This window comes from Pseudomonas sp. NCCP-436 (genome assembly GCF_019656335.1).
Classification (GTDB): domain Bacteria; phylum Pseudomonadota; class Gammaproteobacteria; order Pseudomonadales; family Pseudomonadaceae; genus Aquipseudomonas.
Genome location: NZ_BPLZ01000002.1, coordinates 164,670 through 219,881 on the forward strand (window position 1 = coordinate 164,670; position 55,212 = coordinate 219,881).

Annotated in this window: 54 protein-coding genes (2 of these 54 running past the window's edge); 38 read left to right on the forward strand and 16 right to left on the reverse strand. The window is 62.1% G+C overall.

Going from position 1 to position 55,212, the window contains the following annotated elements; translation table 11 throughout:
• A protein-coding gene (gene rapA / locus NCCP436_RS02865; protein WP_220802282.1) for an RNA polymerase-associated protein RapA crosses the window boundary here: on the reverse strand, positions 1-14 show its 5' portion. Its footprint begins 2,830 nt before the window's first position; 14 of the gene's 2,844 nt are visible here — the first part of the coding sequence; the start codon lies at positions 12-14; the stop codon falls past the left edge of the window.
• A 160-nt stretch (positions 15-174) separates the two neighbouring features.
• Between rapA and NCCP436_RS02870 the strand changes: the two genes are divergently transcribed.
• The 8 genes from NCCP436_RS02870 (at position 175) to argC (ending at position 5,828) form a co-directional block, all read left to right on the forward strand.
• Positions 175-468, forward strand: a complete 294-nt coding sequence (locus NCCP436_RS02870) for an aspartate-semialdehyde dehydrogenase (RefSeq protein WP_220802283.1) — start codon at positions 175-177, stop codon at positions 466-468.
• A 21-nt stretch (positions 469-489) separates the two neighbouring features.
• Positions 490-1,089: an alpha-ketoglutarate-dependent dioxygenase AlkB gene (locus NCCP436_RS02875; protein ID WP_220802284.1), complete on the forward strand. Its 600-nt coding sequence runs from the start codon at positions 490-492 to the stop codon at positions 1,087-1,089.
• Positions 1,086-1,250: a hypothetical protein gene (locus tag NCCP436_RS02880; RefSeq protein WP_220802285.1), complete on the forward strand. Its 165-nt coding sequence runs from the start codon at positions 1,086-1,088 to the stop codon at positions 1,248-1,250. The genes NCCP436_RS02875 and NCCP436_RS02880 overlap by 4 nt, the downstream gene beginning before the upstream one ends.
• Positions 1,251-1,448: 198 nt before the next feature.
• Entirely contained in the window at positions 1,449-1,565 is a 117-nt protein-coding gene (ccoM, locus tag NCCP436_RS17720; RefSeq protein WP_309295049.1) for a cytochrome c oxidase subunit CcoM, read from the forward strand.
• A 148-nt stretch (positions 1,566-1,713) separates the two neighbouring features.
• Positions 1,714-3,702 (forward strand): FUSC family protein, encoded by a 1,989-nt coding sequence (locus NCCP436_RS02885; RefSeq protein ID WP_220802286.1) that lies wholly within the window; start codon positions 1,714-1,716, stop codon positions 3,700-3,702.
• Positions 3,689-3,892: a DUF1656 domain-containing protein gene (locus NCCP436_RS02890; protein WP_220802287.1), complete on the forward strand. Its 204-nt coding sequence runs from the start codon at positions 3,689-3,691 to the stop codon at positions 3,890-3,892. Before NCCP436_RS02885 ends, NCCP436_RS02890 begins: the two co-directional genes overlap by 14 nt.
• A 16-nt stretch (positions 3,893-3,908) precedes the next feature.
• The gene (locus tag NCCP436_RS02895) at positions 3,909-4,766 is read left to right on the forward strand and encodes an efflux RND transporter periplasmic adaptor subunit (protein WP_220802501.1); all 858 of its coding nucleotides are present in this window, start codon (positions 3,909-3,911) and stop codon (positions 4,764-4,766) included.
• A 108-nt stretch (positions 4,767-4,874) separates the two neighbouring features.
• Complete coding sequence (argC, locus tag NCCP436_RS02900) at positions 4,875-5,828, forward strand: N-acetyl-gamma-glutamyl-phosphate reductase (RefSeq protein WP_220802288.1); 954 nt, start codon at positions 4,875-4,877, stop codon at positions 5,826-5,828.
• 79 nt (positions 5,829-5,907) lie between these two features.
• Here the strand turns inward: argC and codA are convergent, their stop codons facing one another.
• The 5 genes from codA to NCCP436_RS02925 all read right to left on the reverse strand — a co-directional run bounded on the left by codA (position 5,908) and on the right by NCCP436_RS02925 (position 11,273).
• Positions 5,908-7,143 (reverse strand): cytosine deaminase, encoded by a 1,236-nt coding sequence (gene codA / locus NCCP436_RS02905; protein ID WP_220802289.1) that lies wholly within the window; start codon positions 7,141-7,143, stop codon positions 5,908-5,910.
• Positions 7,144-7,154: 11 nt separating this feature from the next.
• Complete coding sequence (locus NCCP436_RS02910) at positions 7,155-8,378, reverse strand: PucR family transcriptional regulator (protein ID WP_220802290.1); 1,224 nt, start codon at positions 8,376-8,378, stop codon at positions 7,155-7,157.
• The gene (gene codB / locus NCCP436_RS02915; RefSeq protein WP_220802291.1) at positions 8,375-9,646 is read right to left on the reverse strand and encodes a cytosine permease; all 1,272 of its coding nucleotides are present in this window, start codon (positions 9,644-9,646) and stop codon (positions 8,375-8,377) included. Before codB ends, NCCP436_RS02910 begins: the two co-directional genes overlap by 4 nt.
• Positions 9,647-9,855: 209 nt before the next feature.
• Positions 9,856-10,326 (reverse strand): MaoC family dehydratase, encoded by a 471-nt coding sequence (locus tag NCCP436_RS02920; RefSeq protein WP_220802292.1) that lies wholly within the window; start codon positions 10,324-10,326, stop codon positions 9,856-9,858.
• Entirely contained in the window at positions 10,323-11,273 is a 951-nt protein-coding gene (locus NCCP436_RS02925) for an alpha/beta hydrolase (RefSeq protein WP_220802293.1), read from the reverse strand. The genes NCCP436_RS02920 and NCCP436_RS02925 overlap by 4 nt, the downstream gene beginning before the upstream one ends.
• 231 nt (positions 11,274-11,504) lie before the next feature.
• On the opposite strand from NCCP436_RS02925, the gene fadD2 reads away from it, so the two are divergent.
• From fadD2 to tadA, 4 genes are all read left to right on the forward strand, one after another.
• Complete coding sequence (gene fadD2, locus NCCP436_RS02930; RefSeq protein WP_220802294.1) at positions 11,505-13,193, forward strand: long-chain-fatty-acid--CoA ligase FadD2; 1,689 nt, start codon at positions 11,505-11,507, stop codon at positions 13,191-13,193.
• A 415-nt stretch (positions 13,194-13,608) separates the two neighbouring features.
• Positions 13,609-15,297: a long-chain-fatty-acid--CoA ligase FadD1 gene (fadD1, locus tag NCCP436_RS02935; RefSeq protein WP_220802295.1), complete on the forward strand. Its 1,689-nt coding sequence runs from the start codon at positions 13,609-13,611 to the stop codon at positions 15,295-15,297.
• A gap of 228 nt (positions 15,298-15,525) precedes the next feature.
• Positions 15,526-16,896 carry a multicopper oxidase family protein gene (locus NCCP436_RS02940; protein WP_220802296.1) on the forward strand — a complete coding sequence of 457 codons (1,371 nt, stop codon included), beginning with the start codon at positions 15,526-15,528 and terminating at the stop codon, positions 16,894-16,896.
• 41 nt (positions 16,897-16,937) lie between these two features.
• A complete protein-coding gene (tadA, locus tag NCCP436_RS02945; RefSeq protein WP_220802297.1) occupies positions 16,938-17,414 on the forward strand; it encodes a tRNA adenosine(34) deaminase TadA in 477 nt (158 codons plus the stop codon).
• A 9-nt stretch (positions 17,415-17,423) separates the two neighbouring features.
• On the opposite strand, the gene mltF is transcribed toward tadA, so the two are convergent.
• Positions 17,424-18,890 carry a membrane-bound lytic murein transglycosylase MltF gene (mltF, locus tag NCCP436_RS02950; RefSeq protein ID WP_220802298.1) on the reverse strand — a complete coding sequence of 489 codons (1,467 nt, stop codon included), beginning with the start codon at positions 18,888-18,890 and terminating at the stop codon, positions 17,424-17,426.
• Between the two features lie 168 nt (positions 18,891-19,058).
• On the opposite strand from mltF, the gene purL reads away from it, so the two are divergent.
• From purL to NCCP436_RS02965, 3 genes are all read left to right on the forward strand, one after another.
• A complete protein-coding gene (gene purL / locus NCCP436_RS02955) occupies positions 19,059-22,955 on the forward strand; it encodes a phosphoribosylformylglycinamidine synthase (RefSeq protein ID WP_220802299.1) in 3,897 nt (1,298 codons plus the stop codon).
• Positions 22,956-23,095: 140 nt separating this feature from the next.
• Complete coding sequence (locus NCCP436_RS02960) at positions 23,096-23,365, forward strand: CDGSH iron-sulfur domain-containing protein (RefSeq protein ID WP_220802300.1); 270 nt, start codon at positions 23,096-23,098, stop codon at positions 23,363-23,365.
• A 148-nt stretch (positions 23,366-23,513) separates the two neighbouring features.
• Positions 23,514-23,831 (forward strand): YqfO family protein, encoded by a 318-nt coding sequence (locus NCCP436_RS02965; RefSeq protein WP_220802301.1) that lies wholly within the window; start codon positions 23,514-23,516, stop codon positions 23,829-23,831.
• A gap of 22 nt (positions 23,832-23,853) precedes the next feature.
• Here the strand turns inward: NCCP436_RS02965 and NCCP436_RS02970 are convergent, their stop codons facing one another.
• Positions 23,854-24,357: a murein L,D-transpeptidase family protein gene (locus tag NCCP436_RS02970; RefSeq protein ID WP_220802302.1), complete on the reverse strand. Its 504-nt coding sequence runs from the start codon at positions 24,355-24,357 to the stop codon at positions 23,854-23,856.
• A gap of 282 nt (positions 24,358-24,639) precedes the next feature.
• Here NCCP436_RS02970 and NCCP436_RS02975 point away from each other — a divergent pair, with 282 nt between their 5' ends.
• From NCCP436_RS02975 to NCCP436_RS02995, 5 genes are all read left to right on the forward strand, one after another.
• Positions 24,640-25,242, forward strand: coding sequence for a CoA pyrophosphatase (locus NCCP436_RS02975; RefSeq protein WP_220802303.1), 603 nt, complete (start codon positions 24,640-24,642; stop codon positions 25,240-25,242).
• A 12-nt stretch (positions 25,243-25,254) separates the two neighbouring features.
• Positions 25,255-25,779 carry a gamma carbonic anhydrase family protein gene (locus NCCP436_RS02980; RefSeq protein ID WP_220802304.1) on the forward strand — a complete coding sequence of 175 codons (525 nt, stop codon included), beginning with the start codon at positions 25,255-25,257 and terminating at the stop codon, positions 25,777-25,779.
• Positions 25,772-25,972, forward strand: coding sequence for a DUF1289 domain-containing protein (locus tag NCCP436_RS02985; protein ID WP_220802305.1), 201 nt, complete (start codon positions 25,772-25,774; stop codon positions 25,970-25,972). Before NCCP436_RS02980 ends, NCCP436_RS02985 begins: the two co-directional genes overlap by 8 nt.
• A 128-nt stretch (positions 25,973-26,100) precedes the next feature.
• Entirely contained in the window at positions 26,101-27,282 is a 1,182-nt protein-coding gene (gene purT, locus NCCP436_RS02990; RefSeq protein WP_220802306.1) for a formate-dependent phosphoribosylglycinamide formyltransferase, read from the forward strand.
• The gene (locus NCCP436_RS02995; RefSeq protein ID WP_259651431.1) at positions 27,279-28,010 is read left to right on the forward strand and encodes an SGNH/GDSL hydrolase family protein; all 732 of its coding nucleotides are present in this window, start codon (positions 27,279-27,281) and stop codon (positions 28,008-28,010) included. Before purT ends, NCCP436_RS02995 begins: the two co-directional genes overlap by 4 nt.
• On the opposite strand, the gene NCCP436_RS03000 is transcribed toward NCCP436_RS02995, so the two are convergent.
• The gene (locus NCCP436_RS03000) at positions 27,994-28,794 is read right to left on the reverse strand and encodes an inner membrane protein YpjD (RefSeq protein ID WP_220802307.1); all 801 of its coding nucleotides are present in this window, start codon (positions 28,792-28,794) and stop codon (positions 27,994-27,996) included. The two genes, NCCP436_RS02995 and NCCP436_RS03000, sit on opposite strands and share 17 nt — an antisense overlap.
• Positions 28,795-28,950: 156 nt before the next feature.
• Here NCCP436_RS03000 and ffh point away from each other — a divergent pair, with 156 nt between their 5' ends.
• From ffh to rplS, 5 genes are all read left to right on the forward strand, one after another.
• Positions 28,951-30,327: a signal recognition particle protein gene (gene ffh / locus NCCP436_RS03005; protein WP_220802308.1), complete on the forward strand. Its 1,377-nt coding sequence runs from the start codon at positions 28,951-28,953 to the stop codon at positions 30,325-30,327.
• A 141-nt stretch (positions 30,328-30,468) separates the two neighbouring features.
• Positions 30,469-30,720 (forward strand): 30S ribosomal protein S16, encoded by a 252-nt coding sequence (gene rpsP / locus NCCP436_RS03010; RefSeq protein ID WP_009867795.1) that lies wholly within the window; start codon positions 30,469-30,471, stop codon positions 30,718-30,720.
• Positions 30,721-30,728: 8 nt separating this feature from the next.
• Positions 30,729-31,265: a ribosome maturation factor RimM gene (gene rimM, locus NCCP436_RS03015; RefSeq protein WP_220802309.1), complete on the forward strand. Its 537-nt coding sequence runs from the start codon at positions 30,729-30,731 to the stop codon at positions 31,263-31,265.
• A gap of 5 nt (positions 31,266-31,270) precedes the next feature.
• Positions 31,271-32,014: a tRNA (guanosine(37)-N1)-methyltransferase TrmD gene (gene trmD / locus NCCP436_RS03020; protein WP_220802310.1), complete on the forward strand. Its 744-nt coding sequence runs from the start codon at positions 31,271-31,273 to the stop codon at positions 32,012-32,014.
• A gap of 42 nt (positions 32,015-32,056) precedes the next feature.
• A complete protein-coding gene (rplS, locus tag NCCP436_RS03025) occupies positions 32,057-32,407 on the forward strand; it encodes a 50S ribosomal protein L19 (RefSeq protein WP_220802311.1) in 351 nt (116 codons plus the stop codon).
• 169 nt (positions 32,408-32,576) lie between these two features.
• Here the strand turns inward: rplS and NCCP436_RS03030 are convergent, their stop codons facing one another.
• Complete coding sequence (locus tag NCCP436_RS03030) at positions 32,577-32,834, reverse strand: hypothetical protein (RefSeq protein WP_220802312.1); 258 nt, start codon at positions 32,832-32,834, stop codon at positions 32,577-32,579.
• Between the two features lie 129 nt (positions 32,835-32,963).
• On the opposite strand from NCCP436_RS03030, the gene xerD reads away from it, so the two are divergent.
• Positions 32,964-33,860 (forward strand): site-specific tyrosine recombinase XerD, encoded by an 897-nt coding sequence (xerD, locus tag NCCP436_RS03035; RefSeq protein ID WP_220802313.1) that lies wholly within the window; start codon positions 32,964-32,966, stop codon positions 33,858-33,860.
• Positions 33,861-34,245: 385 nt separating this feature from the next.
• Here the strand turns inward: xerD and NCCP436_RS03040 are convergent, their stop codons facing one another.
• The 3 genes from NCCP436_RS03040 to NCCP436_RS03050 all read right to left on the reverse strand — a co-directional run bounded on the left by NCCP436_RS03040 (position 34,246) and on the right by NCCP436_RS03050 (position 35,631).
• Positions 34,246-34,494, reverse strand: coding sequence for a DUF2790 domain-containing protein (locus NCCP436_RS03040; RefSeq protein WP_220802314.1), 249 nt, complete (start codon positions 34,492-34,494; stop codon positions 34,246-34,248).
• Positions 34,495-34,542: 48 nt separating this feature from the next.
• Positions 34,543-34,968, reverse strand: coding sequence for an organic hydroperoxide resistance protein (locus NCCP436_RS03045; RefSeq protein ID WP_220802315.1), 426 nt, complete (start codon positions 34,966-34,968; stop codon positions 34,543-34,545).
• A gap of 210 nt (positions 34,969-35,178) precedes the next feature.
• Complete coding sequence (locus NCCP436_RS03050; RefSeq protein WP_220802316.1) at positions 35,179-35,631, reverse strand: MarR family winged helix-turn-helix transcriptional regulator; 453 nt, start codon at positions 35,629-35,631, stop codon at positions 35,179-35,181.
• A gap of 182 nt (positions 35,632-35,813) precedes the next feature.
• Between NCCP436_RS03050 and dsbC the strand changes: the two genes are divergently transcribed.
• The 3 genes from dsbC (at position 35,814) to thrC (ending at position 39,417) form a co-directional block, all read left to right on the forward strand.
• Complete coding sequence (gene dsbC, locus NCCP436_RS03055) at positions 35,814-36,542, forward strand: bifunctional protein-disulfide isomerase/oxidoreductase DsbC (protein WP_220802317.1); 729 nt, start codon at positions 35,814-35,816, stop codon at positions 36,540-36,542.
• Positions 36,543-36,642: 100 nt separating this feature from the next.
• Complete coding sequence (locus NCCP436_RS03060; protein WP_220802318.1) at positions 36,643-37,947, forward strand: homoserine dehydrogenase; 1,305 nt, start codon at positions 36,643-36,645, stop codon at positions 37,945-37,947.
• A 60-nt stretch (positions 37,948-38,007) separates the two neighbouring features.
• A complete protein-coding gene (gene thrC / locus NCCP436_RS03065) occupies positions 38,008-39,417 on the forward strand; it encodes a threonine synthase (protein ID WP_220802319.1) in 1,410 nt (469 codons plus the stop codon).
• A gap of 25 nt (positions 39,418-39,442) precedes the next feature.
• On the opposite strand, the gene NCCP436_RS03070 is transcribed toward thrC, so the two are convergent.
• From NCCP436_RS03070 to NCCP436_RS03080, 3 genes are all read right to left on the reverse strand, one after another.
• A complete protein-coding gene (locus tag NCCP436_RS03070; RefSeq protein WP_220802320.1) occupies positions 39,443-41,035 on the reverse strand; it encodes a GMC oxidoreductase in 1,593 nt (530 codons plus the stop codon).
• The gene (locus NCCP436_RS03075) at positions 41,019-41,489 is read right to left on the reverse strand and encodes a hypothetical protein (RefSeq protein ID WP_220802321.1); all 471 of its coding nucleotides are present in this window, start codon (positions 41,487-41,489) and stop codon (positions 41,019-41,021) included. The genes NCCP436_RS03070 and NCCP436_RS03075 overlap by 17 nt, the downstream gene beginning before the upstream one ends.
• A gap of 89 nt (positions 41,490-41,578) precedes the next feature.
• Entirely contained in the window at positions 41,579-42,778 is a 1,200-nt protein-coding gene (locus NCCP436_RS03080) for a CaiB/BaiF CoA-transferase family protein (protein ID WP_220802322.1), read from the reverse strand.
• 312 nt (positions 42,779-43,090) lie between these two features.
• On the opposite strand from NCCP436_RS03080, the gene NCCP436_RS03085 reads away from it, so the two are divergent.
• From NCCP436_RS03085 to recJ, 9 genes are all read left to right on the forward strand, one after another.
• Positions 43,091-43,711 (forward strand): YjfI family protein, encoded by a 621-nt coding sequence (locus tag NCCP436_RS03085; RefSeq protein WP_220802323.1) that lies wholly within the window; start codon positions 43,091-43,093, stop codon positions 43,709-43,711.
• A gap of 14 nt (positions 43,712-43,725) precedes the next feature.
• Complete coding sequence (locus NCCP436_RS03090; protein ID WP_220802324.1) at positions 43,726-44,421, forward strand: PspA/IM30 family protein; 696 nt, start codon at positions 43,726-43,728, stop codon at positions 44,419-44,421.
• Between the two features lie 59 nt (positions 44,422-44,480).
• Complete coding sequence (locus tag NCCP436_RS03095; RefSeq protein ID WP_220802325.1) at positions 44,481-45,122, forward strand: OB-fold-containig protein; 642 nt, start codon at positions 44,481-44,483, stop codon at positions 45,120-45,122.
• Positions 45,123-45,213: 91 nt separating this feature from the next.
• The gene (locus NCCP436_RS03100; protein WP_220802326.1) at positions 45,214-47,256 is read left to right on the forward strand and encodes a flotillin family protein; all 2,043 of its coding nucleotides are present in this window, start codon (positions 45,214-45,216) and stop codon (positions 47,254-47,256) included.
• Between the two features lie 226 nt (positions 47,257-47,482).
• Positions 47,483-52,720 carry a DNA repair ATPase gene (locus tag NCCP436_RS03105; protein ID WP_220802327.1) on the forward strand — a complete coding sequence of 1,746 codons (5,238 nt, stop codon included), beginning with the start codon at positions 47,483-47,485 and terminating at the stop codon, positions 52,718-52,720.
• Complete coding sequence (locus NCCP436_RS03110; RefSeq protein WP_220802328.1) at positions 52,717-53,265, forward strand: rhomboid family intramembrane serine protease; 549 nt, start codon at positions 52,717-52,719, stop codon at positions 53,263-53,265. Before NCCP436_RS03105 ends, NCCP436_RS03110 begins: the two co-directional genes overlap by 4 nt.
• 15 nt (positions 53,266-53,280) lie before the next feature.
• Positions 53,281-53,970 carry a phospholipase D-like domain-containing protein gene (locus NCCP436_RS03115; RefSeq protein WP_220802329.1) on the forward strand — a complete coding sequence of 230 codons (690 nt, stop codon included), beginning with the start codon at positions 53,281-53,283 and terminating at the stop codon, positions 53,968-53,970.
• 199 nt (positions 53,971-54,169) lie between these two features.
• Positions 54,170-54,709 (forward strand): YaeQ family protein, encoded by a 540-nt coding sequence (locus NCCP436_RS03120; protein WP_220802330.1) that lies wholly within the window; start codon positions 54,170-54,172, stop codon positions 54,707-54,709.
• 71 nt (positions 54,710-54,780) lie between these two features.
• On the forward strand, positions 54,781-55,212 hold the beginning of the coding sequence (gene recJ / locus NCCP436_RS03125) for a single-stranded-DNA-specific exonuclease RecJ (protein ID WP_220802331.1). The gene runs 1,278 nt beyond the window's last position; only the first 432 of its 1,710 coding nucleotides appear in the window; its start codon is at positions 54,781-54,783; its stop codon lies beyond the right edge, outside the window.

Genomic DNA, 55,212 nt, shown 5'->3' on the forward strand with positions numbered 1-55,212 from the left:
TGATACTGCGCCATGCCTGTCTCCCGCGTGAAAAGCCGGCTATCTTAACGGATGCTGCGCTGCGACCAAAGCGGCAGAGGCACTCTCGTCGAGCCGTTTGGTCAAAGTTTAGCGAGCACCGGCTAAAGTCGTGGTTCGTCAGGCCGACAGCCAGACTAAAGGAGGTATCCAAACGTGCTGCCACCGATTCCCCAGGCACTGGTGCCGGTTACCGCGACGCAGGATGTGGTCAAGCCCAGGCCCGAGATTCCGCCCGTGACACCGTCCGAGGAGAGTGCCAAGGAAAGCGCGCTGACCCTTGATCGACGCCACCCGCAGGAGGCCGAGGAGTTGCTCCGCGAGGAGCAGCGTCGGCGTCAGCGGCGGGGTTATAGCGCCGAGCAACTGGCCGAGGCCGAGCCAGAGGAGGTCGAGCGGGTGCTCGGTGAGCTGCCCCGTCAGGGGCTGTGGGTCGATGTGGAAGTCTGACACCCGTAGCGAGTGGTTTTCATGCTGTTTCATGATCCGCTTCCCACGCTGGACAATGCCGAGCTGGACTATTTTCCGGACTGGCTCGACCGTGACACGGCCGACACCTGGTTCGAGGCGCTGCTGGCGCAGACGCCCTGGCAGCAGCCGGAGCTTTTCATCCATGGCCGCTATCACCGTACGCCGCGTCTGACCGCCTGGTACGGCGAGCCTGGCGCACGCTACCGTTATTCCGGCAGGCTCCACGAACCGCTGTCCTGGACGCCGCTGCTGGCTGAGATCCGCCAGCGGGTGGAGCACCAGGTGGGGCAGCCGCTTAATGCCGTGCTGCTCAACTATTATCGTGACGGTCAGGACTCGATGGGCTGGCACAACGATGCCGAGCCGGAGTTGGGACGCGATCCGCTGATTGCTTCGCTCAGTCTGGGAGGCTGTCGGCGTTTCGATCTGCGCCGCGTTGGCAGTACGCGTATCGAGTACTCGCTGACGCTGGCGCATGCTTCGCTACTGGTCATGCGCGGGCCGACCCAGCATCATTGGCAGCATCAAGTGGCGAAGACGCGGCAAGCCTGTGCTCCGCGACTTAACCTGACCTTCCGCCTGATCCGGTTTCCGCTATGAGCAATGATGACAAGCTGATCGATTTCGCTGCCGAGCGCGACAAGCGCATCCATGATCTTCACGACAGGCGCCTGGACGCGATGCGCCAGGTGTTCGAGCAGGTTCTGCCTCTGGGCAAAAGCAGGAAGAAAGCTAAGGGCAAGCCGAAGAAAAAGCGCTGAGACCCGCCTTCCCTCCCGTTGCCTCTGTGGCCATGGTGCCGCTTTCGCTGTTCTCCCGCCGATTTCTTGACTTGTGTCAGTGTTCGCGCTGGCCTGCCGGAAGCTTCTTTCGCCAATTGATCCAGATCAATTCCCTCCGAACCGACGCTGCTAACTTGAAGCCATCTCAGACAGACAGGCAAAGATCAGGAGGCAGCCATGTTCGTCGATACAGTGGTTCTCGCCGGAGTCGGCACGGTTCTTCTGATGTTCGCGTTCTTCGGAGGAGTTGGTTATTTCATCTGGAAGGATGCGCACAAGCGTAAGCAGGGCTGATCCTTCCAGCTCACTGGGCACGCAAGGCAATTCGGGCGACTTCGGTCGCCCTTTTTTTGTTCCTTATATGAACCTGGAATCTTTTGCTTACGCCGCGTTCCATTACAGATCTATGTATCTGTTCTGAGCCTTTTCTTGTGGCGTAGCGATGTTGCGTCTCCTAGGACACTTTCTGTTTCCCCAGCCAAACGCTTTGCAATTTGCCATCAAGACGCTGCTTGGTGGCGGCCTGGCGCTGTGGCTGGCGTTTCGCTTCGATCTGCAACAGCCGCAATGGGCGTTGATGACAGCCTTCATTGTCGCCCAGCCGATGTCCGGCATGGTGGTACTCAAGGGGCTGGCCCGGGTATTGGGCACGGTGATCGGTACGCTGATGGCGGTACTGATGATCGCTTTGTTCGCGCAGACACCGTGGCTGTTTCTGCTGGTTCTGGCTCTGTGGATGACGTTGTGCACCGCTGCGTCGACCCTGTTGCGCAGTGCCTGGGGGTATGCCTTCGTGCTGGCCGGTTATACGGTGGCGATCATCGGTCTGCCGGCTGTCAACGCGCCGCTGACGGTGTTCGATCAGGCAGTGGCGCGTTGCACTGAAATCATTCTGGGCATTGCCTGCGCTACTGTGGTCAGCGCCGTATTGTGGCCGCAGCGAGTCGAACGTCAGTTGAGTGCACAAGCGCGCCGGGTGTGGCAGGCGGGTATGGCGGCAGCGTTGCACTCTCTGCAAGGGCAGCCACTGGATCGCAAGGGGCTGCTTGATGTACTAGGTCAGGTGGTGGCGATTGACGCCCAGCGCGAGCATGCCTGGTTCGAGGGGCCGTTAGGGCGTAGCCGGGCATCGGCGCTGCGTGCGCTGAGTCGTGATTTGCTCAGCGCTTTGCGTCTGGCGCGTGGCGTGGGTCGCCAGTGGCGCAGTCTGGGTGATGCTCAGGCGCGGCGTTTGGCACAGCCGCTGCAGCAGGTGGTCGACGTCATGCAGGAGGCCTCCCATGGGGCGTTGCTGACATTGAGCGGTGCGTTGCGAGAGCAGAGTGCGCTTGCCGATTGGGATCAGGCCGAGCGTGGTGCTCTGGAGCGTCTTGCGGTGCTTTGTAGTCGCCTGGCCCAGGCACAGGATTCTCTGGAGGCCGTTGAGCAGGGACGCAGCAGCGGTTCGCTGCCACCGCCATTGTCCTCACATCGTGACTGGCAGACAGCTTTGTTTTACGGCATGCGCAGCGGCTTGGCCTTCCTGCTGCTGGCTGCCCTCTGGATGGGCACGGCCTGGAGTCACGCTGCCAGTGCCATGGTGTTGGCTGGGGTGGCCTGCAGTCTGTTTGCCAGTCGCGACAATGCTGCGCAGATCGGTCTTATGTTTCTGCGCGGGATTTTCTATTGCGTACCGGTAGCGCTTCTGGTTGGACATGTGCTGTTGCCGCAGGTCAGCGGTTTTGCATTGCTATGTCTGGTGCTGGCACCACCGCTGTTCTTTGGCGCATTGGGCATGGCTCATCCGATGCTGGCAGGCACGGCCACTTCGTTCACCCTCAACCTGATTGTGCTGACCGGCCCGCACAACGTCATGAAATACGACGTAGGGTTCTTCTTCAATGAAGTGCTGTCGATGATTGTTGGTGTGGGCTGTGCGGTACTGGCTTTCAATCTGCTGCAGTTGCGCAGTCCAGCCTGGCACATCCGTCGCCTCCGGCGGGCAACCCTGCAGGATTTGCAACGCCTGACCTGGCGCTCTTTGGATGGCGCTGAAAACTGGTTCGGCGGACGTATGGCTGATCGTCTGCTGCGTCTGGCGCGGCATTATCCACTGCTGCCTGCCAATAGTCGTGAGCGTTGGGATGATGGTATCAGTGGTCTGGATTTCGCCGATGAGCTGCTGCACTTGCGGGCCTGTCTGGCGAGTCTCGGATCATCGATGCGTGAGCCGGGCGAGGCCTTCTTGTGGCGAGTCGGCCAGGCCTTGCAGAAGGGGCCGCAGGAGGCGCAGGCGCAATCTCTGGATGGCGCTGCCCAAGCGCTTATGCAGGTACTGGTGAGCGGGCCGGAAAATATCGAGCGGCGTTTGGCGCTGACGGCTACTCAGCAACTGTGCAGGATCTGGCAGCGTTGGTGCCAGGGCGGGGGAATGGAACATGGGGCTGCGTGAATGGAGTGTCGGCGGGGTACTGCTAAGTCCTTTGCTGGCGTATGTGCTATTTGCACTGCTGTTGACCGGGGTATTACGCCTGGTGCTGCAGCGAATCGGGCTGAGCCAGTGGATCTGGCACGAAGCGCTGTTCGATTGTGCGCTGTTCGTTTGTGTATTGGCTGGATCTGTGTACTTCCTGGGGCAATGAGAGCATGAAGCAGGCATTGAAATCCGCGGTGCGGGTCACCCTGACTCTGAGCGTAGTGGCGTTGGCCATCGCAGCCGGCTACTGGCTGTGGCAGTACTACCTGTATTCGCCCTGGACCCGCGACGCCCGAGTGCGTGCCGATGTTGTCACCGTGGCGCCGGATGTGGCGGGCTGGGTCGAGAGTCTGAAGGTGCGGGACAATCAGCGGGTTGAGCAGGGCGATCTGCTGATGGTGCTGGACAAGGCACGCTATGAGGCTGCGCTGGAGCAGGCTCGCGCAGTGGAGCAGACGCGCCGTGAACAACTGACGTTGCGCGAGCGGGAGGCGAGTCGTCGTATGCGGTTGGGCTCGCAGGCCATTAGTGCCGAGTTGCGTGAAAATGCCCAGATCAGTGCGCGCATTGCCCGTGGCGAGTACCGTCAGGCACAGGCCGCCGTGCACTTTGCCGAGCTTGACCTGGCGCGCAGTGAGGTGCGTGCGCCACGGGCCGGGCAGGTGACCAATCTGCGTCTGGCCCAGGGGAATTACGTGCGTAGTGGCGAGGCGGTCATGGCGTTGGTCGACTTGTCTTCCTTCTATGTGCAGGCCTACTTCGAGGAAACCAAGCTGGCACGTATTCGCGTCGGGGCCCCGGTGAAAGTGGCCTTGATGGGCGGCGACCAGATACTGGAAGGAGAGGTCGAAAGCATCAGCAGTGGTATCACTGATCGCAATGCCAGGCCTGACGGCCAACTGCTGGCCGATGTCGAGCCGACCTTCAACTGGGTGCGTCTGGCCCAGCGTATTCCGGTGCGCATCAGGCTCAAGGAACTTCCGGATGATGTGCAACTGAGCGCCGGGATGACGGCCAGTGTACAGGTGGTCGAGCAGTGATCCGCTTAAAAGCTTTGCTCAGGACGTGACGGCAAGGTCAGAGTCGTCGAAACTAGCGCCTCGTTTTCAATGCGGGCCATGCCTGGCTCAAGTAAAGAGGTCTCGTCCATGTCCTATAAAGTTTTCGTCGATGGCCAGGAAGGCACTACGGGGTTGCGCCTGCTGGATTACCTGGCCGGTCGCCCGGATATTGAGTTGCTGCGCATCGATGAAGCCAAGCGCAAGGATAGTGCCGAGCGAGCGCGCTTTCTTAATGCCGCCGACGTGGCCTTCCTCTGTTTGCCGGACGCCGCTTCGCGTGAGGCCGTCAGTCTGGTAAGCAATCCCGACACCTGCATCATCGACGCCAGTACCGCTTTCCGTACCGACAGCGGCTGGACCTACGGTCTGCCGGAACTGGCTGCTGGCCAGCGCGAGGCGATCCGTGCCAGCAAGCGCATTGCCAACCCTGGCTGCCACGCCACAGCCTTCATCCTGCTGGTGCGCCCTCTGGTGGACGCCGGTCTGTTACCGAAGAACTACCCGCTCAGCGCGTTCTCCCTGACCGGCTACAGCGGCGGCGGCAAGTCGATGATCGCCCAATACGAGGCTGGTGGAGATGCCTGTCTGAAAAGTCCGCGCCCTTATGCCATGGGCCAGGCGCACAAGCATCTGCCGGAGATGCGTGTACAGACCGGCATTGCCCAGGCGCCGGTGTTCAATCCCATCGTTGGCGACTTCCTCAAGGGGCTTTCGGTAACCGTGCCGCTGCATCTCGACCGGCTGGCGTCCGGCACAACGCTACAGCAGTTGCATGAGGCGCTGCGGCAGCATTATGCCGGCGAGCGTTTTGTGCGGGTGATGCCGCTGGAGGATGAGTCCAACCTGGACAACGGCTTCTTCGATGTGCAGGCCTGCAATGACACCAATCGGGCCGATCTGTTCGTCTTCGGCAATGCCGAGCGGGCGACCCTGGTGGCACGTCTGGACAACCTTGGCAAGGGCGCTGCGGGCGCTGCGGTGCAGTGCATGAACGTGCACATCGGTGCCGCCGAGGACGCCGGGCTGGCCAGCGGTCTGTAAATGGCGGGCCGGGGCTTTGGGCTTCGGCTGCTTGTGCCGACGGGGCGACGGGTACCTGACCCGCCGCCCCGTATTTCTTTCAGGCCCGTTCGATGCGCGCCGGGGTGCGGCGCATCAGCACCTTGCCATGGCGTACCGACACCAGCGCGTGGCCCTGGCTGCGCACCATCTCATAGTCGTCCGGCGCCGAGAGGATCAGCAGGTTGGCCGGACGGCCCGCTTCCAGACCGTAACGCTCACCGAGGGCCAGGGCACGCGCCGAGTTGTCGGTGATCAGGTCCAGACTGCGCTTGAGATCCTCGTAACCGAGCATGTGGCAGATATGCAGGCCGGCTTCGAGGATGCGCAGGATGTTGCCGTTGCCCAGCGGATACCAGGGGTCGACGATGGAATCCTGGCCGAAGCACACGTTCATCCCGGCACGATCCAGTTCAGCCACGCGGGTCAGCCCGCGGCGTTTTGGGAAGGTGTCGAAGCGCCCCTGCAGGTGGATGCTCTCGGTGGGGCAGGAAATGAAGCTGATGCCGCTCATCTTCAGCAGGCGGAACAGCTTGGAGCAGTAGGCGTTGTCGTAGGAGCCCATGGCCACGGTGTGGCTGGCGGTGACACGTGCGCCCATTCCGCGCACGCGGGCTTCTTCGGCCAGCACTTCGAGAAAGCGCGACTGCGGGTCGTCGGTCTCGTCGCAGTGCACGTCCACCAGGCAGTCGGTGCGCTCGGCCAGATCCATGAGGAACTTGATCGACGACACGCCCTGGTCGCGGGTGTTCTCGAAATGCGGAATGCCGCCGACCACGTCGGCGCCCAGCTCGATGGCCTGTTCCATCAGCGCGCGACCATTGGCGAAGGACTCGATGCCCTCCTGCGGGAAGGCGACGATCTGCATGTCGATCAGGTGGCGGGTTTCCTCGCGCACTTCGAGCATGGCCTTGAGCGCGGCCAGAGTCGGGTCGGTGACGTCGACGTGGGTGCGCACATGTTGAATGCCGTGGTCGACCAGCATGTCGATGGTCTTCTTGGCGCGGGTCTTGGTGTCCTCGTGAGTGACCAGCGCCTTGCGCTCGGCCCAGCGCTCGATGCCCTCGAACAGCGTGCCGCTCATGTTCCACGCCGGCTCGCCGGCGGTGAGGGTGGCATCGAGGTGGATGTGCGGCTCGACGAAGGGCGGCACCACCAGGTTGCCGGCGGCGTCCAGGTCGGCGGCGGCGATGACGGGGGCGTTCTGCTGCGGCTCGATGCGGGCGATCAGCTCGCCGTCCAGGGTGATGCGGTGCAGGCCGTCGCGGCCGCGCAGGCGGGCGTTGTGGATGATCATCTTGGTTCCTCTCAGGCAGGCGACGACAGGCGCCGGATCAACAGCGCGACGCTGATGTTCAGGCGGTCGTGCGGGTCTTCGAACGAGCAGCCGGTCAGCGCTTCGATGCGCTGCAGACGGTAGCTCAGGGTATTGCGGTGAACATTGAGGCGTTGCGCGGCCAGGGCCAGGTTGCCGTTCTCGGCGAACCAGGCCTCCAGTGTGGGCATCAGCACCGGCTGATGGCGCGAGTCATCGCCGATCAGCGGGCCGACCACGCGTTCGACGAAGCGATCGAGCAGGCTGCGGTTGCGAATCGCACCGAGCAATTCCAGTACGCCCAGCTCATTGAAACTGCACAGGCCCAGGCGCTCGGGAAAGCGCTGCGCCACGCTCAGGGCCTGGCGTGCCTCACCCAGCCCCTGGGCGAGGCGCGGTGCATCGCAACCGGCGCTGCCGAGACCGAGGAACAGACGTAGCGGGCCGAGTTGCGGGCGCAGCTCATCGAGCAGCGTGGTCATGGCCTGGCGGTTGCGTGCCTCGCTGTGAGCGTCGGGGCAGGGCAGCAGGGCGATCCAGTGGCGGCCCTGGCTGACCAGTGGCAGCACGTCACCCAGTTCGCCGAGGCATTGTTCCAGGCGCCGTTGCAGCAGTTGCTGGCGACTCTGCAGCTGGCGCTCGGCGTCTTCGTCCGGCAGGTCGCCGAACAGTTGCTCGCTGCCGTCGAGGCGCAGCAGTGCCACCTGACGCGGCACGTGCAGTGCCAGGCCGAGGCTGTCGCCGCGTTGCAGCAACACCTCGAGCGACTGGTAGTCGCCGTCGAGCACCTGTTCCAGCACGTGCTGGCGCGAGCGGCCGAGCTGCTGCGCCTGCACCAGCGCGGTGCCGATGGCCTGGGTGACCACCACCATCTTCAGTGCGTAGGGCTGCTCGATCAGTGGCAGGTTCAGGCGCTCGGCCTCGGCGATGACGCTGGGTGGGATGCTCTGAATGAACTCGGCGCCGGTGAGGATGACCAGGCCGGCGACCACGCGTTCATGGCCTTCTCGTACCAGACGCAGCAGGTTGGCTTCGTCGCGCGGGTGGTTGATGCCGGTGACGAAGATCAGTTCGCCGCCCATCACCCAGTCGGCGATGCCTTCGTTCTCGGCCACATAGGGCCAGCGCACGGCATTGTCGCGCCCGGCCTGGCCGGCACGCAGGTGCATGCTGGCCAGGCCGGGCAGGGCGAGTACGTCGGCGACGGTCAGACTCACGCGCCAGCGACCTGCTGACGGCCAACCAGTGCCTTGTTTGCCTCGAACAGCACGACATAGGCCACGGCCGCCACGGCGATACCTACCAGCGGGGCGATCCAGGGCGAGAAGTAGGCGCTCAGCGCGCCGATCAGGTAGGCGCCGAGGCCGACCCAGTTGAACGCCGGCAGACGCACATCGGCCAGTTTCGGATAGCGCGACCGGTGGCCGTAGAAGAAATCGGCCATGATCACGCCGCCAATCGGCGGAATGATCGAGCCGAGCAGGATCAGGAAGGGAATCAGCATCTCGTACATGCCGCCGATGGCCAGCAGCGTGCCGATACCGGCACCTGCCAGGGTCACGGTCTTGCGCTTGCCGGTGCGCAGCAGGTTGCAGCCGGCTGCAGCGAAGTTGTAGATGGTGTTGTCCTGGGTGGTCCACAGGTTGAGGAACAGCATGACCACGGCGGCCATGGACAGCCCCTGCAGCACCAGTACCTCGACCACGTCCGGCTGCTGATAGACGATCGCGCCATAGGCACCGGCAATGATCATCAGGCCGTTGCCGATGAAGAAGCCGACCATGCTGGCCAGCACCGCGACCCGGCCGCTCTTGGCGAAGCGCGTCCAGTTGGTGGCCTGGGTGGCGCCGCTGACGAAAGTGCCGAACACCAGGGTGATGGCAACGCTCAGACTCATGCTCTCCTGCGGCTCGACCGCGAGCAGACCGGCAAGGCCGCCGATATCACGGGTGGCGATCCACAGCGAGGCCATCAGCAGTACCAGCATGGCCGGTACGGCGACGCGCGAGAGCAGGTCCAGCCCCTTGTAGCCGACGAAGGCGGTCAGGCAGAAACCGAAGCCGAACAGCACCATCAACGGGATGGTCAGGCCTTCGGGCAGGCCGAGAATCTTCACCAGGATGATGGCGATGGTCGCCGTGCCCCAGGCGTACCAGCCGATCTGGGTGAAGCCCAGCAGCATATCGGACAGCTTGCTGCCCACCTCACCGAAGCAGAAACGCCCCATCAGTACCGAATTCAGGCCGCTGCGGCAGGCGATCAGGCCCAGCACTGCGGCATACAGGCCGAGCAGCAGGTTGCCGATCACTGCCGCCCAGATCAGCGTGGTGAAATCGAAGGCCATGCCGATCTTGCCGCCGGCGAACATGGTGGCGGTGAAAAAGGTGAAACCGAACAGCAGGATGGCGGTGGAGAACAGCCCCTTGCGCGCGCCGTTGGGCACCTCGCTCAGGGGGTAGTCGCTATCGGGGGTGACATTGCTCATGGACCTGGCTCCGGTAAGAGGGTGAGGCCTTGGCGATAGCAGGGGGCGTGCCAGAATTCAGCACGGCAGGCTGCTTGGCGGGATGGTCAAAGGGTTTTGTGCAAGTCGCACAAAAAAATGCACTTATATAGCGCCAGGTCGCTCAGGGTTTGTGAGTGTAGAACAAAAGTGGTGCGCGACGCTGTGGTCGCGCACCAGCTTGCAGCGTATCAGTTGACGGTGACTTGCGGCATCGGCGGCATGGTCACGGTCTGCTCGCTGGCCGGGGCAAGCACTTCGGCTTCACCGTCGACCACCTGCTTACCGTCCTGGTTGAACACGCGGGTGGCAATGCGTACGCGGTTCTTCGGCAGTTTTTCCAGTACTTCCAGCTTCACCGTCAGGGTGTCGCCGAGCTTAACCGGGCGGGTGAACTTGAGTTGTTGTCCGAGGTAGATGGTGCCCGGGCCGGGCAGGCGGCAGGCGATGGCGGCACTGATCAGCGCACCGGTGAACATGCCGTGGGCGATACGTTCCTTGAACAGGGTCTCGGCGGCGAAGGCGGCGTCCAGATGTACCGGGTTGTTGTCGCCGGAGACTGCCGCGAACAGTTGTACGTCGCGCTCTTCGACCAGCTTCTCGAAGCTCGCCTGCTGGCCGACTTCGAGGGCCTCGTAGGGGATGTTGGTTAGCTGGGTCATGGGCACTCCTTGATTGGGCTTCGACCCTGGCTCAGCGCCTGCTGCAGCCAGTCGATCAGGTGGGCGGTGACCTCGTCGCGATTGCTCTCGTTGAGCAGCTCATGACGGGCCTCGGGATAAATCTTCAGTTGCACGTCGCGCACGCCGGCTTCGCGCAGGGCGCCCGCCAGGTCATTCAGGCGCTTGCCGTCGCTGACCGGGTCACGCGAGCCGCCGATCACCAGCAGCGGCAGGTCGGCATCGATCTGCGCCAGATTGGCCGTCGGGGTGATGTACTGCAGGCCATCGAGCAGGTCACACCACAACTGTGTGGTGCAGACGAAGCCGCACAGCGGGTCGGTCACGTATTTGTCCACTTCCGCCGGATCGCGGCTGAGCCAGTCGAAGGCCGTGCGATTGGGTTTGAAGGCCTTGTTGAACGAACCGAAGGACAGGAAATCGATGACTTTGCTGCGCCCCTTGGAACCCAGGCGCCAGCGTTCGAAGCAGGCGATCAGGCGGGCAGCCTTGTACAACGCCACGGGCTGATAGTTGGAGCCCGACAGAATGGCTCCCTGCAGACTGCAACTGCGTCCCATCAGATAGGCCATACCGATATAGCTGCCCATGCTGTGCCCGAGCAGGAAGATCGGGGTCTGCGGATGCTGCTGGCGGATGTGGTGGTTGAGCGTTGACAGGTCACCAACCACCTTGCGCCAGCCATCTTCATCGGCGTAATGACCAAGGGTGCCGTGCTCGGCCGTGCGACCGTGGCCGCGTTGATCCAGGGCGTATAGCTCCATTCCGGCCGCCACCAGATGTTCGGCCAGGCGTGCATAGCGCAGGCTGTGCTCGGCCATGCCGTGGGCGAGCATGATCAGGGCGCGTGGCGTCTGCCCGTCGTGCCAGTGGTTGACATGCAGGGGCAGACCGTCGCTGGCCTGGAGCGTGAAACTGTCGTGGCGCATGGCGAATCCTTGTGCCGGAAGATGGGCGCATTGTGCACCTTGGTCAGCAGTAGTCAAAGATTGGGCGATGGCGACAGGTTCTGGAGTGGCGGTTATGAAACACTACAATTCTTATGGAATTCAGCGCATCAATGAGGCCTGGAGGCTATTTGCGCATGGCGGACGAACTGTTACTTTCCGGGCTGTCCCGCGAGGCGGGCCAGATCACTTCAGGGGAAGAGGACAATAACAATGCAGCCTGATTTCTGGAACGACAAGCGCCCGGCTGGCGTGCCCAACGACATTGACCTGAGCAGCTACAGGTCGGTCATCGAAGTGTTCGAGCGCTCGTGCAAGAAGTTCGCCGACCGCCCGGCGTTCAGCAATCTGGGCGTGACACTGAGCTACTCCGAACTGGATCGCCTTTCCGCAGCCTTCGCCGCCTACCTGCAGAAGCACACGGATCTCAAGCCGGGTGAACGCATCGCGGTACAGATGCCCAATGTGCTGCAGTACCCCATTGCCGTATTCGGAGCCATGCGCGCCGGGCTGATAGTGGTCAATACCAATCCGCTGTACACCGCACGAGAGATGCGCCATCAGTTCAAGGATGCCGGTGTGCGTGCGCTGGTTTATCTGAACATGTTCGGCAAGCTGGTGCAGGAGGTGCTGCCTGACACCGAGATCGAGTACCTGATCGAAGCCAGAATGGGTGACCTTTTGCCGAGCCTCAAGGGCTGGCTGGTTAATACCGTGGTTCGCAAGGTCAAGAAGATGGTGCCGGACTACCATTTACCCCAGGCCATCCCGTTCAGGCAGTTGCTCAGGCAGGGACATGGCCAGGCGCTGACGCCGGTCAAGGTCGGTCATGACGACGTTGCCGTGTTGCAGTACACAGGCGGCACCACCGGTGTGGCCAAGGGTGCGATGCTGACTCACGGCAATCTGGTCGCGAATATGCTGCAGGTTGATGCCTGCCTGTCGCAGCTCGGCCCCGATGGCTCGCCGCTGATGAAGCCTGGCCAGGAAATCATGATCGCGCCGTTGCCGCTGTACCACATCTATGCCTTTACCGCGAACTGCATGTGCATGATGGTCAACGGTAACCATAATGTGCTGATTACCAACCCGCGCGACATCCCGGGCTTCGTCAAGGAACTGGGCAAGTGGAAATTTTCCGCGCTGCTGGGGTTGAACACCCTGTTTGTTGCGCTGATGGATCATCCCAAGTTCAAGAATCTGGATTTTTCCCATCTCAAGGTCACCAATTCTGGCGGTACTGCGCTGGTCAAGGCCACCGCCGAGCATTGGCAGCAGGTGACCGGCTGCCGCATCGTGGAAGGCTATGGCCTGACCGAGACCTCTCCGGTGGCCAGTGCCAATCCCTATGGTGAACTGGCGCGTCTGGGCACTGTCGGGATTCCCGTGCCGGGCACGGCATTCAAGGTAATCGACGATAACGACAACGAGCTGTCGCTGGGCGAGCGTGGCGAGCTGTGTATCAAAGGCCCGCAGGTTATGAAGGGGTACTGGCAGCGTCCGGAGGCCACCGCCGAGGTGCTCGACGCCGAGGGCTGGTTCAGAACCGGCGACATAGCAGTGATCGACCCTGATGGTTATGTGCGCATCGTCGATCGCAAGAAGGACATGATCATCGTCTCCGGTTTCAACGTTTATCCCAATGAGATTGAGGACGTGGTGATGGCCCATCCGCAGGTAGCCAGTTGCGCGGCTATCGGCGTACCGGACGAAAAGTCTGGCGAGGCGGTCAAGTTGTTTGTGGTGCCGCGCGATGCCGACGTCAACGAGGAAGAGATCAAGCGCTACTGTCGAGAGAACCTCACCGGTTACAAGGTGCCCCGTCACATTGTGTTCCGCGACAGCCTGCCCATGACCCCGGTGGGCAAGATTCTGCGTCGCGAACTGCGCGATATGGCCTGAGCGGTCGGGGCGCTGCGACCGTCAGGTTGCGCCTCGTCACCGTTCGTCTGAACGTTTCCCTGTACCGGCTGCCCGTCCCGGGCTGCCGGTTTGTTGTGATTTCGTAACCGGCAGGGCGGCTTTAGGCAGAGATTTCTCGGCAGCAAACCCCCCGTCGAATCCGGCTGAACAGGCTAAAACAGGCGAGCTAGAGAGCTTTCGAACGAAGAAGCGGGCTATTATGGGTTGTGACTTATCTTGTTGTTTTGGTCTTTTTGGTGACTGATAAGGGCTTTTCGGGTGCTGGTGAGCCACTGGTAAAGCTGCTACTCTCGGCGCGCTTTCGCACCCGGGGCCAGGGCGCAGGCAAGCCGTACATACAACAAACAACCGTCACGCGCGGTGAAGATCAGCTGTTGCTTAGGAGTGGGCTTCCATGACCGAAAACTTCTGGAAGGACAAATACCCTGCTGGGGTCTCTGCCGAAATCAATCCGGATCTGTACCCGAACATCCTCGCGGTACTCAGGGAGTCCTGCCAGCGCTTCGCTGACAAGCCCGCCTTCACCAACATGGGCAAGACGCTGACTTACGGCGAGCTGTATCAGTTGTCCGGTGATTTCGCCGCCTACCTGCAGAAGCACACTGATCTCAAACCTGGCGACCGTATTGCGGTGCAGCTACCCAATGTCCTGCAATACCCGGTAGTGGTGTTCGGTGCCATGCGCGCCGGCCTGGTGGTGGTCAACACCAACCCGCTGTATACCGCGCGGGAGATGGAGCACCAGTTCAACGACGCCGGCGCTACAGCACTGGTGTGCCTGGCCAATATGGCTCACCTGGCCGAGCAGGTTGTCCCCAAAACTGGCGTGAAGACGGTGATCGTCACCGAGATTGGCGACATGCTACCAACCTTCAAACGCCTGTTGGTCAATGCCGTGGTCAAGCACGTGAAGAAGATGGTGCCGGCCTACAGCCTGCCGAAGGCCGTCAAGTTCACCGATGCCATGACCCGTGGCCGTGGCCAGAGCTTCAACGAGGCCAATCCGAGCAACGATCAGATTGCCGTGCTGCAGTACACTGGTGGCACCACCGGAGTGGCCAAGGGCGCCATGCTGACCCATCGCAACCTAGTGGCCAACATGCTGCAGGTCAAGGAGCTGATGGGGGCCAACCTGAACGAAGGTTGTGAAGTGCTGATCGCGCCGTTGCCTCTGTACCACATCTATGCCTTTACCTTCCACTGCATGGCCATGATGCTGATCGGTGGTCACAACATTCTGTTGACCAATCCGCGTGACCTGCCGGCGGTTGTCAGGGAGCTGGCCAAGCATCGTTTTACCGGCTTCGTCGGCCTCAATACCCTGTTCGTCGCTCTGTGCAACAACGAAGAGTTCCGCAAGCTGGACTTCTCCGGCCTGAAAGCCACGTTCTCCGGGGGGATGGCGCTGCAGCAGGCTACTGCCGAGCGCTGGCGCGAAGTCACCGGCTGCGCGATCTGCGAAGGTTTCGGTATGACCGAAACCAGCCCGGTGGCCACTGTCAATCCGTTCGGTGCAATCCAGCTGGGCACTATCGGCATTCCGCTGCCTTCGACCCTGTGCAGGATTGTCGATGAGCAGGGGCGTGAGTTGCCCATCGGTGAGATCGGCGAGCTGTGCGTGAAAGGCCCTCAGGTGATGAAGGGCTACTGGCAGCGTCAGGAGGCTACCGACGAGGTTCTTGATGCCGATGGCTGGCTGAAGACCGGCGACATCGGTCTGATCCAGGAGGACGGCTACCTGCGTATCGTCGATCGCAAGAAGGACATGATTCTGGTGTCCGGTTTCAACGTCTACCCCAACGAGCTGGAAGACGTGCTGGCGACTCTGCCGGGCGTGCTGCAGTGCGCCGCCATCGGTGTGCCGGACGAGCGCTCCGGCGAGACGATCAAGGTATTTGTGGTGGTCAAGCCGGGCGCCAGCCTGACCAGAGAGCAGGTGATCGAGCACATGCGTGCCAACGTAACCGGCTATAAGGTGCCCAAGGCCGTGGAGTTCCGCGACTCGCTGCCGACCACCAACGTCGGCAAGATTCTGCGCCGCGAGCTGCGAGATGAAGAACTGAAGAAGCTGGGCCGGAAGTAACTCGTCTGGTCGCACAGAAAACCCGCTTCGGCGGGTTTTTTGCGTCTGAGGGATAGCAGCATGCCGGTCTTTCGCCGGATGTCTTGAGGTGAACTGCTGCAGCCTTTGTTGAGAGGGGCGACAGCGCGTTCTGCGCGGCAATTTGTCATGCCCCGGTAGTCGTTGTGTTGATGCCGAAAATGAGAAGATAGTGCAGTTGACCGGGCAGACCATATGTCGAGGATGAAGATGTCTTATACCCGCAGGCAGATACTGGGCGGGCTGGCCGCTCTCGGCGTCGCTGGACTGGGTGCAGGTGGTGTTCGCTACTGGCTGGGGCGTCCGGCGAGCGTCGCGAGCCACGACTACGAGCTGATTGCCGCGCCGGTGGATTTGCAACTGGTGCCCGGACATCTGACTCAGTCCTGGGGCTATGGCGCCCAGGCGCCTGGCGTCGAGCTGCGCTGCCGCCAGGGCGAGCGGCTGCGAGTGCGCTTTATCAACCGCCTGGAGGTGGAGACCACCATTCACTGGCATGGCATCCGTCTGCCGCTGGAGATGGATGGCGTGCCCTATGTCTCGCAACTGCCGGTCAAGCCTGGCGAGTATTTCGACTACGACTTTGTCTGCCACGATGCCGGCAGTTTCTGGTATCACCCGCATATGGCCAGTGCCGAGCAGCTTGGCCGCGGTCTGGTTGGCCCGCTGATTGTCGAAGAGCGCGAGCCGAGCGGCTTTCGGCACGAACGCACGCTGTGTCTGAAGACCTGGCACATCGACGAACAGGGCGCCTTTACCGATTTTCTGGTGCCACGCCTGGCTGCCCGTGAAGGTACCCGTGGACGCCTGACCACCCTCAACGGTACGCCGAACCCGACTCTGGATCTGCCGGCCGGACAGGTGGTGCGCCTGCGTCTGCTGAATGTCGACAACACGGTCACCTACCGCCTCAACCTGCCCGGTGGCGAGGCGCGTATCTATGCGCTGGACGGCAATCCGGTCGAGCCGCGCCCGCTGGGGCGGGAATATTGGCTCGGGCCGGGGATGCGCCTTGATCTGGCGCTGAAAGTTCCGGAGGCCGGGCAGGAGTTGTCACTGCGCAACGGCTCGTTACGTCTGGCCACTCTCAGGGGCGTCGCCAGTTCGGAGGTGCCGGGGCAATGGCCGCCGGCGCTGCCGGCCAACCCGGTGGCCGAGCCGGATCTGCAGCGTGCCGAGACCCTGCGTTTCAACTTCGAGTGGGCGGCAATGCCCTCCGGAGATGTCGGACGAGGTGGTAGCTATCGCTACTGGCAGATCAACGGTCAGGCCTGGGACATCAATGATCGAACCTGCGCCGAGCGGCCCATTGCCACGCTCAGGCAGGGCGGTCACTACATCTTCGTGCTGCGCAACCTGGCCCAATACCAGCACCCCATCCATCTGCACGGGATGACTTTCAAGGTGCTGGGTTCGGATCGGCGGCGGATAGTCCCTTATTTCACCGATACCTACCTGCTGGGGAAGAACGAGACGGCGCGTATCGCTTTCGTTGCCGACAACCCGGGTGTCTGGATGTTTCACTGCCATGTGGTTGATCACATGGAAACGGGGCTGATGACGGCCATCGAAGTGGTGTAGGGTGGCGCGGTTTTCGCCGTCAGGCAGGTGGGATGGATGCAATGAGACAACCGCGGATCATCGATCGTTCGTGTGACGAGCAGTTCATGCGTCTGGCGCTGGAGCAGGCACGCCTCGGTGGTGAGCAGGGCGAAGTGCCGGTGGGGGCCGTGCTGGTGCAGGAGGGGGAGGTGATCGGTCGCGGCTTCAACTGCCCGATTTCCCGTCATGATCCGAGCGCGCATGCCGAGATGGTGGCCATTCGTGCCGCTGCCGAGTCGGTACGCAACTACCGTCTACCCGGCAGTACTCTGTACGTCACTCTGGAGCCGTGCAGCATGTGCGCTGGACTGATCGTGCATGCACGAATTGCCCGTGTAGTCTTTGCCGCAAGCGAACCACGTGCCGGTATGGCGGTCAGTCAGGGCCGTTTCTTCGAGCAGGGTTTTCTCAATCACCGCGTGCTGGTAGAGGGCGGCTTGCTGGCCGAAGAGAGCGGTGAGTTGCTGCGGACGTTCTTCCGGGCCCGGCGTGGCTAGGTTCTGCACTCAGAGCGGCGGACTGTCGGTTTCCGGCTTGCGTTTGTCGATGCCAGGCAGATGGGCGCCGTTTTCGGCCAGTTGAGTGCCTTCCAGCTGCGGCTGGGTGACCCAGGTGAGGATGTCGTAGTAACGACGTATGTTGCGCACGAAGTGCACCGGCTCGCCGCCACGGGCGTAGCCGTAACGGGTTTTGCTGTACCACTGCTTCTGCGACAGGCGCGGGAGGATCTTCTGTACGTCGCTCCACCTGTCTGGATCCATCCCCTCGGCCTCGGTCAGCTTGCGGGCATCCTCAAGGTGGCCGGCGCCGATGTTGTAGGCGGCCAGCGCGAACCAGGTGCGATCCGGCTCCTGAATGGTTTCAGGAAGTTGCTGGTAAACCTTGATGAAATAGCGTGCACCGCCCTCGATGCTCTGCTTCGGGTCGAGGCGGTTGGATACTCCGACCGACTGCGCCGTGCGCTGGGTCAGCATCATGATGCCGCGCACGCCGGTCTTGGAGGTGGCGTCCGGCTGCCAGTGCGACTCCTGGTAGCCCATGGCGGCCAGCAGCCTCCAATCCACCTGGTTGGCCTGGCCAGCCTGGCGAAATAGTTTCTCGTAGCGTGGCAGGCGCTTTTGCAGATGCTGGGCGAAGGTGTAGGCGCCAACGTAGCCGAGCACGTCGACATGGCCGTAGTAGCGCTCTTTCAGACGTTGCAGCGTGCCGTTGGCTTCGGAGCGGGCGATGAAGGCATTGACCTCCCCCAGCAGGCTGTCGTCTTCGTTGGCGGCCAGCGCCCAGCGCATCTGGCGGGTGTCGCCGAGATCAAAACCGACCCGCACGTTGGGGAAGTACACCTGATTCATCGCCAGTTCGTTGGAGTCCACCAGCGTCAGGTCAATCTGCCCTTCGTCCACCATGCGTAGCAAATCCACCACCTCCACGGCATCGGAGACCTCGAACTGCAGCTCGGGCAGTTCCACTTTCAGTGCTTCCAGCTGCTCGGCGTGACTGCTGCCGGCCAGTACCAGGATGCGTTTACCGAGCAGGTCGCTTGGCGTCTTCGGGCGCTCCGCGCCCTGACGGTAGGCAATCTGCGGGGTGACTTCCAGATAGGGGGAGGAAAAGCGTGCCTGGAGCTGACGCTTTGGCGTTTCCACCAGACCGGCTGCGGCCAGTACCGGGCCATTACTGCGGTTCAGAGCGGCGAACAGGGTGTCGAGGTTGTCGGCCGTTTCGATCTTCAGTTCCAGGCCGAGATCGGTAGCGAAGCGCTTGGCTAATTCGTACTCGAAGCCGGTGGCACCGTTGCGATCCTGGAAATAGGTGGCTGGGCTGTTGCGCGTGACCACGCGCAGTTCCCCCTCTGCCTTTACCTGCTCGAGAACGCTGGGCTTGGGAGCCTCGCCACAGCCGGAGAGCATCAGAAGGGTTCCAATCGCCAACAGCCCTGTGGCGCAACGCATGCGTATCGCAGGTCGTGCAAACATCCGAGCAGTATACGCAAAGCGCCAGCATAGCCATATCTCGACAGCATTGTGCTTCTCTGCTAGATGCGTCTGTACTTGCAAAGCGCCAGGCCCCGGGTGCCGCAGGTCGCAGCTTTAGGATAGAATGCCCGGCCTCCAGCACACTCCTTCCCAGAGGCTGTTCCGACGATGTTGATTCTGCGCGGCGCTCCCGCTCTTTCCGCTTTCCGCCATGGCAAGTTGCTTGATCAACTGACCAGCAAGGTGCCGGCCGTGACCGGGCTGTACGCCGAGTTCGCACACTTTGCTGATGTTGATGGCGCCCTTTCTGCCGACGAACGGCATGTGCTGGCGCGTCTGCTCGAATACGGCCCCAGCGTGCCGGTGCAGGAGCCAGTCGGTCGGCTGTTCCTGACCATCCCGCGCTTTGGCACCATCTCGCCCTGGTCGAGCAAGGCCAGCGACATCGCGCGTAACTGCGGTCTGGGCTGCATCCGCCGCTTGGAGCGGGGCGTTGCCTATTACGTAAGTGGTGATCTGACGGAGTCGGATCGGATCGCCGTCGCGACGCTGCTGCACGATCGTATGACCCAGGTGGTGGTCGACAGCATGGAAGCCGCTGCGCCGCTGTTCAGCCAGGCCGAGCCACGGCCGCTCACTGCTGTCGACGTTATCGGTGGCGGTCGTGCAGCACTGGAGCAGGCCAACCAGGATCTGGGCCTGGCGCTGGCCGAGGACGAGATCGACTACTTGGTTAAGGCCTTCAGCGAGTTGGGTCGCAATCCGCACGACATTGAGCTGATGATGTTTGCCCAGGCCAACTCCGAGCACTGTCGGCACAAGATTTTCAACGCCAGTTGGGACATCGATGGCGAGGCCCAGGACAAGTCCCTGTTTGGCATGATCAAGAACACATACCAGATGCACAACGAGGGCGTGCTGTCGGCATACAAGGACAACGCCTCGGTGATCGAGGGTTTCACCGCCGGGCGTTTCTTCCCGAACCCGGAGACTCGCGAGTACGGCTTCAACAAGGAGCCGGTGCACATTCTGATGAAGGTGGAAACGCACAACCACCCGACCGCCATTGCCCCGTTCCCTGGTGCCTCCACCGGTTCCGGCGGTGAGATCCGTGACGAGGGTGCCACCGGTCGCGGCGCCAAGCCCAAGGCGGGGCTCACCGGCTTCTCGGTGTCGAACCTGAATATTCCAGGTTTCGTGCAACCCTGGGAAAAGCCCTATGGCAAGCCCGAGCGCATCGTCAGCGCACTGGATATCATGATCGAAGGCCCGTTGGGCGGTGCCGCGTTCAACAACGAATTTGGCCGGCCGGCACTCAATGGCTACTTCCGGACTTTTGAGCAGGCCGTCGACAGCCCACGTGGCGAGGAAGTGCGTGGCTATCACAAGCCGATCATGCTTGCCGGCGGTCTTGGCAATATCCGCGAGGAGCATGTGCAAAAGGGCGAGATTTCGGTCGGCGCCAAGCTGATCGTGCTCGGTGGCCCGGCCATGCTGATCGGCCTGGGTGGTGGTGCGGCCTCATCCATGGCCACCGGTGCCAGCTCGGCCGACCTGGACTTTGCCTCGGTGCAGCGTGAGAACCCGGAAATGGAGCGTCGTTGCCAGGAGGTCATCGACCGCTGCTGGCAACTGGGGGCGAAGAACCCGATCAAGTTCATTCACGACGTCGGTGCCGGCGGCATCTCCAATGCCTTGCCGGAACTGATCAACGATGGCGGCCGCGGTGGGCGCTTCGAGCTGCGTGACGTGCCCAACGACGAGCCGGGCATGGCGCCGCACGAAATCTGGTGCAACGAGTCGCAGGAACGCTACGTGTTGTCGGTTGATGCCGCCGATTTCGAGACCTTCAAGGCTATCTGCGAGCGTGAGCGTTGCCCCTTCGCCGTGGTCGGTGAAGCTACCGCAGAGCCGCAACTGACCGTTACCGATCGCCACTTTGGCAATACCCCGGTGGACATGCCGCTCAACGTGCTGCTCGGTAAGCCGCCGCGCATGCACCGTAGCGTCACCCGCGAAGCCGAGCAGGGCGATGACTTTGCTGCCGGCGATGTTGCCATTGGCGAAGCGCTGGAGCGCGTGCTGCGTCACCCGGCAGTGGCCAGCAAGAGCTTCCTGATTACCATTGGTGATCGCACCATCACCGGCCTGGTGGCCCGCGACCAGATGGTCGGCCCCTGGCAGGTGCCGGTGGCTGACTGTGCCGTGACCGCCACCAGCTTCGATGTCTACACCGGTGAAGCCATGGCCATGGGCGAGCGCACCCCGCTGGCGCTGCTCGATGCTCCGGCTTCGGGCCGCATGGCCATCGGTGAAACCATTACCAACCTGGCTGCCGCTCGCATCGAGAAACTGTCCGATATCAAGCTTTCGGCCAACTGGATGGCCGCTGCCGGTCACCCGGGCGAGGATGCGCGTCTGTATGACACGGTCAAGGCCGTGGGTATGGAGCTGTGCCCGCAACTCGGCCTGACCATTCCGGTAGGCAAGGACTCCATGTCCATGAAGACCCGCTGGCAGGAAGAGGGTGTCGACAAGAGCGTGACCGCGCCGTTGTCGCTAGTGATCTCCGGTTTTGCTCCGGTACAGGACATCCGCCGGACCCTGACTCCACAGCTGCGCATGGACAAGGGCGATACCGACCTGATCCTGATCGACCTCGGTCGTGGCCAGAACCGTATGGGTGGCTCCATCCTTGCCCAGGTTTACGCCCGGATCGGCCAGCAGGCGCCGGATCTCGACGACGCCGAAGATCTTAAGGCCTTCTTCGCGATAATTCAGGGGCTCAACGCCGACGGTCACCTGCTGGCCTACCACGACCGCTCCGACGGCGGCCTGCTGACCACCGTGTTGGAAATGGCCTTTGCCGGGCATTGCGGCCTGAACCTGAGCTTCGATGCATTGGCCGATGACGCCTCCGAACTACCTGCCGTACTGTTCAATGAGGAACTCGGTGCGGTGATTCAGGTGCGTCGTGACGACACCGCCGGAGTGCTGGCCCAATTCAGCGCCGCCGGTCTTGGCGACTGCATCGCGGTGATCGGCCAGCCGGTCAACAGTGGTGCGGTCGAGATCCGGTTCAACGGCGAGTCGGTGTTCAGTGGCGAACGGCGTCTGCTGCAGCGCCAGTGGGCCGAGACCAGCTACCGCATCCAGCTCCTGCGCGACAATGCCGAGTGCGCCGATCAAGAGTTTGACGCGTTGCTGGAGGAGGACAATCCCGGCTTGCATGTCAAACTCAGTTATGACGTCAACCAGGACATCGCCGCGCCCTACATCAGGAAGGGTGTGCGGCCGCAGGTGGCGATCCTCCGCGAGCAGGGCGTCAATGGTCAGGTGGAAATGGCGGCAGCCTTCGATCGTGCCGGTTTCAGTGCCATCGACGTGCACATGAGCGACATTCTTGCCGGACGTGTCGATCTGGAAGCCTTCAAGGGGCTGGTGGCCTGTGGTGGGTTCTCTTATGGTGACGTGCTGGGTGCCGGCGAGGGCTGGGCCAAGTCGATCCTGTTCAATGCCCGTGCCCGTGATGCCTTTCAGGCCTTCTTCGAGCGCAAGGACAGCTTCGCCCTTGGGGTGTGCAATGGCTGCCAGATGATGAGCAACCTGCACGAGCTGATTCCAGGCACCGAGTTCTGGCCGCACTTTGTGCGCAACCGCTCCGAGCAGTTCGAGGCACGCGTGGCCATGGTGCAGGTTCAGGAGTCGGCTTCGATCTTCCTGCAAGGTATGGCCGGCTCGCGCATGCCGATCGCCATCGCCCACGGCGAGGGGCATGCCGAGTTCGAAAGTGAAGAGGCGCTGCTCCAGGCTGATCTGTCCGGCACTGTGGCCCTGCGTTATGTCGATAATCACGGCAAGGTTACTGAAACCTACCCGGCCAACCCCAACGGTTCTCCGCGCGGAATCACTGGCCTGACCAGCCGTGACGGTCGTGTCACCATCATGATGCCGCACCCGGAGCGGGTGTTCCGCGCTGTGCAGAACTCCTGGCGCCCGGATGAGTGGCAGGAGGACGGCGGCTGGATGCGCATGTTCCGCAACGCTCGCGTCTGGGTCGACTAAGGCGTTGCTTGCACCTTTTCCCCGTATGCGGAGAAGGTGCTTTCAGGGACTGAAAAGGCCGGATCGGCGTTGCCGCCGGCCTTTTGGTTGAGCCATGATGCATGACATGGCTGTCCGGCCGGGTCTGCAGGAGCTGCCCCATGCCGACCGATTATCCCGGCATTTTTCCCGAAGTTCGCCTGGTTCGGCTTGGCGAAACCCACCACCTGTGCGGTTGCGGCCGCTGCGTCGGTCTACCCGATAGTGGAGCGAACTGCCCGCGTGTCGTCATTCTTCGTCCAAGACGCGAGCAGCGAGTGCTGCTGTGTCGTTGCGGGCGTTCGGCTGAGCTACCTTACTGTGACGGACGTCACGGCGCCCCGGCGCCGCGACTGGCCGACAAGTGGCGGCGCTTTTTCGGCGCGGAGTGAGAACGGCATGGGGAGCGACCAGTCCCATCCTGCATGTAGTGTCTTGTGATTTTGTGTGGCTGCGCTCAAGACAGAAGGGTGGCGAACTGACATTATATTGGCATCGTAGTCCTGTCTGCTGTTCAGTTGCCCATCACTGGAGAACTTGATGTACAAGCTATGTTTCTACGTGCCCGAAAGCCACCTGGAGCCGGTGAAGAGGGCGGTATTCGCTGCTGGTGGAGGGCGTATCGGCCTTTATGACAATTGCTGCTGGCAGGTGCTGGGACAGGGGCAGTTTCGTGCTCTGGAGGGCAGTCAGCCGTTTCTCGGACAGGTCGGTGCGGTCGAGCAGGTGGCCGAGTGGAAGGTGGAAATGGTTGTAGCCGACGAACTGATCCATGATGCGGTCAAGGCGCTGAAGAGTGCGCATCCCTACCAGACACCAGCCTTCGATGTGTGGCGGTTGTCCGATCTGCAGTTCTGAGCCGCACGACGTAGTCGTTACATCAGGGGCGTATCTCGATCAGCGTGCCGTCACGCACCAGGCTCCAGACTTCGCGCATGTCGTCGTTCTTCATGGCGATGCAGCCCTCGGTCCAGTCCAGCGTATGGAAGAACCACTCCGGATATTCATCATCCAGTGGTGTGCCGTGGATCATGATCATGCCGCCTGGCGGCACGTCGGCGGCCTTGGCGCGGGCCAGATCGCGGGCGTTCGGATAGGAAATGTGCAGCGACAGCTGGTACTTCTCGCTGGGTTTGCGCCAGTCGATCCAGTAAAAGCCTTCCGGGGTTTTGAGATCTCCCTCGCGCTCTTTCGCGCCTTTGGGCTGTTTGCCCAGGGAGATGCGGTAGGAACGGATTGTCTCGCCACTGCGTTGCAGATGCAGCCTGCGTTCGGATTTGACCACCAGCACTTTGTCCACTGCAGGGGGGCTGATGGCCGTTGCGCTGGCTGCCGGAGCGTCTAGGCTGAGGAACAGGCAAAGCAGGGGCAGCAACCAGCGCATCGGGAGTATCCGTACAGGTCAACGGGGTTTGTAATGAGCGCGCAATGTGGCAAGTGGCTTGTTGCGCACCGGGAAATTGTTCTGCCGATAGTTGGCGAAGAAGCATTCTAGGGTACGCTCCGTGGCGGGGAAAGCGAGTTCGGATCAGGGGGGCTGTGATTCTTCGAGCAGCTCCATCTTCAGGTCATTTCTCCGGCAAACCGCATCCTCCGTCGGGCTTGGGCGCGGCAGTATTTTCGTGCCATGATGCCGGCTGGTTGAAAATGCCGGATACGTATCCCGATGCTTGATGAGTTGCTGCAACGTGTGCGCGGTTACCAGCCGCGTCCCCTGGAGGCCGCAGGCCGCTTTCCAGAGGCTGCGGTGCTGGTGCCTATCACTCGCAGCGAAGAGCCGGAGCTGATTCTGACGCTGCGTGCAGCCGGCCTTTCGACGCATGGCGGCGAGGTGGCCTTCCCGGGCGGTCGGCGTGACCCGGGGGATCCGGATCTGGTGTTTACCGCCTTGCGCGAGTCAGAGGAGGAGGTGGGACTGCCACCAGGTCTGGTAGAGGTGATCGGGCCGTTAAGCAGTCTGGTCTCGCGTCATGGCATTCAGGTCACGCCTTATGTCGGTCTGGTGCCGGACTATGTCGAATACCGGGCCAACGACGCCGAGATCGCCTCGGTATTCTCCGTGCCGTTGAGCTTCTTTCGCAGCGACCCGCGAGAAATGACCCATCGCATCGATTACCTGGGGCGTAGCTGGTATGTGCCGTCCTATACCTACGGCGATTACCGGATCTGGGGGTTGACGGCGATCATGGTAGTGGAACTGGTGAATCTGCTGTACGACGCCGACATCAGGCTGCAACAAGCGCCAGAACGCTTCATTCATTTGCCTTGAGGACAGACGAGCATGAAATACCGACTGGGACAGTCCCGAGTCGACGCCCACCCCGACAGCTGGATCGCTCCGAGTGCCGAACTGATTGGCAAGGTGCGTCTGGAGGCTGGTTCCAGTGTCTGGTTTGGCGCCGTATTGCGCGGCGACAACGAGCTGATCCATGTCGGTGAGAACAGCAATGTGCAGGATGGCAGCGTGCTGCATACCGACATGGGATATCCGCTGACCCTGGGGCGTGGTGTGACGGTCGGGCATAAGGTGATGCTGCATGGCTGCACGGTGGACGATCACAGTCTGATCGGTATCAATGCAGTGATCCTTAACGGCGCAAAGATCGGCAAGTACTGCATCATCGGTGCCAATAGCCTGATTCCTGAAGGCAAGGTGATCCCGGATGGTAGCCTGGTGATGGGTAGCCCCGGCAAGGTCGTGCGCGAGCTGACTGAGGAGCAGAAGAAGATGCTTGAGGCCAGTGCTGCGCACTATGTACACAATGCCCAGCGCTATGCACGCGAGCTGGAGCGTGACGATGGATGAGTCGCAGCGGTCGCTGCGCTCTCCCTGTGTGCAGGTGTGTGCTCTGGACGAACAGGATGTCTGCATCGGTTGTCACCGCACGGCAGCGGAGATCACCGCCTGGGGGCGCCTGGATAACGAGCAGCGCCGTATGGTGCTGCAGCGCAGTCTTGAGCGGGCTCGCACTGCGGGGGTGCTGTCGGTTCCATCCTGAAGCAGCGTCCTTTGGTCGCTGTGCCGGGACGAATTTCTCTTAAGGCGCTGGGGCGGCCGCGTGTAAACTTCGTGCGCCGGCCGGTTGGCCTGTTTCGTCGACTCCATGTCCCGCTTCGAGGATTATTCATGCCCCGTATTGGAACCCCCCTGTCGCCGAGTGCGACCCGTGTACTGCTGTGCGGCTGTGGCGAGCTCGGCAAGGAAGTGGTGATCGAACTGCAGCGTTTGGGCTGCGAGGTCATCGGTGTGGATCGCTACACCGATGCGCCGGCCATGCAGGTGGCGCATCGCAGTCATGTCATCGACATGCTCGACGGTGCGGCGCTGCGTGCAGTGATCGAGCAAGAGCAGCCGCACTACATCGTGCCGGAAATCGAAGCCATTGCCACTGCCACACTGGTTGAACTGGAGGCCGAGGGCTTCAACGTGGTGCCCACTGCCCGTGCCGCACAATTGACCATGAACCGCGAGGGAATCCGTCGCCTGGCTGCCGAGCAGTTGGGGTTGCCGACATCGCCTTACTTCTTCTGCGATGTCTTCGAGGAATTTGTCGCGGCCGTCAAAGCGCTGGGCTATCCCTGTGTGACTAAACCGATCATGAGTTCTTCGGGCAAGGGGCAAAGTGTGATTCGCTCCGAAGCCGATCTGCGCAAGGCGTGGGACTACGCTCAGGAGGGAGGTCGCGCAGGCAAGGGCCGGGTGATAGTCGAGGGATTCATCGACTTCGATTACGAAATTACCCTGCTGACCGTGCGACACATCGGTGGCACCAGCTTCTGCGCACCGATCGGCCACCGTCAGGAAAATGGTGACTATCAGGAGTCCTGGCAGCCGCAGCCCATGAGCCCGGCGGCGCTGGCCGAGTCCGAGCGTGTGGCGTTGGCCGTGACCGAAGCGCTGGGTGGGCGCGGCCTGTTTGGCGTAGAGCTGTTCGTCAAGGGCGATCAGGTATGGTTCAGCGAGGTTTCGCCGCGTCCCCACGATACCGGCCTGGTGACCCTGATCTCTCAGGAGTTGTCCGAGTTCGCTCTGCATGCGCGCGCCATTCTTGGCTTGCCGATTCCGGCCATCCGTCAGTTGGGCCCTTCGGCTTCGGCAGTGATTCTGGTCGACGGGCATTCCAGTCAGGCCGCCTTTGCCAATCTCGGCGAGGCGCTGAGCGAGGCGGACACTGCGCTGCGACTGTTTGGCAAGCCGGAGGTCAAAGGCCAGCGACGCATGGGGGTGGCCCTGGCTCGTGACGAGTCGATCGACAGGGCGCGTGCCAAGGCCTTGCGCAGCGCACGGGCGGTTCGCGTCGAGCTGTGAGTCGGATCCAGCATGTGCTGTGGTGGCTGGCAGCGCTGGCGCTGGCCCCGTTGACGCTGCCTTTGGCGCTGCATACCCGGCGTACCGCCCTGCGCCTGCCGCCGGCTGTCGGCGAGGTACGCGGGCTGGCCGGCGCCGGACTGCCCGGAGAGCCCTTTCGCCTACTGCTGATTGGCGAGTCCACGGTGGTCGGCGTCGGCGTCGAGGCGCTCGATCAGGCACTGGCTGCCTGTCTGGCCAGGGAGTTGTCCCGTCGTTTGCAGCGTTCGGTGCGCTGGCATGCCTGTGGCGAGAACGGCATTACCGCTGTGCAGGCCTGTCAGCGGCTTCTGCCAGGACTGAGCGAAGAGAGGGCTGATCTGGCACTGCTGGTCTTCGGTGTCAACGACACCACTCACCTGACATCCAGTCGCCACTGGCGGGCGGCTCTTGGCAAGATGATCGGGCAATTGCGTGGGCAGGGGATGCAGGTGGCTTGCAGCGGGGTGCCGCCACTGCAGCACTTCCGGGCCTTGCCCTGGCTGCTGCGTCGCCTGCTGGGCTGGCGCGCGGGTTTGATGGATCGGGAAGTGCGTGCATTGGCGCAGCGGATGCAGGTTGCCTACTGCGGGCTGAATCTGACCTTCGAGGCGCAGTATCTGGCTGAAGATGGCTACCATCCCTCGGCGCTGGGCTATCGGCTTTGGGCCGACGGTCTGGCCGATCAACTGGTCAGATGTGCAGAATGAATTCTCGAACCAGCTTGCTGCCGAAGTAGGCGAGCATCAGCAGGCAGAAACCGGCCAGCGTCCAGCGGATTGCCTTGTGGCCACGCCAGCCCATCTGGTGACGGCCCCACAGCAGCACGGCAAACACCAGCCAGGCAAAGCAGGACAGCAGGGTCTTGTGCACCAGATGCTGGGCGAACAGGTTGTCGAGATACACAGCTCCTGAGAGTAGTGACAGTGAAAGGGCGAGCCAACCGGCGAGCAGGAAGCCGAACAGCAGGCTTTCCATGGTCTGCAGTGGCGGGAAGGTTTTGATCAGCCCGGATGGGTGCTTGTGCTTGAGCTGGTAGTCCTGCAGCAGCAGTAGGATCGACTGAAATGCGGCGATGGTGAGCAGGCCGTAGGCCAGGATCGACAGCAGGATATGGGCAAGGATGCCCGGGTGGGCGTGTAGCGGACTGACGGTGCCGGATGGCATGAACTGCGCCAGCAGCACCGTCAGGGCGCCAAGAGGGAGCAGCAGCAACAGCAGGTTGTGTACCGGGATGCGCAGGCAAGCCAGTAGAACCTGGGCGATTACCGCGCAGGCTATCAGGCTGGCGGCATTGAAAAAGTCCAGATTCAGAGCGCCATGATCGTTGAGTTGGAAAACCAGGCTGACGGTGTGCAGGAGCACGGCGAAGGCGCCGAGACCGAGCAGCAGGGCGCGATTGGGCGTGCTGCGCCTGCTCAGGTGTAGGCCCTGATAGGCGGTGGCGCCGGCGTAGAGCAAGGCAGCGGCTAGGCTGGGCAGCAGAGGGTGCATAAGTCCGTGTAAGGCGAGCCCGAAAGTCGCTGAGTTTGGCACATAAGCGCCGTGTCACGAAAGACCGCTGACGGTGTCGGCAGCGCATCGACTTCGCTATAATCGCCAGCCTGTTGCATGCCTGGCCCGCTCTGGGCGCTCTTCAAAGGAACGCGCATGTTCGAAAATCTTACCGATCGTCTTTCCCAAACACTGCGTCACGTTACGGGCAAGGCCAAGCTCAGCGAAGACAACATCAAGGACACTCTGCGTGAAGTGCGCATGGCTCTGCTGGAGGCCGATGTGGCCCTGCCGGTGGTCAAGGACTTCGTGGCCCGGGTCAAGGAGCGTGCGGTCGGCACCGAAGTGTCGAAGAGCCTGACTCCGGGGCAGGCCTTTGTGAAGATCGTGCGCGCCGAGCTCGAAGAGCTGATGGGGGCGGCCAACGAGGATCTGGCGCTCAATGCGGCTCCGCCAGCTGTGGTGCTGATGGCTGGTCTGCAGGGGGCGGGTAAGACTACCACCGCAGGCAAACTGGCCAAGTTCCTCAAGGAGCGCAAGAAGAAGTCGGTGCTGCTGGTGTCGGCCGACGTCTACCGACCTGCGGCGATCAAGCAGCTGGAAACCCTGGCGGGCGATCTGGGGGTGACCTTCTTCCCCTCCGATGCCAGCCAGAAACCGGTCGACATTGCCAATGCGGCAATCCGCGAAGCCAAGCTCAAGTTTATCGATGTCGTCATCCTCGATACTGCCGGTCGTCTGGCGGTCGATGCCGAGATGATGGCCGAAATCCAGGCACTGCATGCCGCAGTCAAGCCGGTGGAAACCCTGTTCGTGGTCGATGCCATGACCGGCCAGGACGCTGCCAACACCGCCAAGGCCTTTGCCGATGCCTTGCCGCTGACCGGTGTGGTGCTGACCAAGGTTGACGGTGATGCCCGTGGTGGCGCTGCTTTGTCCGTGCGCCACATTACCGGCAAACCCATCAAGTTTATCGGCATGGGCGAGAAGAGCGATGCGCTTGAGCCCTTCCATCCTGATCGCATCGCCTCACGCATTCTCGGCATGGGTGATGTGCTCAGCCTGATCGAGCAGGCCGAGCAGACCCTTGACCGCGAAAAAGCCGAGAAGCTCACCAAAAAGCTGAAGAAGGGCAAGGGCTTCGACCTGGAAGATTTCCGCGATCAACTGCAGCAGATGAAAAATATGGGCGGCCTAGGCGGTCTGATGGACAAGCTGCCGTCCATCGGTGGCATCAATCTGTCGCAGATGGGCGCGGCTCAGGGGGTGGCGGAGAAGCAGTTCAAGCAGATGGAGGCGATCATCAACTCCATGACCCCGGCCGAACGGCGTGACCCGGACATCATCAGTGGCTCGCGCAAGCGTCGCATCGCCATGGGCTCCGGCACACAGGTGCAGGACATCGGCCGGCTGATCAAGCAGCACAAGCAGATGCAGAAGATGATGAAGAAATTCACCGCCAAGGGTGGCATGGCCAAGATGATGCGCGGGATGGGTGGCATGTTCCCGGGCGGCGGAATGCCGAAATTCTGAGGTGTGCGCCCCGGTTGATGGTCTGCCGGAAAAAGAGATTTGCAAACCGCTGCATTATCCTTAAAATATGCGGCCTTTCGGGCCTAGGCCCATTTTTGATGTGTGCCTCAAGTTAGCACCGACTACAGGAACGATGTTCACATGGTAACTATTCGTCTCGCTCGCGGCGGCTCCAAAAAGCGCCCCTTCTACCACCTGACCGTGACCAACAGCCGCAATGCGCGCGATGGTCGCTTCGTAGAGCGTATCGGCTTCTTCAATCCGATCGCCTCGGGTGCTGAAGTGAAGCTGTCCGTGAATCAAGAGCGTGCAGCTTACTGGCTGAGCCAGGGTGCCCAGCCGTCTGAGCGCGTTGCTCAGCTGCTCAAGGAAGCTGCCAAGGCTGCAGCCTGAGAGCATCCATGAGTACGACGCCGGCCGTCGCCGAGGATCTTCTGGTTCTCGGCAAGATTGTTTCGGTGCACGGCGTCCGGGGCGAGGTCAAGGTCTATTCCTTTACCGATCCCATCGATAACGTGCTCGATTATCCTCGCTGGACGCTTCGGCGCGAAGGCGAGGTGAAACAGGTGGAATTGGCCAGAGGCCGTCTTCAGGGCAGGGTTCTGGTTGCCAAGCTGAAAGGGCTGGATGATCGCGAGGTCGCGCGCACTTATGCGGGTTTTGAAATCTGCGTGTCGCGCAGCGAGCTGCCGGAGCTTCAGGATGGCGAGTTCTACTGGTACCAGTTGCAGGGGTTGAAGGTCACCGATCAGGCAGGTCAGCTGCTTGGCGTGGTTGACCATCTCTTCGAGACCGGTGCCAACGATGTGATGGTGGTCAAGCCCTGCGCGGGCAGTCTGGATGACCGCGAGCGCCTGCTGCCCTACACAGAGCAGTGCGTACTTGAGGTGAATCTGGTTGCCGGCGAGATGCGGGTGGACTGGGATGCGGACTTCTAAGGGCCATGCGCGTAGAAGTCATCACGCTGTTTCCGGAGATGTTTGCCGCCATCAGTGAGTACGGCATCACCAGTCGTGCGGTGAGGCAGGGGCTGCTTAGTCTGCACTGCTGGAATCCGCGGGACTATACAACTGATCGACACCACACCGTGGATGATCGCCCCTTTGGTGGCGGCCCCGGGATGGTGATGAAGATCAAGCCCCTTGAGGACGCACTGGCCGATGCCAGGCAGGCCGCCGGGGTGGGGGCGAAGGTCATCTACCTGTCGCCTCAGGGCCGGCAGCTGAAGCAGGCTGCGGTTCGCCAGTTGGTTCAGGAGCAGTCACTGATCCTGATCGCTGGTCGTTACGAGGGTATCGACGAGCGCTTCATCGAAGCGCATGTCGACGAGGAATGGTCGATTGGCGACTACGTCCTGTCCGGCGGTGAGCTGCCGGCCATGGTGCTGATCGACGCGGTAACGCGCCTTTTGCCTGGTGCATTGGGTCATGCCGATTCGGCCGAGGAGGACTCCTTTACGGATGGCCTGCTCGACTGCCCGCACTACACCCGACCGGAGGTGTATGCGGACAAGCGTGTTCCTGAGGTGTTGCTTAGTGGCAACCATGAACACATCCGGCGCTGGCGTTTACAGCAGTCCCTTGGACGGACTTGGGAACGCCGCGCTGATCTTCTGGATAGCCGCTCGCTTTCTGGAGAAGAGAAGAAGCTGCTGGAGGAATACATCCGCCAGCGGGACGATAGTTAACGTATCGATGGCAGGCCGGGAGGCTTGTCTTAGGAGCGCAGCATGACCAACAAGATTATCCAGATGCTCGAAGCCGAGCAGATGAACAAGGAAATCCCGCCGTTCGCCCCGGGTGACACCGTGGTTGTTCAGGTGAAAGTGAAAGAAGGCGACCGTCAGCGTCTGCAGGCCTTCGAGGGCGTGGTTATCGCCAAGCGCAACCGCGGCCTGAACAGCGCTTTCACCGTGCGTAAGATTTCCAGCGGTGTTGGTGTAGAGCGTACCTTCCAGACCTACTCGCCGCTGGTCGACAGCATCAGCGTCAAGCGTCGCGGTGATGTGCGCAAGGCCAAGCTGTACTACCTGCGCGACCTGTCCGGCAAAGCCGCGCGCATCAAGGAAAAACTGTCCTGATTCTGGACGTTTTTGCAGAAAAAAGCAGTCTTCGGGCTGCTTTTTTCATTTCTGCGCCGTGTAAATGTGAGTAGCAAGACATGCACACCGGAGAGTGGAGAATCGCGCATCATATGCTGCAGTCGGCAAGCACGAGTGACCCGGGGCAGTGTTCTCGTCCGATCAAGCATCACGGCGTCCTGCTCGATGACACGGCTTGGGGTAGTTGTCCTTCATCGCCGCTACGCGCTTTTGCCACCTGCCGCTGGTGAAGGTGTTTAGTGATCGCATCGACTTCAGGCATGCCTTCCTCGCAGCTTTCATCGTTGAGATGGTCGGGCGGAATATCAGGTTCAAGGTGGAGATATTTGTCGAGGAGCTGTATCGGGAGGTTAGAGAGCGTGCCATCAGTGGCGTATATGATTTCGTTGTCGTCGTCGATCGGCATCGGCCGGCCCCGTTGCCGTCAAACTTTCCGTAGTCGTGTCGGTGTCGCTTTCAGCAGATATTAGTGCCGGCTGGAGGTCGGTGACGGCCTGTGGAACACTGGATTTCCTCTCTTTCCTGACGAGTCTGCATGACTACCCTGAATCACCCGTTGATCGAGCAGTTTCTCGAGGTTCTATGGCTTGAAAAGGGCCTGTCGGCTCATACTCGTGCGGCCTATCGCAGTGATCTGGAGCACTTTAATGTCTGGCTCGAAGATCGCAGTCTGAGGCTTGAGCAGATCGGCCGTGAAGCGATTCTTGATCATCTCGCCTGGCGTCTGGAGCAAGGTTACCAGGCCCGCTCCACGGCACGTTTCCTATCTGGTGTGCGCGGTTTCTATCGTTTCCTGCTGCGCGAGAATCTGATCGACGAAGATCCTACGCTGCAGGTCGAGTTGCCGCAGATCGGCCGGCCGTTGCCCAAGTCGCTTTCCGAGGCGGATGTCGAGGCATTACTACTGGCACCGGATACCGATGACCCCATCGGTCTGCGCGACCGTGCCATGCTTGAGGTTCTCTATGCCTGCGGGCTGCGGGTGACCGAGTTGGTGTCGCTGACCCTGGAGCAGGTCAATCTGCGTCAGGGAGTGCTGCGAGTATTCGGCAAGGGCAGCAAGGAGCGGCTGGTGCCGCTGGGTGAGGAGGCCATCGTCTGGCTAGAACGTTTCCAGCGCGAGGCCCGGCCGCTGCTGCTTGGCGGGCGTCCCAGCGATGTGCTGTTTCCCAGTCAGCGTGGCGAACAGATGACCCGGCAGACCTTCTGGCACCGTATCAAGCATCAGGCTAGGGTGGCCGGCATCGACAAACCGCTGTCGCCACACACGCTGCGACATGCCTTCGCTACACATCTGCTCAACCATGGTGCGGATTTGCGCGTGGTGCAGATGCTGCTTGGTCATAGTGATCTGTCAACCACGCAGATCTACACCCATATCGCCCGTGCCCGTCTGCAGGAGCTGCACGCGCAGCACCATCCGCGCGGCTGACAATAAGTACCCGGCTTCGCGCCCGGAAGCGGTAGTGGGGTTAGGTTTTACGACTGTTTACTCCTGGACGCAGTGTCAGCCAGACCCAGGGCGTTGTGTTTCTTTGGGGGAAGTGTCGAGAAAACCCGGTGGCCGCGTTTCACGCCGAAGCTGGCGGTGGAATGCTGTCGCTGATCGTCAGCGCTGGCAGGTCGTGGAAGGTTGAAGTGACTTGGGCCCTGTACGAAAAGCCGTCGATCCCGGATTCGCAGAAGTAAAAAACGGGTGAGGAAGACACCGGGCACGCGTCAGGCATTTATGAGCTGTAGGTGAGCATTGCGAACCAGTTTTTAACTAAGTCTTACCGAGCGCAGGCGCTTTCCCGGCAGAGCTTGGCTCGGCTGATTCAGTTCTGACGACTGCAAGCATCGGCCAGTTGCCGAAAGTTCAGGGTTTGCAGATGTCCGGCGCTGTCGCGGTAGATCATCTTCGCGCGGACTATCTCGCAGTGGTCGGTATCCGGCACCTGAATGGCAATCAGCTGGGCGATGTCCAGCTTTTGGCCGTAGCTATAGTCGGTACCTTTGGCCTGGGCCAAGCCGCTGCCAAGGGTGAGAAGGGCGATTACGGTGGCAAGCAGAGCGCGTATTTTCATAAGAGTTCTCCTTCTGGCAGCGCACCCGAGTGGGTGCGCTGCAGTGATTCATACGATGGTCAGGGTGACGTCGATGTTGCCGCGGGTGGCGTTGGAGTACGGGCAGACGATATGGGCGCGTTCTACCAGGGTATGTGCGGCTTCGTGATCGAGGCCTGGCAGGCTGATGCGTAGTTCCACTTGGATGGTGAAGCCGGTGGGGATGGGGCCGATACCCACTGTGCCCTCGACGAAGGTGTCGGCAGGGATCTTCAGCTTGTCGCGGGCTGCGACGAATTTCATCGCCCCCAGGAAACAGGCGGAGTAACCGGCGGCAAACAGCTGTTCAGGGTTGGTTCCGTTGCCACCAGCACCACCCAGTTCTTTGGGGGTGGTCAGGACTACGTCGAGAATGCCGTCAGAGGAGACGGCGCGGCCTTCACGGCCGCCAAAGGCTTCAGCAGTGGCGCGGTAGAGAACGTTTTCGATAGTCATGGTGATACTCCATCTATGAATTCTGAAATTTGATTTGCCTGCAAAAATTTTGTTCGCAAAGTAAATCTGCAGGAAATGTATTGCGCAAATATTTAGTGCGCAAGATAAATTCTTAGAGTATTTTGCTATATGGTTTTACGGATTTTGAATATGCAGGCCGATGAGGCCTGCAGCTTCAACCACTGACGGGATGGCAGGACACGTCGTCAGTCAGAGTGTGCTCTGCAGATTGCGACGCAGCTCCATCAGGTTGTCGCGAAGTTCGGCCAGGTTCTGCAGGTCCAGTCCCGTGGCCTTTAGGATGCAGGCTGGCAGGGACTTCGCCTGCTCATGCAGGGCACGCCCCTTGTCGGTGAGGTAGAGCCGGACGATACGTTCGTCTTCGGTGCTGCGGCGCCGCTGCAGCAGTCCTTCACTTTCCAGGCGCTTGAGCAGGGGAGTCAGCGAGCCGGGATCCGTCAGCATGCGTGCGCTGATTTCGCTGACCGTGATGCCTTCGTTTTCCCATAGCACCAGCATTGCCAGGTACTGCGGATAGGTCAGACCCAGAGCCTGCAGTAATGGCTTGTAGGTTTTGGTCATCAGCAGTGAGGTGGAATAAAGGGCAAAGCACAGCTGGTTGTCCAGCAGCAGTTCGTCACAGGGTTGGAGCGGGGGTGTCATGGCGTATGCCTGTTGCAGTCGGAGTCAGGGACAAGTTAGCGCGCCAATGATTTTTGCACCATGGGCAGTCGGTGTTATCCCGGTTCGCTAATAGCGCTATCTGTTACCCGATCCGCTGTTCGGGAACCTGTATGTGATAGTCTTTGTCGACTTAGCGAGTCCGTCATTCGACAGGAGTGTTCATGTCCCTGACCCGTCTTTCCGCTGCGCTGGCACTCCTGCTGGGTAGCAGCTTCGCTTTCGCCGCCAATCCCGACGAAGCCATTCGCCAGAGCCTTAAATCTCTGGATGCCAATCTGCCAATTGAGACCGTTGCCGAAAGTGCGATGCCCGGTGTCTACCAAGTGCAGTTGCAGGGAGGTCGGCAGTTTTACACTAGTGCCGATGGTCAGTTCCTGCTTCAGGGGTACCTGTACCAGGTGCGCGACGGCAAGGCGGTCAATCTGACTGAGCTTGACGAGAACCGTGCCGTGGCCAAGCGGATCAATGCTATTCCGGCCAGTGAGATGGTGGTTTTCGCCCCCAAGGCACCGAAGACCCATATCACCGTGTTTACCGACACTGACTGCGGCTACTGCCAGAAGCTGCACAGCGAGGTGCCGGAACTCAATCGGCTTGGGGTTGAGGTGCGCTATCTGGCGTTTCCGCGTCAGGGGTTGAACAGTCCGGCGGCCAAGGAACTGGTCAGTGTCTGGTGCGCCAAGGATCAGCAAGAGGCCATGAACCGTGCCAAGAGCCGCCAGGATGTAGCCGAGGCGACCTGCGACAATCCAGTGGCCAAACAGTACGAGCTGGGCCAGATGATCGGGGTCAACGGTACTCCGGCCATCGTGCTGGCCAATGGCAAGATGATCCCGGGCTACCAGCCGGCACCGCAGTTGGCGAAGATCGCGTTGGAGTCGAACGACTGAGAGTGGATTGACTAACACATGGCCGCTTCGTAATGTGCGGCTCTTTCCGCGGCCGGGCTTGCCCCGGCCGTTTTATGCAGTGCTGATGGGGAATCTGAGTGTGAAGCCGGTCAAAGTGGGCATCTGTGGGCTGGGTACCGTTGGTGGCGGTACCTTTAACGTTCTGCAACGTAACGCCGAGGAGATTGCCCGCCGTGCCGGGCGCGGAATTACCGTTGCCCAGATTGCCATGCGCTCGGCCAATCCGCAGTGCGACATTACCGGGATTCCAACCACCAACGACGTGTTCGAGGTAGCCTGCAACCCTGACATCGAGATCGTCATCGAGCTGATCGGCGGCTACACCCTGGCCAAGGAGCTGGTGCTCAAGGCCATCGACAACGGCAAGCACGTGGTCACCGCCAACAAGGCGCTGATCGCTGTGCACGGCAACGAGATCTTTGCCCGGGCCCGCGAGAAGGGCGTGATCGTCGCCTTCGAGGCCGCGGTGGCCGGCGGTATCCCGGTGATCAAGGCGATCCGCGAGGGCCTGGCCGCCAACCGCATCAACTGGCTGGCCGGCATCATCAACGGCACCGGTAACTTCATCCTCACCGAGATGCGCGAGAAGGGTCGGGCCTTCGAGGACGTGCTCAAGGAGGCCCAGGCGCTGGGCTACGCCGAGGCCGACCCGACCTTCGACGTGGAAGGCATCGACGCCGCCCACAAGCTGACCATCCTGGCGTCCATTGCCTTCGGTATCCCGTTGCAGTTCGACAAGGCCTACACCGAAGGCATCACCAGGCTGACCACGGCCGACGTGAACTATGCCGAGGCGCTGGGTTATCGCATCAAGCATCTGGGCGTGGCCCGTCGTACAGAGGCTGGTATCGAGCTGCGCGTACACCCGACGCTGATCCCGGCTGATCGCCTGATCGCCAACGTCAACGGTGTGATGAATGCCGTGATGGTCAATGGCGATGCGGTAGGCAGCACCTTGTACTACGGCGCCGGTGCCGGTATGGAGCCGACCGCTTCGGCGGTGGTCGCCGATCTGGTGGATGTGGTGCGTGCCCTGACCACTGATCCGACCAACCGTGTACCGCACCTAGCCTTCCAGCCGGATGCTCTGAGCGATCATCCGATTCTGCCGATCGAGCAGTGCGAGAGCGCCTACTACCTGCGCATCCAGGCCAAGGATCACCCGGGGGTTCTGGCGCAGGTGGCGAGCATCCTCTCCGAGCGCGGTATCAACATCGAATCGATCATGCAGAAGGAGGCCGAGGAGCAGGACGGTCTGGTACCGATGATTCTGGTCACCCATCGCGTGGTCGAGGCGCGTATCATCGAAGCCATCGCCGCCATGGAAGCGCTGGATGGCGTCACCTCACCGGTGATCCGTCTGCGTGTCGAGCAGCTCAACTAATCCCCGTGTCCGGCCGCAGGCCCTTGCCTGCGGTCGCAGCAGAACGAAGGTTTGACCCCAATGCGCTATATCAGTACCCGCGGCCAGGCGCCGGCCCTGAATTTCGAAGACGTGCTGCTTGCCGGCCTGGCCAGTGATGGCGGCCTCTACGTGCCGGAAAACCTGCCGCGTTTCACCGTTGAAGAAATTGCTTCCTGGGCCGGTCTGCCCTATCACGAACTGGCCTTCCGCGTAATGCGTCCGTTTGTTGAAGGCAGCATTCCCGACGCCGACTTCAAGAAGATCCTCGAGGACACCTACGGCGAGTTCGCTCACAACGCCGTGGCGCCGCTGCGTCAGCTCAACGGTAATGAGTGGGTGCTGGAACTGTTCCATGGTCCGACCCTGGCCTTTAAAGACTTTGCCCTGCAGTTGCTCGGCCGTCTGCTCGACTACGTGCTGGCCAAGCGCAACGAGCGCGTGGTGATCATGGGTGCCACCTCCGGTGATACCGGCTCGGCGGCCATCGAAGGCTGTAAGGCCTGCGAGAACGTCGACATCTTCATCATGCACCCGCACAACCGCGTGTCCGAGGTGCAGCGCCGGCAGATGACCACCATTCTCGGCGACAACATCCACAACATCGCCATCGAGGGCAACTTCGATGACTGCCAGGAGATGGTCAAGGCCAGCTTCGCTGATCAGGGCTTCCTCAAGGGTACCCGTCTGGTGGCGGTCAACTCGATCAACTGGGCGCGGATCATGGCCCAGATCGTCTACTACTTCCACGCCGCCATCCAGCTCGGCGCGCCGGCCCGCTCGGTGGCCTTCTCGGTGCCCACCGGCAACTTCGGTGACATCTTCGCCGGCTACCTGGCGCGTAACATGGGCCTGCCGGTGAGCCAGCTGATCGTCGCGACCAACCGCAACGACATCCTGCACCGCTTTATGAGCGGCAATCAGTACGTCAAGGAAACCCTGCACCCGACCCTGTCGCCGTCGATGGATATCATGGTCTCGTCGAACTTCGAGCGCCTGCTGTTCGACCTGCACGGCCGCAACGGTGCGGCGATTGCCAGCCTGATGGACAGCTTCAAGCAGGGTGGTGGCTTCAGCGTCGAACAGGATCGCTGGACCGAGGCGCGCAAACTGTTCGATTCGCTGGCGGTCAGCGACGAGCAGACCTGCGAAACCATTGCCGAGGTGTACAAGGAGTGTGGTGAGCTGCTCGATCCGCACACCGCCATCGGTGTGCGTGCTGCCCGCGAATGCCGTCGCAGTCTGGCCACTCCCATGGTGGTGCTGGGGACTGCGCATCCGGTCAAATTCCCGGAGGCGGTGGAGAGGGCTGGAATCGATGCCGTGCCAGCGCTTCCGGCGCATCTGGCCGACCTGTTCCAGCGCGAAGAGCGTTGTACCGTGCTGGCCAACGACCTGCAGGCCGTACAGCAGTTCGTTGCCGCCCACGGTAATCGTGGCAAGCCGCTGTAACACGGTGCGTCACAAAAAGCCGGCCTCAGGTCGGCTTTTTTGTTTGCGCCAGAAAACGTTCGGCGAAGCGCTCGGCCAGAGCGGTGATGGTCAGACTGGGGTTGACTCCGACGTTGGCCGGGATCGCACTGGCATCGACCACGTACAGTCCGGGGTGGCCGAATACCTGGTGGTCGGTATCGATTACGCCCTTGTCCGGCGTGGCGGCCATTACCGCGCCACCCAGTGGGTGTGCCGTGACCGACAGATTGCCCAGGCTTTCCGGCAGTACGTTCATGGCAATTCCGTTGCTGACCTCGGCAAAGGCGCGGGCGGCGGCGTTGGCCTGTGGCAGATAGGAAGGCGTGCGCTGGCCGAAGCTGACTGCCGACTGCAGGCCGTATCGGCCGCCGCGTAGCCACTTGCGCGCGTAGGTAAGGCGCAACTGATTGTCGGCCTGCTGCATCACCGTCAGTACCGATACGCGCTTGTGCCAGTCACCTGTGCGCCACGCTCGGCTGCTGTCCAGTGGATGGCGCAGCATCTGACCGATTACGCGCAGGGCGCGACCTAGTGGGCGGCTGCCATCTACCAGCGGGCCCATGTAGAAGCGCATAAAGGCGTAGCTGGCGGGAAAGCGGTTCTGCGTGATGTGAGTGTGCGAATCCGCATGAAAATGGCTGGAGATGGTCGTGCCGTCAGTCAGGTCGATGTGCGCATCCCTGCTGAGAATGCTGACGACAGCTTCGCTGTTGGTGCGCACATGTTCGCCCAGAGCGCGGGAGATGTCGGGCAGGGTGCGGAAGCGTTCGCGGGAGTTGAAAAGGATCTCCAGAGTACCGATCACACCTGCGCTGAGAATGACCAGGCGGGCGCTCAATGGCGCCTGTTGCTGCCTCTGCCATGGATGCCGGCGATGCAGACGGTAACCGCCTGTCCAGGGTTCGATATGGCTGACCCGGGTTTCTGCAAGCACTTGGGCGCCGGCCTGCCTGGCCAGGAACAGGTAGTTGGTCGGCAGGCTGTTCTTGGCGCCATGAGGGCAGCCGGTGATGCACTGGCCGCAGCGCGTGCAGCCGCTGCGCAGGGGGCCTTGGCCGTTGAAGAAGGGATCGTGCGGTGGTAGCGCCGGGTTGCCGAAATAGATGCCCTGCGGCACGCTGGTGTAGCTGTCGGCCACGCCTAGGCGTGCAGCGGTCTGTTCCAGCCAGTGATCCTGGAGGCTGCGATATGGGTTCTCGCTAAGCCCCAGCATCTGTTGTGCCCGTTCATAGTGGGGGGCCAGTTCCGCCTGCCAGTCCGGGCTCAGGTGTGCCCAGGCGTGATCCTGATAGAAAGTGGTGCCTGGCTTGAGCAGTACGGCGGCGTAGACCAGGCTGCCGCCACCGACGCCGATGCCGCGCACCACGCCGACATGACGGAATACCTCCTGCGCCAGCGGGCCGGTGAGTTTCAGGGCAGGCGCCCAGATCAGGTGGCGGGTGGACTGGCCGCTGCGGGTGAAATCTTGCGCTTGGTAGTCGCGACCCTGTTCCAGTACTGCCACCCTGAATCCCGCTTCGCTCAGGCGCAGCGCACTGACGCTGCCGCCAAAGCCAGAGCCGACGATGATCACGTCATAATCAAAGTTCTGGGGCATCGGCGCGTCTCAGCAGAAATGGAAAGGCCAGGCGCTTAAGCAGGGGCAGTTCGATGATGGTCATGCCCAGCAGGGTGTTGTCGTCGAACTGACGCAGTTCATCGCGCAGCCAGCGCCAGGGAATAGGCCCGTGGGCTCCGTAGCTCAGATCTACGCCGATCTTGCCGTCGATCAGGGACGGGCGCCTGTTGCACTGCATGGAGAACTTCTCCATCAGTTGTCCGCGCCGGCGCAGTACGTTGGTGGCGGTGAGCGGGTCGAGGAAGCGTTTACCCTGCCATCCGGGCAGGCCGCACAGTGCCACGCTGGGGTCGGCACAGACACGCAGCCAGGCCGGGCCGATAAAGCTCGCCTGGTAGAAGCCTGTGCGACTCGATACTGGTGCCGGAGCCAGCTGCCGGAACAGTTGGCCCAGCTGTTTCAGGGAAGCATTGCTAAGCGAGGCGTGGTGCATGCTGGTGCGAGATCCTGCTCTTCGGCCGGTTTGCGTCCAGCATGCCCAGTACGTCGGCCACCGCCTAGCACCTTGGCATGATCGTCCTGTCAAATGGCTCCATGGCTGCGCAGTTCGGCGATCTGTTCGGGACTGTAGCCAAGCTCGCCGAGCACCTCGTCATTGTGCTGGCCCAATGCCGGGCCGATCCATTCGACGCTGCCGGGCGTCTCCGAGAGCTTGGGGACGATGCCCGGCATGCGGAACGGTTTGCCGTCCGGCAGCCTGGCGGCAAGGAACATCTCGCGGGCCAGGTATTGTGGGTCGCCGAACATGTCCTCTACCGAGTAGATGCGGCTGGCCGGCACTTCGGCTTGTCGCAGCACCTGCTCCACCTCGCTGAGAGGCAGGCTCGCGGCCCAGCGGTCGATGACCTCATACAGTTCGCCGCGCCGTGCATCGCGACCATCGTTGCTGGCCAGGCCCGGATCGTTTGCCAGGTCGTCGCGGCCGATGGCCAGCATGAAGCGCTTGAAAATGGCATCGCCGTTGGCGCCAATCTGGATGTGCTTGTTGTCGGCGGTGGTGTGGATCGAGGATGGCGTGATGCCGGGCATGATGTTGCCACTGCGTTCGCGGATGAAGCCGAACACGTCAAACTCCGGCACCATCGACTCCATCATGGCGAACACGGCTTCGTAAAGTGCCACGTCCACCACCTGGCCGCTACCGCCGTTGACTTCGCGCTGGCGCAGGGCCATCAGGGCGCCGATCACGCCCCAGAGGGCGGCGATGGAGTCACCGATGCTGATGCCGGTGCGTACCGGTGGGCGATCCTCGAAGCCGGTGATGTAGCGCAGGCCGCCCATGGACTCGCCGACGGCGCCGAAGCCCGGCTGTTCCTTCATCGGGCCACTCTGGCCGAACCCGGAAAGACGCACCATCACCAGTTTGGGGTTGAGTGCGTGCAGGGTCTGCCAGTCGAAACCGAGTTTTTCCAGTACGCCGGGGCGGAAATTCTCGATCAGGACATCGGCATTGCTCAACAGTCTGCGCAGAGCCTCGCGACCAGCCTCATGCTTGAGGTTGAGGGTGATCGAGCGCTTGTTGCGTGCCTGTACGAACCACCACAGCGAGGTGCCTTCATAAATCTTGCGCCACTTGCGCAGCGGATCGCCACCGTCGGGCGATTCCACCTTGATGACTTCGGCGCCGAACTCGGCGCAGATGCGGGAGGCGAAGGGGCCGGCGATCAGGCTGCCTAGCTCGATGACCTTGAGGCCGGCGAGGGGTTTGCTGGATGTGTTCATGCGGGCTCCTGTGAGTGACTGCGCGGCAAGCCTATTCCTTTTCCGGAGTGTCGGCCAGGCGTTGCAAGTGCGAATGGGTTGACGCATTTCTGAGTGCACTTGCTGCCTGGCTGCGGTTTAATCTGCTGGCCAAAGGACATTCCCGGATTTTGCTCATGGATGGCTTTTCTCCTCTTTTCCCTGTCGTTCTTCCTGCCGGACGCAGCTCATGCGTGATGGCGGGATGACTTCGCGTCTTTTCCGACGAATGACATGACGCACTTCACATGTGATGTATTGCGATGTCACATGTGAGGTTTTACGCTGAGGCGCATGAGTACCAGGACATCAGCCTATTACCAGCGTCTTTATCGCCAGCGACTGCGTGAGCAGGGACTGGTGAAGAAGGAAGTCTGGATCCTGCCCGAGCACGCGCCGCTGTTGCTCGCGTTCGAGCGCAAACTCCGCCAGCCACAGGTGTCGCTGGCTACGATGGAAAAGGAGGAGGGTATGAGCATGCCGCAGGTTTGGACCGCCCAGGCGCTGTACGAGGCGCTGGCAGGTACGCAGCTTTTCCAGAGTGGGCAGGCCGGTATCGAACTGCTGCAGGGCGCTGACGCCAGTCTGCATGTGACCATGCATGAGTACGGCGAGCTGCCGTTGTTCATTGCGGTGTCCGGCGAGCAGATCGTGGTCGAGGCCCTGCTGTGGCCGGCCAGTGAGGTGATTGATGCGGCCACCTTCAACGAGGAGGTGCTGCGGACCCACAAGCTGTTTCCGCTGTCGTCCATCGGTCTGGAGCGCACGGCTGACGGTGGCGACTGCTACATCATGTTCGGCGCGCTGAGTTCGTCCTCGACCTTGGCCGACGTGGTGTTCGAGATCGAGCTGCTGGCCGACAACGTGATCAAGGCCACCGAAGCCTATGAAGGCTTCCTCAAGACCGGCGCCTGAGAGGAGAACAAGCGATGAATGTCTGGAGCAAGTTGCTGACGGCACTGCGCGGCGGTGCCAATGAAGTGGGTGAAGCCATGGTCGACAGCCAGGCCCTGCGTATCCTCGATCAGGAAATCCGCGACGCCGACGCCGAGCTGCGCAAGTCCAAGGAGGCGCTGGCCGAGATCATGGCCAGGCACAAGCTGTCGGTGGACCGGTTGGCCAAGTGTACGGCGAGCATTGCCGAGTATGAGCAGTACGCCCTCAAGGCGCTGGAAAGCGGCAACGAATCGCTGGCCAGGGAAGTGGCCGAGAAGATCGCCAACCTGGAGATCGAACAGGCCAGCGAGCGTGAGCAGGTCGAAGGTTTTGCCGCCAGCGTGGCGCAACTGCGCCAGGCGGTGAGCCAGGCCGAAGGCAATATCAAGCGCCTCAAGCAGCAGGTGGATACGGTCAAGGCCACCGAAAGCGTGCAGCGTGCGCAGATGGCCGTGGCCCAGCGCTACGGTGGTTCGCAGGCCAAGCTGCAGACCGCGGTCGAGTCGCTGGAGCGGATCAAGCAGAAGCAGGCCGAGCGGGTGGCGAAGATGGAGGCCTCGGCCGAGCTGGCCGCCACCAGTGCTCCGGACGATTCGCTGGATGCCAAGCTGCGCGAGGCCGGGATCAAGGCCGGTAATGCCAGTGCCGAGAGTGTGTTGGCGCGCCTTAAGGACAAGGGCCGCGGTTGAGCCTTGTAAATACGGGGCGCCTGCGTCCCGTTACCTGATTCGCTACGGAAAAGCATCAGATGGAACTCTTCCTGCAGACTTTACTGTCGTTCCCTACAGTCATCTACAGCTTCCTGCTGTGCGTGGCGGTCATCTACTGGCTGGTGGTGGCTGCCGGTCTGCTGGAGATCGACCTGCTCGACATCGAGGCCGAGTCGGTGATGGAAGGCAGCGGCCAGACCGAGGGGCTGGCCGGTCTGCTGTACAAGTTCAAGCTTGATGGCGTTCCGCTCACCCTGATGCTGAGCCTGCTGTTCTTCTTCGGCTGGTTCGTCTGTTATTTCGTCGAGCTGTGGCTGCTGCGTCATCTGCCCTTGGGCTTACTGCGCTACCCGCTGGGGCTGCTGGTCATTGGTGGTGCCTTCGTCGTGGCTGCGCCATTGTCTGCTGCCGTTTGCCGGCCGTTGCGTCCTCTGTTCCTCAAGGCCGAAGCCACCAGCAACAAGTCGGTGCTGGGGCAGGTGGCAGTGGTACGTAGCGGAAGGGTTAGCGCCAGCCATGGCGAGGCAATACTGGAGGATGGCGGTGCAGGCCTGATTCTGCGCGTGCGTTGCGATGAGACACAGGGCTTTAGGCGCGGCGACCGGGTGGTGCTGCTGGAGTACCTGGCAGCCGAGCACGCCTACCGGGTAATCAGCGAAGAAGAGTTCCGAGGCGTCTAGCGGCTGCGGCCAGTCCCCTGGCAACGGAGCATCGGCAGGATGGGCGGCTGTCGTGCCTGTCGGTACATAAAAGCAAAGGAGTAGAGCTGTAATGGAAAACCTTATCCCCTTCATCGTCGGGGCAGGGCTGGTCGTTCTTTTCGTGATGGCCCTGATAGCCCTGTTCAAGGCGTTCTACATCAAGGTTCCGCAGGGTACGGCGCTGATCGTCAACGACATGAGTTCCACCCCCAAGGTGCACTTCACCGGTGCGCTGGTGTATCCGGTGATCCACCTCAAGGAGTTCATGAAGATATCCCTGATCACCCTGGAGGTGGATCGTCGCGGCAAGGACGGGCTGATCTGCCGTGACAATCTGCGGGCCGACATCACCGTGGCCTTCTACCTGCGGGTCAACGAAACTCAGGAAGACGTGCTAAAGGTGGCCAAGGCCATCGGTGTGGAGCGCGCTTCCGACCGTGGTGCGGTCAACGAGCTGTTCAACGCCAAGTTTTCCGAGGCGCTGAAGACCGTCGGCAAGCAGTTCGACTTCGTCCAGCTGTTCGAGAATCGCCAGGAGTTCCGTGACCGCATCGTCGAGGTGATCGGCAATGACCTCAACGGCTATGTGCTGGAGGACGTGGCCATCGACTATCTGGAGCAGACAGCTAAAACGTCGTTGGATCCAAGCAACATTCTTGATGCCGAAGGTATCCGCAAGATCACTGAGCTGACCGCCGCGCAGAACGTCATCACCAACGAGCTGGAGCGCAACGAAGAGCTGGCGATCAAGAAGAAAAACGTCGAGACACGCGAGGCCACCCTGGCTCTGGAACGCCAGCAGGCCGACGCCGAAGCACGGCAGAAGCGTGAGATCGAGACCATCCGTGCCCGCGAAGAGGCCGAAACCCTCAAGGTGCGCGAGGAAGAGCGTCTGAAGGCCGAACAGGCGCGTATCCAGACTCAGCAGGAGCTGGATATTCGTGCCGAGAACCATTTGCGCGAGGTCGAGGTAGCCCAGCAGAACCGCCAGCGTGCGGTGGTCATCGAGATGGAGAAGGTCACCCGTGCCAAGGAGCTGGAAATGGTGGCCCGCGAGCGGGAAGTGGAGTTGCAGCGCATCGAAAAGGAAAAGGCGCTGGAAGAAGAGCGCAAGAATATCGCCGGAGTGATCCGCGAGCGCGTGGCGGTGGAGAAGACCGTGGCGCAGGAAGAGGAGCGCATCAAGGAGGTGCGCGAGGTTTCCGAGGCCGAGCGTCTCAAGCAGGTCGCCGTGCTCAACGCCCAGGCTGAAGCGGAGCAGGAGCTGGTGCGTCAGGTCAAGCAGGCCGAAGCCGACGAAGCCCGCTCCAAGCACAAGGCGGTGGAGATCAATACCCTGGCCCAGGCCGAGCTGGAGGCTGCGGCCAAGAGCGCCGAGGCCAAGAAGAAACTCGCCGAAGGCATCGAAGCCGAGCGCGCGGCCCCCGGCCTGGCCGACGCCAAGGTGCGTGAAGTCACTGCTGCGGCAAAAGAGAAGGAAGGCCTGGCCGAAGCCCGCGTGGAGGCCGAGCGTCTGATCGCCGAAGCCAAGGGCGAGCAGGAAAAAGGTCTGGCGGAAGCGCGTGTGCTGGAAGCCCAGGCGGCCGCCAAGGAGAAAGACGGCCTGGCCGAAGCCAGGGTGATGGAGGAAAAACTCAGTGCCCAGGCACGTGGCGAAGAGCAACTGGGTCTGGCCAAGGCCAAGGCGACCAAGGAGCAGGGCTCTGCCGAGGCGGCAATCCTGCTGGAGCGTCTGAGCTCCGAAGCCGAAGGTCTGGGCAAGAAGTTCGGTGCTCTGGATTCGCTCAGCGATGCGGCGCGTGCCCACGAGGAGTTCCGCATGCAGCTGGAGAAGAGCTTCGAGGAAGCCATGGCTGCCATCGCCGCAAACAAGGAAATCGCCAAGGATCAGGCCGAGGTGCTGGCCGCGGCCATGGCCAAGGCGAAGATCGAGATCGTCGGCGGCGAGGGCGACTTCTTCAATTCCTTCGCCAAGTCGCTGTCGGTGGGCAAGGCCATCGAAGGTGTGGTCGGCAAGAGCCCAGTGGTGCAGGACGTGATCGCCCGCCTGCTGGCTGGCAAGGCCGCAGCAGCGCAGCCGGTCGCGCCGAGCGCAGGTCCGGAGCAGGGCTGAAAAATGTAGGGTGGACAAGGCTCTTGTTGTCCACCATTGGCGACTCGAACGGTGGACAAGCTGCGCGTTGTCCACCCACCGACTACGCAGCATCATCGCCCGGCTTCACCCCGAGGAAGTCGACGAGGCACTGCGCGCCAAGATTGCCATTGTCGAGCAAAAGATCGGCGCTTGACTGATGGGGTGGCTCAGGCCATCCGGATGCTGCAAATCCAGGAAGAACACGATGTCGGACGCACAAACACAGGACGTATTGGACCGTGCCGTTGCCGAAGGCGGCGCCTACGAGGTGCTGCACAGGCGCCTGCAGGAGCAGGGCCAGCGCCTGCGCGGACTGACCGAAGCACTCAATGACCAGCGTCTGGCCGAGTTCGGCAGCAGTCAGATGGAAGCCATCGGCCGGGTACGCATCCGCACCGAAAACAACTGCATCGCCCGCGATATCGTCCAGGTCGGCGACAGCCTGCTATTCGGCTACAACGTGTTCATCGGTCTGAAGAAGGAAACCCACGTCGCCGACGTGTTCTCCCTCTATCGTCTGGTCGAGGGTGTCGAAGGCTTCGAGGCCGAGCCGGTGCCGCTGGAGGGCAGTTTCCTGGCTCAGGCCAGTTTCGTCGCCGACTTCAACGAGCTGTACACCTATTACAAGAACACCCGCCTGCTGCAGCTAGCCATTCGCGACGGCAAGCTGCTGGCGAGTTTCCAGATCGGAGAGCGGATCACCGATATCCGCGTGTTCCGCTGGTCGATCTCCATGGACGGCAAGGACGTTCGCTACATCGACAACCGCGGCGAACGCGATATCGCGCTGCCGTCGCCGTTCGACTTCGAATGGCAGAAGACTTCCCGCGAGATGGTGGTCGCCGGCCGCCATCCGCACATGAACATTCTCGATACCCTGTTCGTCGAGACCATCGGTGGCGACCTCACCATCAAGGTCGAGAACAACACCCAGGACGGTTTGGGCATCTACCGCGAAACGGTGGTGGACAAGACCCAGTCGCTGGACGACGCGCAGATCGAATATGCCCGTCTGGGCAGCCTGATCCTGTTGAAGATCCTGCCGTACCGCGAGGAGCAGTGGCGCTACCTGGTGTTCAACAGCCTGACCCGCCAGGTCGAACGCATCGATGCCATCGGCCTGGCCTGCGTGCAGCTGCCGGAAGACCACGGCATCATCTTCCCCGGCGGCTACTACCTGCAGAGCGGCGAGTACAAGACCTTCGAGCAGCCCATGGGCGGCATGCGCTTCAAGCGCTCGGTGCGCTCACCCAACGGCGAGGACGTGCAGTACATCTTCTACCACCCGGAAGAAGGCCGTTCGGCGTTGTTCACCTACAACATGATCAACCGCCAGCTGCACAACCCCATCTTCGGCCACGGCTATGCGCGCCTGGAAGACGGGCGCATGGTGATCTTTTCCGCCGAGGGCAGCGAGCCGACCCGCATCCACCCGATGCAGATCTGGCAGACGCCGTTCGAGAGCGATGACTACGCCGCACGCCAGCCGGCGCGCAGCGGCTTCTTCGGGCGCATCGGCAACGCCGAGCTGGTGCGTGGTGTGTCCGACCTGCTTAACCTCAGCCGTGAGATCGACAGCCGCGAAGTGTCGGTGGCGCGCTACACCCAGTTGTGCCAGAACACCCGTCGCCTGTTCGACGTCTATCACTGGCTGGGCGATGCCCAGTGCGCCGAGCTGGCGCCGCTGCTGCGCGAGATCGCCGCTACTGGCGAGCTGGTACTAGACGAATTCGAGAAGGTCGAGAGCATCCGCCAGCAGTCTGCCCGCGCCATGGCCGAGGCCGAGACACGGCACAAGAGCCTGCTCTCCGGCCTGCTGGTCGACAGCTGGGACGAGGTGCAGCATTTTGTCGAGGCACTCAACGCCATCAATGCCCAACGCGGCCAGTTGCTGACCATCCGCGACCACCGCTACATCGACGTGGCGCGTATCGACGCCATGGAAACCGAGTTGCTGGAAGCGCAGGAGCGCGTGGCCACGGCCACTTCCGCCTTCCTCGCCAGCGACGCCGCGCTGCAACCCTACGTGCAGCGCCTGGGCGAGCTGGACAGCCTGGCGCAGAAGGCCGAGAGCGTCACCCAGCTCAACGAGCCGCTGGCCGAGATGCAGGCCATGGCCGGCAACCTGGACATGCTCTCCAGCCTGATGGCCGGGCTCAAGATCGACGACGCCACCCGGCGCACCGCCATCGTCGAGTCGATTTCCGAGGTCTACGCCCACCTCAACCAGGCCAAGGCGCGTGCCGAGCAGCGGCGCAAGGGGCTAGGCTCGGCCGAGACCGTGGCGCAGTTCGGCGCCCAGTTCAAGCTATTCGGTCAGGGCATCACCAACGCCCTGGCGCTGGCCCAGGATCCGGAGAAGTGCGACGAGCAGCTGTCGCGCCTGCTGGTGCAGCTCGAAGAGCTGGAAAGCCAGTTCGGTGATCACGAGCAGTTCCTCAGCGACATTCTCGGCAAGCGCGAGGAACTGCTGGAAACCTTCGAGTCGCACAAGCAGAGCCTGCTCGACGACCGCCAGCGCCGCGCCCAAGGCGTGCTCGATGCCGCCCGGCGCATCCTCGACAGCCTGAGCCGACGCACCGCGCGTCTGACCCAGATGGAAGAGCTCAACGCCTTCTTCGCCGCCGACCCGCTGATCCTCAAGCTGCGCGAGATGGCCGAGCGCCTGCGCGAGCTCAAGGACAGCGTCAAGGCCGATGATGTCGAAGCGCGTCTGAAGGCCGCCCGCGACCAGGCCGTGCGCGCCCTGCGCGACAAGAGCGAGCTGTTCGAGGAGGGCGGCAACGTCATCAGGCTCGGTCCGCGCCACCGCTTCAGCGTCAACACCCAGGAACTCGACCTGACCCTGATGCCGCGCGGTGATCAGCTCTATCTGCACCTGACCGGCACCGATTTCCTCGAACCGCTGCGCGACGAGAGGCTGGATGGTCTGCGCGACTACTGGCAGGTGTCGCTGGAGTCAGAATCGCCTTCGCTGTACCGCGCCGAATACCTCGTCGGCCTGGTGCTCGACGCCGCCTTGGCCGACCGTGAAGGACTGAGCCTGGATCTGCTCAAGACCCACCTGGCGCAGCCGGAAACCCTGACCCGGCTGATCCGCGACTTCGCCGCGCCGCGCTACAAGGATGCCTACGAGAAGGGCATCCACGATCATGATGCGGCGCTGATCCTCGCCCGGTTGCTGCCGCTGCGCGAAAGCGCCGGGCTGCTGCGTTACGCGCCGGCCGCGCGGGGCTTTGCCGCGCTGTTCTGGAACCGCTGGGGACAGGATATCGAGGCCGAGCTGTGGCCGGAGCGCGCACGCAGCAGCCTGCACCTGCGCCAGTTGTTCGGCAGCGAGGACGGCGTGCAGCGCCTGCGCGAAGAGATCGATGCAGCCATGCAGCGCTTCCTCGCCCAGTACCCGCTGCCGGTAGACGCTGCGCAGCGCCAGGCGGCTGCGGCTTATCTGGTCGAGGAACTGGCGGCCAAGCCCATCGAGTTCAGCTTCAGCAGGTACGCCCGGCAACTGCTCGACAGCCTGCAGCAGCGCATGCAGGCCAGCCATGTCTGGGACGACTACCGCGCCGCGCTGGACAACCTGCGTGGCCGCCCGGTGCAGCGCTGGTCGCTGGCGCAGACCTGGTTCGACGGCCTGTGTGCGCAGGATGCCAGCATGGCCGAGCTGGCCGACTATGTGCCCGAAGCCATCGCCGTCAGCCTGCTGGATGACGAATTCCCGCGGCGTTTCACCGAGGTCGACCTGCGTTTCACTGTCAGCGGCCTGCTCGGCGATCATCCGCGTGTGCAGGATGGCGCGCTGCTGCTGGCCATCGACGACTACTTCGCCCGCCTGCAGCAGCACCTGGATCACTTCGTGCCGCAACTGCAGCGCTACCAGGCGCTGCGCCAGGAGGTGATCAACCGCGAGCGCGATGCGCTGCGCCTGAGCGAATTCAAGCCACGGCCGCTGTCGTCCTTCGTGCGCAACAAGCTGATCAATGACGTGTACCTGGGTTTCATCGGCGACAACCTGGCCAAGCAGATGGGCACCGCCGGCGAGAACAAGCGTACCGACCTGATGGGCCTGCTGATGCTCATCTCACCGCCCGGCTACGGCAAGACCACGCTGATGGAGTACGTGGCACACCGCCTGGGCCTGATCTTCATGAAGGTCAACGGCCCGGCGCTCGGTCACGAGGTGCGTTCCATCGATCCGGCGCAGGCGCCGGACGCCACCTCGCGCCAGGAGCTGGAGAAGCTCAACCTGGCTCTGGAGATGGGCAACAACGTGATGCTCTACGTCGACGACATCCAGCACACCCACCCCGAGTTTCTGCAGAAATTCATCTCGCTGTGCGACGGCACGCGGCGCATCGAAGGCGTGTGGAAGGGCAGGACCAAGACCTACGACATGCGCGGCAAGAAGTTCTGCGTGGTGATGAGCGGCAACCCGTACACCGAGTCCGGCGACGTGTTCAAGATTCCCGACATGCTCGCCAACCGCGCCGACATCTACAACCTCGGCGACACCCTCGGCGGCATGCAGGAAGCCTTCGCGCTGAGCTACATCGAGAACGCCCTGACCTCCAACCCGGTGCTGGCGCCATTGGCCACCCGCGACATGGCCGACGTCTACCGCTTCGTCGCCAAGGCCGAGGGCAAGCCGTTCTCGGTGGGCGAGCTGAGCCACACCTACAGCGCCGCCGAGATCAACGAGATCACCTCGACCCTGCAGCGTCTGATGCAGGTGCGCGACGTGGTGCTCAAGGTCAACCAGCAGTACATCGCCAGCGCCGCGCAGGCCGACAGCTACCGCACCGAGCCGCCGTTCAAGCTGCAGGGCAGCTACCGCAATATGAACAAGATGGCCGAGAAGATCAGCTCGGTGATGAACGATGCCGAGCTGCTGCAGCTGATCGCCGACCACTATCAGGGCGAGTCGCAGCTGCTCACCACCGGCGCCGAGGAGAACCTGCTCAAGCTCGCCGAGCTGCGCGGCAACCAGACGTCCGAGCAGGCCGAGCGCTGGGCGCAGATCAAGCGCGACTTCATGCGCAACAAGGCCATGGGCGGCAGCGACAGCGATATTGGTGGCCGCGTGGTGGCGCAGCTCAATGACCTGGTCGAGAGCGTGCGCGGCCTGGGCGCCGGCAAGTCGGTCAGCGAAGCACCGAGCATTCCCTGGGAGCAGTTGCTGGCGGGGCTGGATAACCTCGGCAAGCTGCGTCCGCAGGTGGAGCTGGTTGCTCCGCCGCAGCCCGGCACGCAAAAATTGCTCGAAAGCCTGGCCGATAGCCTGGAGAACAGCTTTCTGCCGCTGATCAAGGCGATGGACAAGAAGATCGACATCGATTTGCGCACCCACAACCGCATGCTGGAAATCTCCACCCAGCTGCGTGACCTCGGCACGTTGCTCGGCCAGGAGCAGCGCAGCGCTGCCGCGGACGACGAGGCGACGTGAGACGAGGCTGGCTGGTTGAGTTGCGTCCGCTGCTGCTGATCAGCGGCGCGATGCTGCTGGTGCAGGTGGTCAATGGCGCCCGGAGTGGCGCCTTGAATCTCTGGGGCCTGGTGCCCCGCCATATCGAGGCGCTACCCGGCATCCTTCTCGCGCCCTGGCTACACGGCAGCTGGGCGCATCTGCTCAGCAATCTCAGTGGTCTGCTGGTACTCGGCAGTCTGGTGCTGCTGCGCTCGCGTCGGGACTTTTTCCTCGCCAGCGCCTTCATCATCGTCGGCAGCGGGGTGCTGGTCTGGCTGTTCGGCCGTACCGGCCTGCATGTCGGTGCCAGTGGCTGGCTGTTCGGCTTCTGGGGACTTTTACTGGCCCGGGCCTGGTTCGAGCGCAGCCTGCTCGACCTGCTGTTGGCGGTGCTGGTCTTCTTCCTTTATGGCGGCTGGTTCTTCGGCCTGCTGCCACGCGCCGGGGTCTCCTTCGAGTACCACCTGGCTGGTGCCTTCAGCGGCGTGCTATACGCTGCGCTGAGTCGCCACCGCAATCAATGACGAAAGGGAATTTGCATGGACTTCAACCGCCTCGACCAAACCCTGCGCGACAGCCTCGCCGACCTGCGCCTGAGCAATGAAGAGCGCGACGAACTGCGTGATCTGGGCAACGACCTGAGCCCGGATCAGGTGCGCTTCATGCGCAACCGCGCCTTTGCTCTGGTGCGTGACCTGATCGCCAACCCCGAGGATGCCCTGCCGGCGCTGAAGTGGCTGGAGCAGGTGATCAAGACCCTGGAAGTGCGCTGTTCACCACTGCGCGGTCACAGCAGCGCGCACTTCAGTCCTGGCGAGAGCTGCCGCCAGCGCATCCGCGACCTGTGCCGCCACGCCCGGGAGTCGGTGGATGTCTGTGTGTTCACCATCTCCGATGACCAGCTCAGCGACGAACTGATTGCCGTGCACCGCCGAGGCCTGGCCGTGCGCATCATCAGCGACAGCGAGAAGCGCTTCGACGTCGGCAGTGACATCCAGCAGCTGATCGATGCCGGCGTACCGCTGCGCATCGACAACAGCCCCTTCCACATGCACCACAAGTTCGCCCTGTTCGACGGCCGCCTGCTGCTCAATGGCAGCTTCAACTGGACCCGCAGTGCCAGCACCAGCAATGAGGAAAACCTGCTGGTGACCGACGACCCGCATCTGGTTGGCGAGTACCAGCGTGAGTTCGACAAGCTCTGGGGCCGTTATGCAAGCAATGAATGACGCATGCTTGCGCCACCTGTCCGGTGAGTATCCGCCTGTGGCGATTGACTGCGGCTGAAGGCTGGAGCGCTGTAACCGGTCCGCTATGGGGCGCTCGGAACAGGTTCTATGATGAGCCTGCTTCCAGCCAGGCGGAAGCAGCAGAGACAGGCTATTCGAGGTAGACTTGTCGCCCTGTTTTTTCGCCAAGAAGCCCGCCATGGCCCTGCCGTCGACCACCTACAAGATCGAAATGAATCTCACGGACATGGATCGCAGCGTTTATGAAAACCTGCGGTTCACTGTCGCCCGTCACCCGTCCGAGACCGAAGAGCGTCTGGCTGTGAGGTTGATCGCCTACGCGCTGTTTTACGACGAGCTATTGGCCTTTGGTCGCGGTCTGTCGGATGTGGACGAGCCGGCACTGTGGCAGAAGAGCCTTGATGATCGGGTTCTACACTGGATCGAGGTGGGCCAGCCGGACAGCGAGCGCATCACCTGGTGCAGTCGCCGCGCCGAGCGCTTCAGCCTGGTGGCTTACGGCAATCTGCGGGTCTGGCAGGGAAAATGCCTCGAGCCGGTACGCAACCTGAAAAACATCAACGTGGTGGCTCTGGGGCAGGAGGCGTTGACCGATCTGGCGCAAGATCTGCCTCGCTCGCTGTCCTGGAGCGTGATGATCAGCGATGGCGAACTGTTCGTCACCGACGAGCGTGGACAGCACGAGATTCCGCTGGAGTGGCTGGTCGGCGAACGCTGAAGCCGGGCTACGGTTCGGTTCCCTCTCCCCTAGGGGGAGACAAACCCCGTCTCACCTGAAATAGACCCAAGATGCGCATCGAAGCCCGACCCTTACCTTCCCAGTTGCCTGATCTGGGCAATCTGCCGCCGCTGCTCACCCGTCTCTACGCCGCCCGTGGCGTGCAGTCCGCCGAGGAGCTGGACAAGGGCCTGGCGCGGCTGATTCCCTACCAGCAGCTCAAGGGCATCGACGCTGCCGTCGAGCTGTTGGTCGAGGCGCTTGCGCAGCGCCAGTGCATCCTGATCGTCGGCGACTTCGATGCCGATGGCGCCACCGCCAGCACGGTCGGCGTGCTTGGCCTGCGTCTGCTCGGCGCCGCGCATGTGGACTACCTGGTGCCGAACCGTTTCGAGTATGGCTACGGCCTGACCCCGGAAATCGTCGCCGTGGCGCTGCAGCGCAAGCCCGACCTGCTGCTGACCGTAGACAACGGCATCTCCAGCGTCGACGGCGTGGCCGCA

What these genes read in the sequence shown, in the direction of transcription:
- NCCP436_RS02875 (WP_220802284.1), top strand. Translation starts at nt 490, where the DNA reads ATGCTGTTTCATGATCCGCTTCCCACGCTGGACAATGCCGAGCTGGAC.
- NCCP436_RS02880 (WP_220802285.1), top strand. Translation starts at nt 1,086, where the DNA reads ATGAGCAATGATGACAAGCTGATCGATTTCGCTGCCGAGCGCGACAAG.
- ccoM (WP_309295049.1), top strand. Translation starts at nt 1,449, where the DNA reads ATGTTCGTCGATACAGTGGTTCTCGCCGGAGTCGGCACGGTTCTTCTG.
- NCCP436_RS02885 (WP_220802286.1), top strand. Translation starts at nt 1,714, where the DNA reads ATGTTGCGTCTCCTAGGACACTTTCTGTTTCCCCAGCCAAACGCTTTG.
- NCCP436_RS02890 (WP_220802287.1), top strand. Translation starts at nt 3,689, where the DNA reads ATGGGGCTGCGTGAATGGAGTGTCGGCGGGGTACTGCTAAGTCCTTTG.
- argC (WP_220802288.1), top strand. Translation starts at nt 4,875, where the DNA reads ATGTCCTATAAAGTTTTCGTCGATGGCCAGGAAGGCACTACGGGGTTG.
- codA (WP_220802289.1), bottom strand. Translation starts at nt 7,143, where the DNA reads ATGATCATCCACAACGCCCGCCTGCGCGGCCGCGACGGCCTGCACCGC.
- codB (WP_220802291.1), bottom strand. Translation starts at nt 9,646, where the DNA reads ATGAGCAATGTCACCCCCGATAGCGACTACCCCCTGAGCGAGGTGCCC.
- NCCP436_RS02920 (WP_220802292.1), bottom strand. Translation starts at nt 10,326, where the DNA reads ATGACCCAGCTAACCAACATCCCCTACGAGGCCCTCGAAGTCGGCCAG.
- NCCP436_RS02925 (WP_220802293.1), bottom strand. Translation starts at nt 11,273, where the DNA reads ATGCGCCACGACAGTTTCACGCTCCAGGCCAGCGACGGTCTGCCCCTG.
- fadD2 (WP_220802294.1), top strand. Translation starts at nt 11,505, where the DNA reads ATGCAGCCTGATTTCTGGAACGACAAGCGCCCGGCTGGCGTGCCCAAC.
- fadD1 (WP_220802295.1), top strand. Translation starts at nt 13,609, where the DNA reads ATGACCGAAAACTTCTGGAAGGACAAATACCCTGCTGGGGTCTCTGCC.
- NCCP436_RS02940 (WP_220802296.1), top strand. Translation starts at nt 15,526, where the DNA reads ATGTCTTATACCCGCAGGCAGATACTGGGCGGGCTGGCCGCTCTCGGC.
- tadA (WP_220802297.1), top strand. Translation starts at nt 16,938, where the DNA reads ATGAGACAACCGCGGATCATCGATCGTTCGTGTGACGAGCAGTTCATG.
- mltF (WP_220802298.1), bottom strand. Translation starts at nt 18,890, where the DNA reads ATGTTTGCACGACCTGCGATACGCATGCGTTGCGCCACAGGGCTGTTG.
- purL (WP_220802299.1), top strand. Translation starts at nt 19,059, where the DNA reads ATGTTGATTCTGCGCGGCGCTCCCGCTCTTTCCGCTTTCCGCCATGGC.
- NCCP436_RS02960 (WP_220802300.1), top strand. Translation starts at nt 23,096, where the DNA reads ATGCCGACCGATTATCCCGGCATTTTTCCCGAAGTTCGCCTGGTTCGG.
- NCCP436_RS02965 (WP_220802301.1), top strand. Translation starts at nt 23,514, where the DNA reads ATGTACAAGCTATGTTTCTACGTGCCCGAAAGCCACCTGGAGCCGGTG.
- NCCP436_RS02970 (WP_220802302.1), bottom strand. Translation starts at nt 24,357, where the DNA reads ATGCGCTGGTTGCTGCCCCTGCTTTGCCTGTTCCTCAGCCTAGACGCT.
- NCCP436_RS02975 (WP_220802303.1), top strand. Translation starts at nt 24,640, where the DNA reads ATGCTTGATGAGTTGCTGCAACGTGTGCGCGGTTACCAGCCGCGTCCC.
- NCCP436_RS02980 (WP_220802304.1), top strand. Translation starts at nt 25,255, where the DNA reads ATGAAATACCGACTGGGACAGTCCCGAGTCGACGCCCACCCCGACAGC.
- NCCP436_RS02985 (WP_220802305.1), top strand. Translation starts at nt 25,772, where the DNA reads ATGGATGAGTCGCAGCGGTCGCTGCGCTCTCCCTGTGTGCAGGTGTGT.
- purT (WP_220802306.1), top strand. Translation starts at nt 26,101, where the DNA reads ATGCCCCGTATTGGAACCCCCCTGTCGCCGAGTGCGACCCGTGTACTG.
- NCCP436_RS03000 (WP_220802307.1), bottom strand. Translation starts at nt 28,794, where the DNA reads ATGCACCCTCTGCTGCCCAGCCTAGCCGCTGCCTTGCTCTACGCCGGC.
- ffh (WP_220802308.1), top strand. Translation starts at nt 28,951, where the DNA reads ATGTTCGAAAATCTTACCGATCGTCTTTCCCAAACACTGCGTCACGTT.
- rpsP (WP_009867795.1), top strand. Translation starts at nt 30,469, where the DNA reads ATGGTAACTATTCGTCTCGCTCGCGGCGGCTCCAAAAAGCGCCCCTTC.
- rimM (WP_220802309.1), top strand. Translation starts at nt 30,729, where the DNA reads ATGAGTACGACGCCGGCCGTCGCCGAGGATCTTCTGGTTCTCGGCAAG.
- trmD (WP_220802310.1), top strand. Translation starts at nt 31,271, where the DNA reads ATGCGCGTAGAAGTCATCACGCTGTTTCCGGAGATGTTTGCCGCCATC.
- rplS (WP_220802311.1), top strand. Translation starts at nt 32,057, where the DNA reads ATGACCAACAAGATTATCCAGATGCTCGAAGCCGAGCAGATGAACAAG.
- NCCP436_RS03030 (WP_220802312.1), bottom strand. Translation starts at nt 32,834, where the DNA reads ATGCCGATCGACGACGACAACGAAATCATATACGCCACTGATGGCACG.
- xerD (WP_220802313.1), top strand. Translation starts at nt 32,964, where the DNA reads ATGACTACCCTGAATCACCCGTTGATCGAGCAGTTTCTCGAGGTTCTA.
- NCCP436_RS03040 (WP_220802314.1), bottom strand. Translation starts at nt 34,494, where the DNA reads ATGAAAATACGCGCTCTGCTTGCCACCGTAATCGCCCTTCTCACCCTT.
- NCCP436_RS03045 (WP_220802315.1), bottom strand. Translation starts at nt 34,968, where the DNA reads ATGACTATCGAAAACGTTCTCTACCGCGCCACTGCTGAAGCCTTTGGC.
- NCCP436_RS03050 (WP_220802316.1), bottom strand. Translation starts at nt 35,631, where the DNA reads ATGACACCCCCGCTCCAACCCTGTGACGAACTGCTGCTGGACAACCAG.
- dsbC (WP_220802317.1), top strand. Translation starts at nt 35,814, where the DNA reads ATGTCCCTGACCCGTCTTTCCGCTGCGCTGGCACTCCTGCTGGGTAGC.
- thrC (WP_220802319.1), top strand. Translation starts at nt 38,008, where the DNA reads ATGCGCTATATCAGTACCCGCGGCCAGGCGCCGGCCCTGAATTTCGAA.
- NCCP436_RS03070 (WP_220802320.1), bottom strand. Translation starts at nt 41,035, where the DNA reads ATGCCCCAGAACTTTGATTATGACGTGATCATCGTCGGCTCTGGCTTT.
- NCCP436_RS03075 (WP_220802321.1), bottom strand. Translation starts at nt 41,489, where the DNA reads ATGCACCACGCCTCGCTTAGCAATGCTTCCCTGAAACAGCTGGGCCAA.
- NCCP436_RS03080 (WP_220802322.1), bottom strand. Translation starts at nt 42,778, where the DNA reads ATGAACACATCCAGCAAACCCCTCGCCGGCCTCAAGGTCATCGAGCTA.
- NCCP436_RS03085 (WP_220802323.1), top strand. Translation starts at nt 43,091, where the DNA reads ATGAGTACCAGGACATCAGCCTATTACCAGCGTCTTTATCGCCAGCGA.
- NCCP436_RS03090 (WP_220802324.1), top strand. Translation starts at nt 43,726, where the DNA reads ATGAATGTCTGGAGCAAGTTGCTGACGGCACTGCGCGGCGGTGCCAAT.
- NCCP436_RS03095 (WP_220802325.1), top strand. Translation starts at nt 44,481, where the DNA reads ATGGAACTCTTCCTGCAGACTTTACTGTCGTTCCCTACAGTCATCTAC.
- NCCP436_RS03100 (WP_220802326.1), top strand. Translation starts at nt 45,214, where the DNA reads ATGGAAAACCTTATCCCCTTCATCGTCGGGGCAGGGCTGGTCGTTCTT.
- NCCP436_RS03105 (WP_220802327.1), top strand. Translation starts at nt 47,483, where the DNA reads ATGTCGGACGCACAAACACAGGACGTATTGGACCGTGCCGTTGCCGAA.
- NCCP436_RS03115 (WP_220802329.1), top strand. Translation starts at nt 53,281, where the DNA reads ATGGACTTCAACCGCCTCGACCAAACCCTGCGCGACAGCCTCGCCGAC.
- NCCP436_RS03120 (WP_220802330.1), top strand. Translation starts at nt 54,170, where the DNA reads ATGGCCCTGCCGTCGACCACCTACAAGATCGAAATGAATCTCACGGAC.